The organism is Streptomyces sp., from assembly GCF_019510245.1.
Lineage (GTDB): Bacteria > Actinomycetota > Actinomycetes > Streptomycetales > Streptomycetaceae > Streptomyces.
In genome coordinates this window covers 57672-115342 of sequence record NZ_JAEKKT010000127.1, presented here as the reverse complement: position 1 = coordinate 115342, position 57671 = coordinate 57672, and the positions used below count along the sequence as shown (strand labels likewise).

The window sequence follows — 57671 nt, the reverse complement described above, 5'->3', positions numbered from 1 at the left end:
TCGACCGAGGAGGCCAGCAGTTCCAGTACGATCCTGCGGCTGTGCCGGACGCGTTCGCTGCCCGTCCGTACGACCATCCCCGGCTCGGCCTTGCGGGAGCAGGCGGGCACGAGGGTCCGGGCCCCTTCCACCTCCACCACGCACACCCGGCAGGCGTTCTTCGGGCGCAGCGTGTCGCCCTCGCACAGGGTCGGTACGTCCTTCCCGGCCGCGCGGCAGGCGTCCAGGATCGTCGAGCCCTCCGGGACCCGTGCCTGATCGCCGTCGATCGTGAACTCCAGCAGCCGGCGCGGGATCCCCAGCGGTGTCACGGTCATTCGTACGCCCCCAGACGGTCGATGGCGGATTCCACGGCGTTCCAGGCGGTCTGGCCGAGACCGCAGATCGAGGCGTCCCGCATCGCCCGGCCCACCTCGCGCAGCAGCACGACGTCCCCGGCCGCGTCGGCGCCGGTGCGCGCGACGATCCGGTGCAGCGCCTCCTCCTGCCGGACCGTCCCGACCCGGCAGGGCACGCACTGCCCGCAGGACTCGTCCCGGAAGAACCTGGCTATCCGGAGCAGGAGTTGCGGGAGCGGGACGGTGTCGTCGAAGGCCATGACCACACCCGAGCCGAGCGTGGTGCCGGCCTCCCTGGTGCCCTCGAAGGTGAGCGGGATGCCGAGTTCGTCCGGCCGTACGAAGCCGCCCGCGGCACCGCCGAGCAGGACCGCCCGCACGTTCTCGCGCACGCCCGCCAGTCGGAGGAGTTCGCCGAGCGTGGCGCCGAAGGGGAGTTCGTAGATTCCGGGGCGGGCCACGCTCCCCGACACGCAGAAGAGCTTCGGGCCGGTGGACCTCCCCGTGCCGATCGCCGCGTACGCCGGGGCGCCCATGGTCAGGATCGGCAGGACGTTGACCAGCGTCTCCACGTTGTTCTCGACCGTCGGCTTCCCGAACAGCCCCTTCTCCACCGGGAACGGCGGCTTCGAGCGCGGCTCGCCCCGGAACCCCTCGATGGAGTTGAACAGGGCCGTCTCCTCACCGCAGATGTACGCCCCGGCACCGCGCCGGATCTCGATGTCGAAGGCGAAGCCCTGCCCGAGGACGTCGTCGCCGAGGAAGCCCCGGGCGCGGGCCTGGTCGATCGCGTGCCGGAGACGGCGGGTCGCCCGCGGGTACTCGCCGCGGAGGTAGACGAAGCCCCGGTGCGCGCCGATCGCGTACGCCGCGATCGTCATCGCCTCCACCAGGGAGTACGGATCGCCCTCCATGATCACGCGGTCCTTGAAGGTGCCCGGCTCCGATTCGTCCGCGTTGCAGACCAGGTAGTGCGGGCGGTCCGGCTGGGACGCCGTGGCCTGCCACTTGCGGCCGGTGGGGAAGGCGGCACCGCCGCGCCCGACCAGGCCCGAGTCGGTGACCTCGCGGATGACCCCGGCGGGGCCGAGCGCGAAGGCGTGCCGCAGGGCGGTGTAGCCGCCGTTCGCCCGGTAGTCGTCGAGCGAGGCCGGGTCGACCACGCCCACCCGTCGCAGCAGGGTCAGACCTTCCCGTCCCGCCTGGGGTACGGCGCTCGCCGCCGGCGGCTCCTCCGGGGCCGAGTCGGGCGCGGTGGCCGCGAGGACGGCCGTGGCGACCGCCGCCGGGGCCGCCACCGCCGTACGCACCGGGTCCCCGGCCCTGATCGCGAGGGCCGCCGGGGCGCGCTCGCACAGGCCCAGACAGGGGCTGCGCTCGACGTGCACCCCGGGGCCGAGACCCTCCTCCACCCCGGCGCACAGGTCGGACGCCCCGGCCGCCATGCACGCCAGGTCCGTGCAGACGTGCAGGACGGTCGCCGGACGGGGCCCGACGGAGAACATCGCGTAGAAGGTGGCGACCCCGTAGGCCTCCGCCGGGGGGACCGTCAGGCGGCGGCACAGGTAGCCGAGGGCGCCCTCGCTGATCCAGCCGATCCGGTCGTTGATCGCGTGCAGCCCCGGCAGCAGCAGGTCGCGGCGGTCCCGGGCCTCCCGGCCGCCACGCGCCCACCGCAGATCGGCGTCGGAACGGTCGGCGCCCTCCCAGGAGGACTCCGGAGGGCCCAACAGGGCGTCGACGGCGGCCCGTTCGTCGTCCGTCGGTTTGCTGTCGCCGAAGTGCAGGTCCACTTGGTCACCTCACGATGGTCGCGACCGGGAGCTTCTCGATACGGATCGCCGACGCCTTGAACTCCGCCGTCCCCGCGATCGGGCAGTTCGCCTCGATCGTCAGCTGGTTGGTGTCCACCTCGTCGGGAAAGTGCATGGTCATGAAGGCCAGACCGGGCCGCAGCGCCGTGTCGATCCAGACCGGGGCCACCACCGCGCCCCGCCGCGAGGACACCCGGACCTCCTCGCCGACGGCCACCCCGTACCGCTCGGCGTCCTCCGGGCACAGCTCGATGTACTCGCCGCGCCGCAGCGGGGAGGCGTAACCGCCGCTCTGCACTCCGGTGTTGTAGGAGTCGAGCCGTCGCCCCGTGGTGAGCCGGATCGGGAAGTCCTCGTCGGTGAGGTCCACCGGCGGATCGTGCCGGACCAGCCCGAAGGGCGCCGGCATCCCGCGCCGGTCCGGGTCCGTCTCCCACAACCGGCCGTGCAGGTACGTCGGTTCGAGGCGCTCGGTGCTCGGGCACGGCCACTGGATGCCCTGGTACTCGGTGAGCCGGTCGTACGTCATCCCGTAGTGGTCCGGGGAGAGGGAGCGGAGCTCGTTCCAGACGGCCTCCGCGTCCCGGTACTTCCAGTCGTGGCCGAGCCGGGCCGCCAGCTCGCAGATGATGTCGATGTCCTCGCGGACCTCGCCGGGCGGGGTGACCGCACGGCGCACCCGCTGGACCCGGCGCTCACTGTTGGTCGTCGTGCCCTCGGTCTCCGCCCAGCCGGCGGTCGCGGGCAGCACCACGTCCGCCAGCTCCGCCGTCCTCGTGAGGAAGATGTCCTGGACCACGAGGAAGTCGAGGGCCTGGAGCCGCCGTACCGCCTGCTCGCTGTCGGCCTCGGACTGGGCGGGGTTCTCGCCGATGCAGTAGACGGCCCTGAGTGTGCCCTCCTCCATCGCCTCGAACATCTCGGTGAGGTTCAGCCCGTAGTGCGGCTGGATGACCGTGTCCCAGGCCGACTCGAACTTCAGCCGCGTCTCGGGGTCGAGGATGTCCTGGAAGCCGGGCAGCCGGTTGGGGATCGCGCCCATGTCGCCGCCGCCCTGCACGTTGTTCTGGCCGCGCAGCGGCTGCAACCCGGCACCCCACCGGCCGACCTGACCGGTGAGGAGGGAGAGGTTGATCAGGGCGCGGACGTTGTCGGTGCCGTTGTGGTGCTCGGTGATGCCGAGGGTCCAGCACAGCTGGGCGCGCTCTGCGCGGGCGTAGGCGTGCGCCAGCTCCCGTATCGCCCGCGCCGGTACGCCCGTCACCTTCTCGGCGAGGGACAGCGTCCACGGCTCGACCAGCGCCCTGTACTTCTCGAATCCGGTGGTGGCCCGCTCGACGAACGCCTCGTTGACCAGCCCCGCACGGATGATCTCCCGGCCGATCGCGTGCGCCATCGGGATGTCGGTGCCGACGTTCAGCCCGAGCCAGCTCTCCGCCCACTCGGCGGTGGAGGTGCGGCGCGGGTCGACGGCGTACATCCGGGCGCCGTTCCTGATCCCCTTCAGCACGTGCTGGAAGAAGATCGGGTGCGCGAAGCGGGCATTGGAGCCCCACATCACGATGACGTCGGTGTGCTCGATCTCCTCGTACGAGGAGGTGCCGCCGCCGGAGCCGAAGGCGGCGCTCAGGCCCGCCACGCTCGGGGCGTGACACGTCCGGTTGCAGGAGTCGACGTTGTGGGTGCCCATCACCACCCGGGCGAACTTCTGGGCCACGTAGTTCATCTCGTTGGTGGCACGGGCACAGGAGAACATCCCGAACGCGTCGCGGTTGCGCTCCAGGCCGCGGGCCGCGCGGTCCAGGGCCTCCTCCCAGCTCGCCCGCCGGAACGGCTCGTCGCGGGAGTCCCGGATCAGGGGGTGGGTGAGCCGGGTGTAGGTCTTCGGCTGCCGTTTCCCCGGGCGGTTCGTGCGGCTCGTGCGGTTCGTGCGGCTCGTGCGGCTCATGCGGCGCTCCTCAGTGCGAGCAGGTCCGAGATGGCGTGCACGGTGCGCAGGGTGGGCACCGCCACGCCGGTGATCTCCGCCAGCTCGACGACGGCCGCGAGCAGCACGTCGAGCTCCAGCGGCCTGCCGCGCTCCAGGTCCTGGAGCGTGGAGGTGCGGTGGTCGCCGACCTTCTCGGCGCCCGCCAGCCTGCGTTCGATGGAGACCCCGACCTCGCAGCCGAGCGCCTCGGCGACGTCCAGCGTCTCGCGCATCATGATCTCGATGACCCGCCGGGTGCCGCCGTGCAGGCACATCTGCCGCATGGTGGCACGGGCCAGCGCGCTGATCGGGTTGAAGGAGATGTTGCCCAGCAGCTTGAGCCAGATGTCGTTGCGCAGGTCCGGCTCCACGGGGCACTTCAGCCCGCCGGACTGCATGGCCTCGCTGAACCGCAGGCAGCGCGTGGAGACGCTGCGGTCGGGCTCGCCGACCGAGAACCTGGTGCCTTCCAAGTGCCGTACCAGGCCCGGGGCTTCGAGCTCGGTGGCCGCGTACACCACGCAGCCGAGGGCGCGTTCGGGGGCGAGGACGGCGCTGACCGTGCCGTCCGGGTCGACGCTCTCGACGCGGTGGCCGTCGTAGGGGCCGCCGTGCCGGTGGAAGTACCACCAGGGGATGCCGTTCTGGGCGGCGACCACCGCCGTCCGCTCGTGCAGCAGCGGCTCGATCAGCGGCCCGCACGCCGCGTACGAGTTGGCCTTCAGGCCCAGGAAGACGTAGTCGACCGGGCCGACCTCGGCCGGGTCGTCGGTGGCGTGGGCGTGCGCGGTGAAGTCGCCGCGCGGGCTGAGCACCCGGACTCCGTACTGCCTCATGGCCGCCAGATGGGGTCCACGGGCGATGAGGTGCACGTCGGCGCCCGCGCGGTGGAGCGCGGCACCGACGTAGGCGCCGATCGCACCGGCGCCGAGGACTGCGACTTTCACGGAACGCTCCGTTCGGTTTGAGGGATACCGCGGAGGCGGCCGACGGGCGGCCGAATCGTGTCGACGAAATATTGTCTACAGTATGGACTTGAGCGCGGCAAGAGTCCCGGCCATGACCGTTCAGCGCATTCTGGATACCGCTCATCGCATACGATCGACCCGTCGGGTTCTCAACCACCGTGCGGGGCCCTACCGTTCGGGATTCATGAGCAGCCCCCCCTGTAGCACCGCCGGGCTGGAGCCGCTGGCTCGTCCCGCCCGCCGCCCTCGCCGTCCATCTCTCCATCGGCCAGGCCTACGCCTGGAGCGTGTTCAAGCCGCCGCTCGAATCCGCGCTGAACCTGAGCGGCACCGAGAGTGCGCTGCCCTTCCAGCTCGCGATCGTGATGCTCGGCCTGTCGGCCGCGTTCGGCGGCACCCTCGTCGAGCGCAACGGACCGCGCTGGGCCATGACGGTGGCCCTGATCTGTTTCTCCTCCGGCTTCCTGATCTCCGCACTCGGCGCCGAGACCAAGCAGTACTGGCTGATCGTCCTCGGCTACGGCTTCGTCGGCGGCATCGGCCTCGGCATCGGCTACATCTCCCCGGTCTCCACGCTGATCAAGTGGTTCCCGGACCGGCCCGGCATGGCCACCGGCATCGCCATCATGGGTTTCGGCGGCGGCGCGCTGATCGCCTCGCCCTGGTCCGCACAGATGCTCTCGTCCTTCGGCAGTGACAACGATGGCATCGCCCTCGCCTTCCTGGTGCACGGGCTGTCGTACGCCGTCTTCATGACCCTCGGCGTGCTCCTGATCCGCGTCCCGCGCACCGAGAAGCCGGTCGTGGACGCGCCGAGCGCCTTCGGGGGCGTGCAGGTCTCCGCGAACAGCGCGATCCGCACCCCGCAGTTCTGGTGCCTGTGGGTCGTGCTGTGCATGAACGTGACCGCCGGCATCGGCATCCTGGAGAAGGCCGCGCCGATGATCACGGACTTCTTCGCCGACAGCTCCACGCCGGTGTCGGCGTCCGCGGCGGCCGGGTTCGTCGCCCTGCTGTCCGCCGCCAACATGGCGGGCCGGATCGGCTGGTCGTCCACCTCGGACCTGATCGGGCGCAAGAACATCTACCGCGTCTACCTGGGCGTGGGTGCCGTGATGTACCTGCTCATCGCCCTGTTCGGCAACTCCTCGAAGCCGCTGTTCGTCCTCTGCGCCCTGGTGATCCTCTCCTTCTACGGCGGCGGCTTCGCGACCGTGCCCGCCTACCTGAAGGACCTCTTCGGCACCTACCAGGTCGGCGCGATCCACGGCCGGCTGCTCACCGCCTGGTCCCTCGCCGGTGTGCTCGGCCCGCTCATCGTCAACTGGATCGCCGACCACCAGAAGGAGGCCGGCAAGCACGGCTCCGACCTCTACACCCTGTCCTTCGGCATCATGATCGGACTGCTCGTCGTCGGGTTCCTCGCCAACGAGCTGGTCCGCCCCGTCCACGCCCGCCACCACATCCCCGCCCCGAGGGAGGCCGTCGATGTCGAACGAGAGCAGCCGGCCTGAGCCGGACCGCCGCTGGCTGATCGCCGTCGCCTGGATTTGGGTGGGCGCGCCGTTCGCCTACGGCGTGTACGAACTCGTACAGAAAGCGACACAGCTGTTCAACGGCTGAGCCGGGAGATCGGCCGGGCGTCCGAGGGTCTGCAAGAAGCCGACAACTCGTGCGCCCGTTTCCTGTGGCCTCACATGCCGTCGTACCCGTGAGTCACTGAACAGACTGGTGGACCCAGACCGAGGCAACGAGGGGGCTCCACCACCCATGAACGGCTCGCGCATCGCCGCCGTCGGCCACTACCAGCCCGCCAGGGTACTCACCAACGAGGACCTGGCGGGCATGGTCGACACCAGTGACGAGTGGATCCGCAGCCGGGTGGGCATCAACACCCGGCACATCGCGGGCCCCGACGAACCCGTCGACGAGCTGGCCGCGCACGCCGCGGCCAAGGCCCTCGCCGCGGCCGGCCTCACCCCCGCGGACGTCGACCTGGTCCTGGTCGCCACCTCCACCGCGATCGACCGCTCCCCGAACATGGCCGCGCGCGTCGCCGCGCGGCTCGGCATCCCGCAGCCCGCCGCGATGGACGTCAACGTCGTGTGCGCCGGTTTCACTCACGCGCTCGCCACCGCCGACCACGCCGTCCGGGCCGGCGCGGCCACCCGGGCGCTCGTCATCGGCGCCGACAAGATGTCCGAGGTGACGGACTGGACCGACCGTACGACGTGCGTCCTGGTCGGCGACGGGGCGGGTGCGGCCGTGGTCGAGGCGTGCGGACCGGGCCAGGAGGCCGGGATCGGACCGGTCCTGTGGGGTTCCGTCCCCGAGATGAGCCATGCCGTACGGATCGAGGGCACCCCGCCCCGGTTCGCGCAGGAGGGGCAGAGCGTCTACCGCTGGGCCACCACCCAGCTGCCGCCCATCGCCCGGCGCGCCTGCGAGAAGGCCGGGATCGCCCCCGCCGACCTGGCGGCCGTCGTCCTGCACCAGGCCAACCTGCGGATCATCGAGCCGCTCGCGGCGAAGATCGGTGCGGTCAACGCGGTCGTCGCCCGTGATGTCACCGAATCGGGGAACACGTCGGCCGCGAGCATCCCGCTCGCCCTCTCCAAGCTGGTCGAACAAGGCCGGGTGTCGGGCGGCGACCCGGTCCTGCTCTTCGGCTTCGGCGGCAACCTGTCCTACGCGGGTCAGGTCGTGCGGTGTCCGTGAGAGCGCGTTCCGCGGTGTGGACGTGGTCGACTCCCCCTCCCACGGGCACCTGTGCGCCGTAGACTGTAGACGAAAGACAATCGATACTGAGTCTCCGCTCGTAACGGGTGTCTGCCGAAGGGGGACCCGATGTTGTCAGCCGGACTGCCGCAGGGCGCGGTGCCCAAGCTCGAACGCCCCGGACCGCTCCGCGACCGCGTGTACGAGGCGCTGCTGGAACTCATCACCACCCGTGCCCTCCAGCCCGGTCAGCACCTCGTCGAGAGCGAACTCGCCGGCCACCTCGGCGTCTCCCGGCAGCCGGTGCGCGAGGCGCTCCAGCGACTGAACACCGAGGGCTGGGTGGACCTGCGTCCCGCACAGGGCGCGTTCGTCCACGAGCCGACGGAGGCGGAGGCCGACCAACTCCTCACGGTGCGCACCCTGTTGGAGGCGGAAGCGGCGCGGCTGGCGGCGGCCGGCGCGGGCAGTGCGGGCGTGGCCGCCCTCGAATCCCTCTGCGCCGAGGGCGAGAAGGCCGTCGCCGCGGACGACGTGGACGCAGCCGTCGCCCTGAACGCCGCGTTCCACGCCAAGATCATGGACCTGGCCGGCAACACGGTCCTCGCCGAACTCGCCGCCCAGGTCGACCGCCGGGTCCGCTGGTACTACACGCCGGTGGCCCGGCAGCGCGGCCACCAGTCCTGGATCGAACACCGTGAACTGATCGCGGCGATCAGTTCACGGGACGAGCAGCTGGCGACGACTCTGATGCGCGAACACACGGAGCACACCCGGCGGTCGTACCACGAGCGGGCACAGGCCTGAGCCGGGTGACGGTGCGGAGCGCGTCTGCCCCGGCCGGGCGGTTCACGGCAGCGTGATGAGAGCGATGCTCTCCGCCGTCGCGACGGCCAGCCGGGTGCCGTCGGGGTGGAGGGCGGCGACGGGGGTGGGAACGCGCCGGTAGCCGAAGCAGGTCGGCTTGACGGGCACGGCGACCTCGGGCCACTCCGCGACGATCCGCCCGGTGGCCGGGTCGAGCAGCCGCGGGTGGCCCAGGAACGAGATCACCTGGTCGCCACGGGGCAGCAGCAGGACACCCGGGTCGACATCGGCGACGGGGCTGCGGTGGAGCCAGCGGCCCTCTGACACCGACCACACCCCGAGGTGGCGCGGGGGCAGCCCGGCGGCCTCCTCCTCGTCCCACTCCTCGGCCCCCGTCGCCAGGACCAGCCGGTCGGTGTCGAGCCAGCAGCCTGCCGTCACCTCGGCGCTCATGACCGCCGATATCGGCAACAGACCCTCGCCGTCCAGGGTGCCGGGGTCGCTGAGCGCGAGCGCGGTGTCGTAGACCAGGGCCATCCCGAAGGGCTGCCAGACCCAGCCGACCGAGAGCAGGTAGCGGCCGTCCGGGCTCAGGCTCAGCCTGGAGTGGAAGACGTCCTCCGGCTCACGCCCGCCGGCGGTCAGCCGCTCGCCGCTCGCCGCATCCTCGATCTGGAGGACGTTGTATTCGTCGGGGCAGTGCACGACGACCTCACGTCCGTCGCCCAACGCGCCCAGGGCGAGCGGGTAGTCGTAGTTCGGCGCGTGGTAGTAGCTGCGGTTCAGCTCCCGCACGGTCCGTTCGCCTCCGAGCAGCACCGCCTTGGTACCACGCTCCTGGTACACCGCGGAGTAACGCCCCGAGGCCGAGGCGGTCCCGGCGTCGAACGGAAAGCTCCACGCGAAGGGCGCCGTCCGCTCCACCCCGTCGGGGCCCCAGCGCCGCCCACCCCCGGTTGCGGAGACCAGTTCGTCACCGTCCCACGCCAGCGACCTTGGCGCCGACTTCACCGGTATCGACTCGACGGTCATGGATGCCCCCAAATGCGGAGCACCTCGGGCGGGCCTCCGACGGGAATCTACGGGACCCTGCTCGGTCCACGCGTACGAATTTCGCGCATCCCGCGCCTGCCCGTCGTCCCGGCACAGGCAGAAGGGATGACCGGTGGGATCGAACAGCACGCGCACGTTGTCCTGCGGCTGATCCGGCGCGAGTACCGCCCCCAGGCCGACGACCTCGGCCACCGTGGCGTCCAGGCCGGCCACCTGGAAGTCGAGGTGCATCATCGTGCGCTGCTCACCGTCGACCGGCGGCCAGGTGGGCGGCCGATATCCGGCGGCCTCCTGGAAGACGAGGTACACGGCCCCCTGGGGCGGGGCGACGACAGCAGTCCCCAGCTCCTCGTGCGCGATCGGCCACTCCAGCAGCCCCGCGTAGAAGCGGGCCAGGAGCGCGGGGTCCGGTGCCTCGATGGCGGTTCCCCACCACATGGCGGTTGTTCGGGATCGCATGGTCGACGCTGCCGCGGCGCTGCGCATCCCGCGTTGAACAGACCGACGAGCCGCTGGTCATTGGCCTGCCCGGTCCTATTGCGGGGGGTACCGCTTCTTCCTCGATCCCCTTCACGATCAGCCTGGCCGCCTGGCCGCCTGACCCCCTGTGAGCCCCGGAGGACCCTCCCCGGGGTTCACGCGTGCCTAGCCGCCCCGAGGGGCCCAGGCGCTCTCAGGCTCTCCTGGGGTCCGTCGGAGCCCGGAGCAGCCCGAAAAGCCGGGGCCGACTGTCAGTCGCCGTCAGTACGATGTTCGTCACCTTCGTGGCACTTGTGATCGGATGACCGTTGACCAATTTGCTTGCCCCACTCAACCCCCACCAGTCCAGACTGCTCGCCACGATGGTGGAACCCTTTACTCGGACGAGGGAGTGGCCAGTGTGGCACTACGTCCGGGAGAAGCTCAGTCGCGATGGTCTGGACGCCGACGAGCTGATCCGGTCCCTACCTCGGGTGGGACCCCCGCCAGGTATGGGGGTGTCCTATGGTCTGGCCTGGTACCCCAGCGTCGGCCATATCCAGGACGAAGAGAAGCCGACGCTGACTGTCGCAGCTGCGCTTCATCTTCCAGTTCTCCTACCCGCGATGGCGGACCCGTTTCTCGCTGTCCTTCGGAAACTGGTCGAGTTCCACCGCGGGGTGCGTCTGGAGCCAGACAAGGTCGTACGGGCCACCTACACGGCCAAGAGGATCAGGCAGGAGCTGCCTGGGGTCAGTGGCAATTTCATGGTTCGTTTGCCCGAGATCCTGAACCATGAGCCCCCCACGTGGGGCGGCTCGAAGTGGAACGAGGATGGCGAGTGGATTCGAGAACTGAGCCGTGACATCTACCGTTACGCCGGTTGCACGATGTGAAGTCGTATGTAGGCCTGCTGAATACGCTAATGTTGCAACCGGCGAGGACTGATGTCGAGCCGCTGCAGGTTCCCAGCCGTATCTTTTCTCAACCACGTATTGTTCGCCCGCTGCCCACCTCGGTCACGGGTAACTCTGCCCCAGAGGCTCAGCCCGTCTCTGATCCGCAACCCCCAACGCCGGTCTACGTCAAGGATGCGTTGATCAAGGAGTTGGAGGACAAGAACGCCAGCTCCCAGTGGGACGTGACCAAGCTGGTCCAGCTCGCGCGTGAGCTAAACAGCAACTTCGCGCTCGACAACCCGTACGCCTGCCACGCGCTGATCCGGGCGATCCTCGACCACACGGCGCCCGCGTTCGGTCAGAAGACCTTCGAGCAGGTCGCCAGTAATCCGCCGCAGGAGTGGACGAAGACCGACAAGGACTACCTGCGATTGTTGAAGGATTTCAAGGCGCAGGGTCACGACGCCCTGCACCGTCACATCCGGAAGTCGGCAGACCTGATCGACATGCACGACGTCCCGTCAAAGACGTGGCTGAACGCGTTCCTGCGCCTTGTGATCGACGCCCTGTGACGAGGTCTCCCGCCCGTTGAGGCGGGAGGCCCCGCACGGGCTATGCGGCAGCGGGCGGCTCCTGATCATCCGCCGGGGGGACGGTCACCGGGGGCGGCTGCTCCTCGGTCTCGTCCGGCTGTGGGACCTGGTCGTTCTTCTTGGTCAGCTGTTCCCATGCCTCCCGCGCCCGACGTGCGGACTCGAAGAGGTCGGGGAGCTGATCGAGCACGCCCTTCAGGACGTAGATCAGCACGGTGACCACGCCAGCGATGGCGAGAATGATGATGGTGATGGCGGTGCCGTCCACCGATCCTTACCTTCCCTGTCATGGGTCGGATCGGGTGCGCAGGCAGCCTCGATCCGAACCCTTCGGTTCGGACCGAGACACCTGTGCTGACGCACGAAAGCGCAAATGTTCTCGGGTGACTGACGAAGCCGTCAGCCCTTGTGGCAGTTAACGGGTGTGCCTACGTCTTCTCGCTGAGACTTGGCGTGCATCGGGTCTCCCCTAAAGAGACCCCGCAAGTCTACGAGTGCGTGGGCAGAGGAACCGGCGTTGCGCCGGGTTTCCTCGATGGGGATCAGTAGGCCATTGCGACCCCTGAACACTTCGAGCATAGCGCATACCGGCGTGATCTTGGTCAAGACGCAACTAAGCCCCACCCCGGTCGAGTTGGGGTGAGGCTCAGCGGCTGGTCAGGGCGTTGGTGAGGGGGCGTCACCTGCCGGGCGTGTAGCGGTGGTGTGAGCAGGTGCAGCGGGGTATCAGGAGGATGCCCCGGCCGTGGGGGAGAGGGACGTCCCTGGTCTGGCGGCAGTCCTGGTGCAGCTTCGCGTAACCGGGCTGATGGGCGAGGGCGCATTCCGCGGACATGGTCGAGGTGTCGTCGGTCGGTGCAGTCACCGGAAGTACCCGCCACTGCTGAACGAGTTCATGGCGCGGGTCCGTTCGGCCACGGCGCGCAGCCGCTCTTCGTCCGTGGCGCGCCGGACGTGAGCGGGGTCGGCGTCCCACTCACGCCCTCCGGCCACCGGCCGCAGCTGGACGTACGGACCCTCGTGGCCCATGACATAGCCGAGCTGGTCTCTGGCCGTGTCGATGACCAGGGTGCCGGCTGGCGGTTCGACCTCCTCGGCGGTCACTCGCGAATCCCCGAACGGAGTGCCCTGGCCAGGCGGACGGCAACGTCCGCGCGCACCCGCCCCAGCTCAACCAGCTGCAACCCGGGTGAGGCCGGGTCGAGCCTCAGTGAGGGGAACACGATCCCCACGCGGTCCAGGGCGGCTCTCACTTCCTCGACCGCCGCTTGAGTGTAGGTGACGTCCTGCACTTTCTTCTGTGCCATGAACCCGAAGCTAGGAACCGGCCACCGCTGATCGCTACGCAAGTTGCGCGAAGTTGCTTGACGACTCCCTCGGGTTGCGGAAGGTTGCTGATAACGGCCGACGGAACCCGGTCGGGAAGCCGCCGGACTCAGGGAGGCTTGGTAACTCAGTCCCCTGACGAAAGGAACTGATCATGGCGCGTCGACTGCGCTTCAATGGCACGGGCAGCGGCGTCAACGGGTGCCCCGCCGTGCATGAAGATCTCGACTCGGGTGAGGTCATCGTGCACGGCCCGGCTCTCACCGACCCCGACGACATCGACCAGCTCCGGCACCTGAACGAGGGCGAGGTGCCCATCGTCGTACCGCGTGAACTGCTCGTTGACTTCGGCCCGAAGGAGGTCACCCGGGTGCCGGACATCATCGGCCTGGACGAGTTCGACCGGCTCTTCACCCAGTTCAAGCACACGGCCTGGCGGCTGGAGACGCGGCGCCGGTACGCCTCCGACGAGACCACCGGCACCTATGCGCAGTTCACCCGTGGTGAACCTGTGAACTGGGACGGAGTCGACGCCGCATGGTGCGCCGAACGCCGGGAACAGACGGCGCTGGGCAAGCGGTTCGAACGCGTCCGCGTCATCGACAGCCCGCCAACGGCCGGTCAGCTCTACCTGCTCGACAACGCCCGCCGTAACAGCGCCGTCGGTGAGCGGATCTTCAACCTGTGGCGACAGGACGCCGACCGGCTCGCCCTGCCCGCCGAGGACTTCTGGCTGTTCGACTCGCGGCTGGTTGCCCGCCTGAACTTTGACGCCGCCGACAACCTGCTGAACGTCGAGCTGATCACCGAGCCCGCAGCGGTCCTGCGGTATGTCCAGGCACGGGACGCGGCCATGCACCTCGCCGTCCCGTACGACCAGTTCGCGGCGCAGCTGACCGCGAAGGAGTAAGGCAGGTTGTTGACCGGTGAGCACGGACTACCAGCAGGCTCGTGAGGCCCTGGGCATGCGGTTGCGCGAACTCAGGTTCTCCAGCCCCGGGTGCCGGCTCACCGGTGAGCAGCTCGCTGGGAGGTACGGCTGGAACAAGTCGAAGGTCAGCAGGCTGGAGAACGGCAGACAGACTCCCACGGCCGACGACCTCAGGAAGTGGGCCGAGGCGTGCGGCCAGCCCGGTGCGTATGGCGAGCTGCTGGCCAGGCTCCGAGGGTTCGAGTCACACATCCGTTCGTGGCGGCGGCAGCTGGCTTCCGGGCACAAGCCGGTCCAGGACACCCACCTGGGCGCGCACGCCGACGCGTCGGTGTTCCGGGGTTGGGAGTCCTCCATGATCTTCGGCATTCTGCAGACACCGGACTACGCCCGGTCAATCTTCACCCGGTACGCGGAGCTACAGCGGTCGCCGCGCGACACCGAGGAGGCCGTGCGCTCCCGCATGAAGCGGCAGGAAGCCCTGTACGACTCGTCGAAGCGGTTTCACCTCATCCTGTGGGAGTCCGCCCTCCATGCTCTGATCTGTCCGCCGTCGGTCTTGGCCGCCCAACTGGATCGCCTCTCAGGGGCTGTCGGCCTGGACACCGTCGAGCTGGGCATCGTCCCTCTGTCCGCGTCGCTGAAGATCCCTCCGGCCACCGCCTTCTGGATGTACGACGACCGCCAGGTAATCGTGGAGAACTGGCACGCCGAACTCTGGATCGATGACGAAGTCAGCGTCGACACCTACCTGCGCACTTGGCGCACCCTGCGCGAGTCCGCCGTCTACGGCTCTGATGCCCACAACCTCATCAGTTCGGCCAGACGCGCCCTCAACCCTCGGAGCTGACACGGACCACCAGCCGTTGTCGCCAGGCAGAAGGTCAGAATCCCGGGCCTCGCTGGTGGGTCAGGTTCCGCTGATCCAGTCTGTGCGTTGGTCCGCCGCCCTCCGGACCGGCCACGGTGTTGTCCGGGAAGGCGGAGGGGACCGTCCCTGGTACGGGAGCGGCTGAGTCCCGGCCCCTGGTCCGGGACCCAGCATGCCGACGGTCAGGTCGCCGTCTGTGGTTGTACCACGCCCACCTTCGCCCTCGTCCCCCGCCCCGGCTGCCGCAACAGCAGCGCCACCCCCGCCGCCACCATCGAGACCCCGCCCGCCAGGGCGTACGCGCCGTTGTAGCCCCAGGCGCCGACGACCATGGAGCCGAGGCCGCCGCCGAAGAGGCCGCTGATGAGTTTGCCGCTGTAGACGAGGCCGTAGTTGGTGGCGTTGTAGTTCTCGCCGAAGTAGTCCGGGGTGAGGGCGGCGAAGAGCGGGTAGAAGGCGCCGCCGCCGAAGCCGGAGAGGAAGGCGAAGAACAGGAACAGCCACTCGCTCTTGATGTCACCGGCCCAGATCACCCCGAACTGGGCGAGGCCGAGGACGACGATGACGAAGACGAGGGTCGGCTTGCGGCCGAGGCGGTCGGAGAGCCAGCCGACCACCCCGCGGCCTATGCCGTTGATGACCGCCATCACGCCCATGGACGAGGCCGCGACCAGGGGGCCGAAGCCGACGTCCTTCGCGAAGTCCACCTGGAAGGAGATACCGAAGATCGAGACGCCGGCCGTCATGACGATGGAGATCCACATCAGGGGGAGCATGCCGGTGCGGATCGCCTCCTTGGGGGTGAACTGGCGTACCGCGGGCGGGTTCTTGACGAGAGCCGTGGCGGTCCGGGTGCCGGCCGAGTGGGTGAGCGGGTCGACGTCGGCCGGCCACCAGTTCTTCGGCGGGTCCTTGAAGAAGAACGCGGTGACGAGGACCACGACCATCACGTAGGCGCCGATGAGGTCCAGGACTCGGTGGTAGTTCGCCGTGTCGAAGGCGTAGTTGAAGATGAAGATGAAGGGGAGCGAGCCGTAGGCGAAGCCGCCGTTCACGAAACCCGTGCGGGCGCCCCGGCGTTCGGGAACCACTTGCCGACCATGTTGATGCAGGTCGCGTAGACGAGGCCGGAGCCGAGGCCGCCGATCACGCCGAAGCCGATGATCGCCAGCCAGATCTCGCTGATGTGGGAGAGGGCCAGGAAGCCGATCAGGCACATCACGGAGCCGGTGTACATCGCCCGGCGGGCCGTGAGGATGCCCTTCTCGCGCAGCCAGCCCGCCGGGAAGGCGATGCCGGCCTGGAAGAACACCCAGACGCTCAGGATCCAGAAGGTGTTGGACTGCGTCCAGCCGTGCGCGTGGGACAGGGTGTCCTCCGCGGAGCCGTACGCGTACTCGAAGACGCTGATGGCCATCATGGCGATCCAGGGGAGGTACACCATGATGTTGCGGGAGTGGCCGAGGATGTCCCGGTCGGTCTCGCCGATCCGGTAGACGCGGCCGCGGGCGTCCGTGACCTCGCGGTACGGGCGGTGTCCGGCACCGGTGCTGTTCGTGGCTACAGGGTCTGCCGACATGTCACGCCATCTCCTCGCCGAGCGGATGCGGGTTGGGGACGATGCGCCGGGCGTTGGGCCTGCCCGGTGCCTTGAGGAAGAGGGCCAGCACTGCGGAGGCCAGGCCGACGGAGCCCGCGAGCACGAACGCGCCGTGGTAGTCCCACTCACCGACGACGACCGCGCCCAGACCGGAGCCCACCAGGCCGGAGATCAGCTTGGAGCTGTAGACCATTCCGTAGTTGGTGGCGTTGTTGTTCTCACCGAAGTAGTCCGCCGTCATGGCCGCGAAGAGCGGGAAGATCGCCCCGCCGCCGAACCCGGAGACCATGGAGCAGAACAGGAAGAACGGCATGCTGTGCATCTGGCCGGAGACCAGCACGCCGAACTGCGCGGTGCCGAGCACGATGCACACGATGATGAGCGTGTTGCGGCGGCCGTACCGGTCGGAGATCCAGCCGATGACGCCGCGCCCGGTACCGTTGACGATCGCCTTCAGGGACATGGCCGTGGCGACGATCCCGCCCGCGAACCCCATGTCCTTGCCGAACGGCACCTGGAAGGCGATTCCGAAGATATTGATCCCGGCCGTGCAGAGCAGACAGAACCACATCATCCACAGGACGGGCGTACGGGCGGCCTCCTTGGGGGTGTACTGCTTGATCGCCGGCGGGTTCTTCTCCAACGCCCGCCGTATCTTGGGGTCCTGGGTCGCCTTCAGCGGATCGACGTGCGGCGGCCACCAGTTCTTCGGCGGGTCCTTGAAGAACCAGCCGGCCGACGCCACCACCAGGCACAGCCCGATACCGACCGCGGAGAGGACGACCCTGTAGTTGCTCAGGTCGAGCACCGAGGTGAAGAGGAAGACGAAGGGCACGGATCCGTAGGCGAAACCGCCGTTCACGAAGCCCGTCTTGCCGCCCTTGCGCTCCGGATACCACTTGCCGACCATGTTCACGCAGGTCGCGTAGACGAGGCCGGCGCCGATACCGCTGCACATGCCGAAGCCGAGGTAGGCGACGACCACGTTCGGTGCGAACGCCAGCGACAGGTAGCCGAGCAGCGTGCCCACCGCGCCGAGCAGCATGGCGGTACGCGCGGGGAGCCGTCCGCTCTCCCGCAGTTGCCCGGCCGGGAAGGCCACGGCCGCCTGGAAGAACACCCAGACGCCCATCAGCCAGAAGATGTGCCCGCTGCTCCACAGGTGCGCCTCGTGCAGCGTGTCCTCCGCCGACGTGAACGCGTACTCGGCGGAGCTGATGCCCATCATGCCCACCCAGGGCAGGACGACCATCCATTTCCGTGTCCGGCCCATGAGATCGACGTCGGTCTCGCCGATCCGGTACCTGCGGCCGTTGCGGTCCGTCACCTCCCTGAAGGGGACGGATGTCGGTAGATCGATGGATGACATGTTCGCTCAGCACCCCTTGCGTCGAAAGTTCTGGCCAGCGCCCCCTGTCCAATGCCTTTCGTGCGCGCACGGGTCCCGGGGCCGGCCGGGGACGCGCTCCGCCGACCGGCCCCTTCCTCGGTCACGTCATGACCCGCCCCCCGACAGTCGGTCCCCCAGCAGCCCCGCCGCCCGCGCCCAGCGGTACTTGGCGCCGAGCACGGCCACCGGCCGTTCGGTCGTGTACGGGTAGGCCACGACCCCCCGCTCGTACAGGTACTGGCAGGCCTCCTCGACCTCGACGTCCCCCGCGAGCGAGGCGACGACCGGCTTCTCGATGCCCCGCTCCCGGAACTCCGCGACCACTCGCGCGGTCAGCTCCGCGAACACCATCGGCGGGGTGACGATGGTGTGCCAGTAACCGAGGACGAGCGCGTGGATGCGCGGGTCCTCGAGCCCCAGCCGGATCGTCGCCTCGTACGTCGACGGCGGCTCGCCGCCCGTGATGTCCACCGGGTTGCCGGCGGCGCCGAAGGGCGGGATGAAGCGGCGGAACGCCTCGTCCAGGTCCGGCGGGATCTCCATCAGGGTCAGTCCGTTGTCCGTGATCGCGTCGGACAGCAGGACACCGCTGCCGCCCGCGCCGGTGATGATCACGACGTTGTCGCCCTGCGGGGGCGGCAGCACCGGCAGTCCGCGCGCGTACTCCAGCATGTCGTTGAGGCCCGGCGCCCGGATGACGCCCGCCTGACGCAGGATGTCGTCGTACACCGCGTCGTCGCCCGCGAGCGCGCCGGTGTGCGAACCTGCCGCCCTGGCGCCGGCCGCGGTACGGCCCGCCTTGAGGACCACGACCGGCTTCCTCGGTACGGTCGCCCGCGCGGCCTCCACGAAGGCGCGGCCGTCCTTCAGGTCCTCCAGGTGCATCGCGATGCACTCGGTGTGCGGGTCCTCACCGAACCAGGTCAGCAGGTCGTCCTCGTCCAGGTCCGACTTGTTGCCGAGGCCGACGATCGCCGACACCCCCGTCTTGGTGGTGCGCGCGAAGCCGAGGATCGCCATGCCGATCCCGCCCGACTGGGACGTCAGGGCCACGCCGCCCTTCACGTCGTACGGCGTGCAGAACGTGGCGCACAGGTCCTGCCAGGTGGAGTAGTAGCCGTAGATGTTCGGGCCGAGGAGGCGGATGCCGTGGCGCTCGCCGATGGCGACGATCTCCGCCTGGAGCTCGTCCTCGCCGGTCTCCGCGAAACCGGACGGGATCAGGACGGCGTTGGGGATCTTCTTCCGTCCCACCTCCTCCAGCGCGGCTGCCACGAACTTCGCTGGAATGGCGAAGACGGCCACATCCACCTCACCGGGAACGTCCGTGACACTCTTGTACGCCTTGCGGCCCAGAATGTCATCGGCCTTGGGGTTCACCGGATGGATCTCCCCGGCGAAGCCGCCGTCCACGAGGTTGCGCATCACCGAGTTGCCGATCTTGCCCTGCTCGTTGGAGGCACCGATCACGGCGACGGAGCGGGGCTGCATCAGTCGGCGCATGGAGGTGAGGATCTCCTCGCGCGAGTACTTCCTGCGCGCCACAGGCTGCTTCTCGGCCAGGATGATCCTGATGTCCGCGGCGACCGCGCCCTCCGCGGTCGCGATCACCGGGTTGAGGTCCACCTCGGCGATCTCCGGGAAGTCCGCGACCAGTTGGGAGACCCGGCGGATCTGCTCGGCGACCGCCCACCGGTCCACCCCGGCCTGCCCGCGCACCCCGCGCAGCACCTCGGCCGCCTCGATGGAGTCGAGCATCGACAGCGCCTCGTCGGCGGTGACCGGCGCGAGCCGGAAGGTCACGTCCTTCAGCACCTCGACCAGCACCCCGCCGAGGCCGAAGGCGACGACCTTGCCGAAGGTCGGGTCGGTGACCGCGCCGACGATCACCTCCGTGCCCTTCGGCAGCAACTCCTGGACCTGGACGCCCTCGATGCGCGCACCGGCGTCGTAGGCCTTCGCGTTCCCGACGATCCGGTGGAAGGCCGCCCGCACGTCCGCCGCGCCCGCCACCCCGACGACGACCCCGCCCGCGTCGGTCTTGTGCAGGATGTCCGGCGACACGATCTTCATGACGACCGGTCCGCCGAAGCGTGCCGCGTACGCCACCGCCTCGTCGACGTCGGTGGCCAGCTCCTCGCCCGGTACGGCGATCCCGTACGCGTCGGCGACCACCTTGCCTTCCGGCGCGGTGAGCGCCGTACGGCCCGCCGCGTGCACGGAGTCGAGGAGCTCGCGGACCCGCAGCTCCCGGTCCTCTGCCATCATCTCAGATCACCCCGTCCGACTTGAGCAGGCGCAACTCCTCGTCGCCGAGACCGAGTTCGCCGATGTAGACCGCTTCGTTGTGCTCGCCGAGCAGCGGCGAGCTGGTGACGTCGACAGGGGAGTCGGAGAGCTTGAGCGGGCTGCCGACGGTGACGAACTCGCCGCGCTCGGGGTGCGGGACGGTGACCACCATCTCGTTGGCGACCAGCGACTCGTCCTCGATGATCTCCTTGGTGGAGAGGATCGGCCCGCACGGGATGTTGTGCGCGTTGAGCTTCTCCAGTACCTCCCACTTGGGGAGCGTCGAGGACCATTCCTCGATCAGCTGGAACATCTTGTTGAGCTTGGGCAGGCGGGACTCCGGGGTCGCCCACTCGGGGTCGTCCGCGAGCTCGGGCCGGCCGATCAGCCGGGTGATCGGCTGCCAGCCGACGGGCTGCACGATGACGTACACGTAGTCGTTCGGGCCGCCCGGCGCGCACTTGACCGCCCAGCCGGGCTGGCCGCCGCCGGAGGCGTTGCCGGAGCGGGGCACCTCGTCGCCGAAGTCCTCGTTGGGGTACTCGGCGAGCCGGCCGTGGGTGAGCCGCTGCTGGTCGCGGAGCTTGACCCGGCAGAGGTTGAGCACGGCGTGCTGCATGGCGACGTTGACGCGCTGGCCGCGGCCGGTGCGCTCCCGCTGGAAGAGTGCCGCCAGTATTCCGGCTACTGTATGCACTCCGGTGCCGGAGTCACCGATCTGCGCGCCCGTGGCCAGCGGCGGCCCGTCCTCGAAGCCGGTGGTGGCCATCGACCCGCCCATCGCCTGGGCGACCACCTCGTACGCCTTGAAGCCGGTGTACGGGCCGTCCCCGAACCCCTTGATGGAGGCGTAGACGATCCTGGGGTTGATCTCCTTGATGCGGTCCCAGGTGAACCCCATCCGGTCGACCGCGCCGGGACCGAAGTTCTCCACCATCACGTCCGAGCGCCGGATCAGCTCGGTCAGGAGTTCCTTGCCGCGCTCGGTCTTGGTGTTGAGGGTGATGCTCCGCTTGTTGCAGTTGAGCATCGTGAAGTAGAGGGAGTCGACGTCCGGGAGGTCGCGCAGCTGCTTGCGCGTGATGTCACCGGTCGGCGCCTCCAGCTTGACCACGTCCGCGCCGAGCCAGGCGAGAAGCTGGGTGGCGGAGGGTCCCGACTGGACGTGGGTCATGTCGAGGACGCGAATGCCCTCAAGTGCCTTGGCGGTCATGGGCGTTCCACCTCACTTGTACATGGTCTGGTTCATGGTTCCGGGGGCGTACGCGTCCGGGTCGACCCAGACGTTGATCAGCGACGGCCTGCCCGACTCGCGGGCCCGGCGCAGCGCGGGGCCGATGTCCGCGGGGTCGCGGACCTCCTCGCCGTAACCGCCCAGCATCTGGGCGAACTTGTCGTAGTGGACGTCGCCGAGGGTGTTGCCGACCCGCTCGCGCTCCTTGCCGTACTTGGCGGCCTGGCCGTAACGGATCTGGTTCATCGAGGAGTTGTTGCCGACGATCCCGACGAAGGGGAGGTCGTAGCGGACCAGGGTCTCGAAGTCCCAGCCGGTGAGCGAGAAGGCGCCGGCGCCGAAGAGGGCGACCACCTCCTTGTCGGGGCGGGCCTGCTTGGCGGCGAGCACGAAGGGGACGCCGACACCGAGGGTGCCGAGCGGGCCCGGGTCCATCCAGTGGCCCGGTGACTTGGGCTGCACGACCTGCCCGGAGAAGGTGACGATGTCGCCGCCGTCGCCGATGTAGATCGAGTCCTCGGTGAGGAAGTCGTTGATCTCGCTGACCAGGCGGTACGGGTGGATGGGCGAGGCGTTCGACGTGAGGCTCGGCAGCCGCTTCTCCAGCGCGGTCTGCTCGGCGGCGCGCAGCTCGTCGAGCCACTCCTTGCGCTTGGAGGCTCCGCCGTCGACGCGTCCGGAAGCGGCCTCGGTCACGGACTTCAGGACGAGCCCCGCGTCCCCGACGATCCCGAGGTCGATGTCCCGGTTCTTGCCGACCGTGCGGTAGTCGAGGTCGATCTGGACGACGGTCGCGGTGGGGGAGAGGCGCTTGCCGTAGCCCATGCGGAAGTCGAAGGGCGTGCCGACGATCACGATGACGTCGGCGTTGGAGAACGCGTACCGGCGGGAGAGCTGGAAGTGGTGCGGGTCGCCGGGCGGCAGGGTGCCGCGTCCCGCGCCGTTCATGTACGCCGGGATGTTGAGGGTCCGTACCAGCTCGATGGCGTCCGCTGTGCCGCGGGTCGTCCAGACCTGGCTGCCGAGCAGGATGGCCGGCTTCTCCGCGTGCACGAGCAGGTCGGCGAGCTTCTCGATCGCCTCGGGGTCGCCGGCCGACCGGGTCGAGGCCCGGTAGGCGCCGGCCTTGGGGATGCGGGCCTGTGCGGCCGGGACCTTGGCGTCGAGGACGTCGCGGGGTATCTCCAGGAACGAGGGGCCGGGCGCGCCGTGGTAGCACTCGCGGAACGCCATGGAGACCATGTCGGCGGCGCGGGCGGTGTCCGGGACGGCCGCCGCGAACTTGGTGATCGGCGTCATCATGTCGACGTGCGGCAGGTCCTGCAGGGACCCCATCTTGTGCTGGGTGAGCGCCCCCTGGCCGCCGATCAGCAGCATCGGGGACTCCGCGCGGAAGGCGTTGGCGACCCCTGTGACGGCGTCGGTCGTACCCGGCCCGGCGGTGACTACCGCGCAGCCCGGCCTGCCGGTGATGCGCGCGTAGCCGTCGGCGGCGTGCGCTGCCACCTGCTCGTGGCGAACGTCGACGACTTCTATGCCCTCGTCGACGCAGCCGTCGTAGATGTCGATGATGTGGCCGCCGCACAGCGTGTAGATGCGGTCGACCCCCTCGGCCTTCAGCGCCTTGGCAACGAGATGACCACCGGAAATCACGTCCTGGGTGTCGTCGGGCATGGCGAAGTCCTGTCCCTTCGTAGGGGGTTGGAAGGCTCTCGCGGTACATTGCATACAGTCGACGAATACTGTATGAACCTTGTTATCCCGCATCCGGTGGGTGGTGTCCAGGGGGCGTGCGGCACTTTCAAGACGGGAGCCGAAATGGACCTGTACGAACACCAGGCAAGGGAACTCTTCGAAGATCACGGCATCGTGGTGCCGAGGGCCGAGGTCACCGACTCGCCCAAGGAGGCCCGGGAGATCGCCCGCCGGCTCGGCGGCAGGGTCGTCGTGAAAGCACAGGTGAAGACCGGCGGCCGGGGCAAGGCGGGCGGCGTGAAGCTCGCCGCCGACCCGGCCGCGGCGGAACTCACGGCACGTCAGATCCTCGGCATGGACATCAAGGGGCACCCGGTCGGCAAGGTGATGCTCGCCCAACCCGTGGACGTCGACAGCGAGTTCTACGTCTCCTACGTCCTCGACCGGGCGGCCGGCGGCTTCCTCGCGATCGCCTCCGCCGAGGGCGGCACGGAGATCGAGGAGGTGGCCGCCACCCGGCCGGAGGCGGTGGCACGGGTGCCCGTCGACCCCGCGGCCGGCGTCACCTCCGCCAAGGCCCAGGAGATCGCCGCGGCCGCCGGACTGCCGCCGCAGACCGTCGACGTCCTGGTACGGCTCTGGCAGGTACTGGTCCGCGAGGACGCGCTGCTCGTCGAGGTGAACCCGCTCGTGCGCACCACGGAGGGACGGATCCTGGCGCTCGACGGCAAGGTCACCCTCGACGGCAACGCCCGCTTCAGGCAGGCCCGTTGGGGCGCGGAGGCGGGTGAGTACCACGACCCGCTGGAGGCGACGGCCGCCGCGAAGGGACTCAACTACGTCAAGCTCGACGGCGAGGTCGGCATCATCGGCAACGGCGCGGGCCTGGTGATGTCCACCCTGGACGTGGTGGCCGGCTGCGGCGCACGGCCCGCCAACTTCCTGGACATCGGCGGCGGGGCATCCGCCCGGATCATGGCCGACGGACTGTCGGTGATCCTCTCCGACCCGTCGGTGAAGTCGGTCTTCGTCAACGTCTTCGGCGGGATCACCGCGTGCGACGCGGTCGCCGACGGCATCGTCCAGGCCCTGGAGACCGTCCGGCTGACCAGACCGCTGGTGGTCCGCCTCGACGGCAACAACGCGGCCCGCGGCCGGGCGATCCTCGACGGCCGCGCGCACCCCCTGGTCGAACAGGCCACCACCATGGACGGCGCCGCCCGCCGCGCCGCCGAACTCGCCGCCACCGCCTGAGGAGTCCTGTCATGGCGATCTACCTCACCAAGGAGAGCAAGGTCCTCGTCCAGGGCATGACCGGCGGCGAGGGCATGAAGCACACCCGGCGGATGCTCGCCGCCGGGACCGACGTCGTCGGCGGGGTCAACCCGCGCAAGGCCGGCCGTACCGTCGACTTCGACGTCCCCCAGTGCCTGAACGGCCTGGGAGGTACCCCCATTGCCGTCCCGGTCTTCGGCACGGTCGCCGAGGGCATGGCGGCGACCGGCGCCGACGTCACCGTCGTCTTCGTGCCGCCCGCCTTCGCCAGGGCCGCGGTGCTGGAGGCGGCCGACGCCGGCATCGGCCTCGCGGTGGTGATCACCGAGGGCATCCCGGTCCACGACTCGGTGGCCTTCACGTCGTACGCCAGGCGGACCGGCACCCGGATCATCGGGCCCAACTGCCCCGGCCTGATCACGCCCGGCCAGTCCAACGCCGGCATCATCCCCGCCGACATCACCAAGCCCGGCCGTATCGGCCTCGTCTCCAAGTCGGGCACGCTGACCTACCAACTCATGTACGAGCTGCGGGACATCGGGTTCTCCACCTGCGTGGGCATCGGCGGCGACCCCGTCGTCGGGACCAGCCACATCGACTGCCTGGCCGCCTTCGAGGAGGACCCCGACACCGAACTCGTCGTCCTCATCGGGGAGATCGGCGGCGACGCGGAGGAGCGGGCCGCCGCCTACGTCCGGGACCACGTCACCAAGCCCGTCGTCGGCTACATCGCCGGGTTCACCGCGCCCGAGGGCCGCACCATGGGCCACGCGGGCGCCATCGTCTCCGGTTCGGCCGGCACCGCGCGGGCCAAGCGGGAGGCGCTGGAGGCGGCCGGGGTGCGGGTGGGGAGCACGCCGACCGAGACCGCGGGGCTGGTCCTGGAGCTGCTCGACACCCGTCAGCCGGAAGGGAGCTGAGCGATGGCCCTCGACTCTCCGGCTCCTTCGGCCCCTCTGGTCCAGAAGCCCGGCACCGGCTGGCACGACGCCTGGGCGCGCTGTGTCGACCTCGCCCCCGAAGCCTTCCGCGACGACCGTGTCCTCAACCTCTGGGCCGCCGGCTGGCAGCCCGACGGCCGCCCGCTGCCGGCCACCAGTCCCGTCGACGGCAGCCCGATCGCCGGCGCGCCCCGCCTCGACCGCGCCACCGCGCGCAGGGCCGTCCGCGCCTGCCTCGACCAGCACCGCGCCTGGCGCCACATACCGCTGGAGGAACGCCGGGCCAGGGTGGCGGCCACCCTGGACGCCCTGACGGAACACCGCGAACTCCTCGCCCTGCTGCTCGTCTGGGAGATCGGCAAACCCTGGCGGCTGGCCCAGGCGGACGTGGACCGCGCGATCGACGGGGTGCGCTGGTACGTCGACGGGATCGGGCCGATGCTCGCCGGGCGCGGTCCGCTGGACGGGCCGGTGTCCAACATCGCCAGCTGGAACTACCCGATGAGCGTGCTCGTTCACGCGGTACTGGTCCAGGCCCTGGCGGGCAACGCGGTGGTGGCGAAGACGCCGACCGACGGCGGGGTCGCCTGTCTCACCCTGGCCTGCGCGCTGGCCGCCCGCGAGGGCCTGCCGGTGACACTGCTCAGCGGCAGCGGGGGCGAGCTGTCGGAGGCGCTTGTGCGGGCGCCCGAGATCGGCTGCGTCTCCTTCGTCGGCGGCCGGGACACGGGGGCGGCGGTGGCCACGGCCGTCACCGACCTCGGCAAGCGGCACGTACTCGAACAGGAGGGACTCAACACCTGGGGCATCTGGGACTTCACCGACTGGGCCGCGTTCACCGCCGTCGTCCCCAAGCTCTTCGACTACGGCAAACAGCGCTGCACCGCCTATCCGCGCTTCGTCGTCCAGCGCGAGCTGTTCGACGAGTTCCTCACGGTCTACCTCCCGGCGGTGCGCCGGCTCCGGATCGGCCACCCCCTCGCCGTCGCCGACCCCGCCGACCCGCCGCCCGAGCTGGACTTCGGCCCGTTGATCAACGCGGCGAAGGCCAAGGACCTGACCGACCAGGTGGCCGAGGCCGTCGACCGGGGCGCCGTCCCGCTGCACCGCGGCAGCCCGGCCGACGCGCGCTTCCTGCCCGGCCAGGACACGTCGTCGTACGTCCACCCCGTCACCCTCCTCAACCCTCCCCCCTCCTCACCGCTCCACCACGCGGAACCCTTCGGCCCGGTCGACACGATCGTCCTGGTCGACACCGAGGCCGAACTGCTGGCCGCCATGAACGCCTCCAACGGTGCACTGGTCGCCACCCTCTCCACCGACGACGAGGCCACCTTCGCGCGCCTGGCCCCGCAGATCCGCGCCTTCAAGATCGGCCACGGCAGGCCACGGTCTCGCGGCGACCGCGACGAGCTCTTCGGCGGCTTCGGCGCGTCCTGGCGGGGCGCCTTCGTCGGCGGGGAGCTGCTGGTGCGGGCGGTGACCCAGGGGCCGGCGGGGGAGCGGCTGCCGGGGAACTTCCCGGAGTACCAGCTCATGCCGTGACGGCTAGCACGGGGGCGATCACCTCCTCGGCGAGCCGTCGGGCAACGCCCTGCGGATAGGGGCGTGGCAGGCTCAGCACGATGTGGTTCATCCCGGCGCGTACCAGGGCGGTGACCGTGGCACGGGTCGCCGCCGGGTCGTCGTACGACACCAGGACCTGGACCGAACGGATGATCTCCGCCGGATCCCGGCCCAGTTCGGCGCAGTGCGCGTCCAGCACCCTGGCCCGCTCGGCGACGAACTCCACGGTGTTGTGCGGCGGCCCCGGCACGTTCCAGGCGTCGGCGTGCTCGGCGACCAGCCGCAGCAGGCGGGTGCCCCAGCCGCCGATCAGCAGCGGGGGCCCCGGGCGCTGCACCGGCTTGGGTTCGTTGCGCGTCCCCGTGAGCCGGTAGTACTCGCCCTCGAAGTCGAAGACGTCCCGGGTCCACATCAGTCTCAGGATCCGCACCGTCTCCTCCAGCCGGGCGATTCCCTCGGCCGGCGGCACGAGGGTGAGGCCGTACGCGTCGTACTCCGCGACCGCCGGGTTCTCCCCGGGGATCCCGCCGGCCCCGGGCGGCTGGTGTGTCCCGCCCACGCCCAGACCCAGGACCAGCCGCCCGTCCGAGACCACGTCCACCGTGGACGCCATCTTGCCGAGGAGCGCGGGCGGCCGGATCCGGTTGCTGGTCACCAGCAGCCCGAGGCGCAGCCGCCCGGTCTGCGCGGCCAGTGCGGCGAGCAGCGTCCAGCCCTCGTGCACGGCTCCGCCCTTCGGCCCCGCCACGGGCAGCAGGTGGTCCCAGAGCCAGGCGTCGGAGATCTCGGGTACGGCGTCGGCCTCCTGCCAGACGCGGCGGATGTCGCTGTAGGGGACATGCATGGGCGTGGTCTTGATTCCGAAACGCACGGTCGTCGTCATGACCGTCAGCGTATTAGATCGTCAGTCTTGCTGACGATCAATTCGCGATATCGTCTCTCGCATGGTCAGTGACCCCCTCGAATCCCGGCTGGGCTATCTGCTCAAGCACGTCCAGGCCGAGCTGGCGCGGACATCGGCCGAGGCTCTCGCGCCCTATGGCATGGACGGGCATGACCTGGCGGTGCTGGTGGCGCTCGCCGGGCCCGAGCCGCTGTCGCAGATCGAGGTGGCGGGGCGGATGGGGGTGGACCGGACGACGATGGTCGCGCTCGTGGACGGGCTGGAGCGGCGCGGGCTGGTCGAGCGCCGGCGCAGCCCGCAGGACCGGCGGCGCAACATCGTGGAGCTGACCGAGGCCGGGCGTGAGCGGATGGGGCGCGCGGAGGAGGCGCGGCGGGCCGCCGAGCGCCGCTTCCTCGCACCGCTGGACGACGCGACGGCCGCGACCCTCGTCCGGGCTCTGCGTGCGCTGCTGCCCGATCGGTAGCGGCCCCGGTACGCACGGTGAGACGGCGCCCACCTGCGGGTATGTCGACGGAAACGCAGGTGAAAGGCACTCCGAAAGCTTGGTATTGTTGTCCATGTCGCCGCGGGGAACACCCCCGGTCAGGCGGCAGACACCTGGTCCGGGTGGCGGAATGGCAGACGCGCTAGCTTGAGGTGCTAGTGCCCTTTATCGGGCGTGGGGGTTCAAGTCCCCCCTCGGACACCAATGAAACCCCAACTTGTGCGAGCCAGGGCAGCCTCAATGCCCTGGCTCGCACAAGCTGTTTCCGGGGTGGTAGGTGAGCTGGTCCAAGGTCCTGGTAGACGTCCGCCCTGTCCTGGGGGCCGGCGCCGGCGAGCACGTCGCGGACGCTGCCGAGTGATGTGATCACCCTTGTGGCCGGTGGGTCGGGTGAGCGACTGGCGATCAAGAGGTTCCGAAGGCAATGGCCAGTTTGTCCGGCTTGACGGTGATGGCCGTCTGAGGGCGGGGAGGGCGGGAGCCGAGGCGGAGACGGGGCCAGGTCTGCAGGATGGTCGCCAGGATGATCTGCATTTCGGTCCAGGCGAAGTTCTCTCCGATGCACTTGCGGCGGCCGTCTCCGAAGGCGAAGAGGGAATCGCGGGTTGTGGGTACGCGATCGGGGGGCCAGCGGTCGGGGTCGAAGGTGGCCGGTTCGGGGAAGTGGGCGGGGTCGTTCTGGTGGAGGTAGGGGCTCCACACGATGTCGGCGCCCTGCGGGATGTGGTGTCCGCCGAGGTCGAGGTCCCGGGTGGCGGTTCGGGTCACCATCCAGGCCGGCCCGTACTTGCGGACGGCTTCCTGTAGGACCTGCCGAACATACGGGAGCCGGTCGAGGTCTTCCTGGCGCAAGGGCCGGCCGTTGCAGACGGCGGCGAGTTCGGCGCGCAGACGCTGTTCGATCTCGGGGTGTCGGGTGAGCTCGTACAAGGTCCAGGCGAGGGTGGTGGCCGTGGTCTCGATCGCCGCGTTCATCAGGGTGATGGCTTCATCCTGGAGCTGCCTGCGGGTGAACTGATCCCCGGCTGCCGACAGCGTTTCGAACAACCCGGTCTCTTCGTTGCCGGCGGCGGCCTTGTGGGGGCATCCTGCAGCTTCGGCCGGATCGTGGGCGATGGCGGGGGGGTGGGCCCGCCGACCGGGTGGAGTGATGGTCGATGGCCTGGTCGATGAGGGCGCGCAACCGGGCGACCCGACGGAGGTAGGTGCGGTTCGCGGGCAGCGGGAGCCGGGTCACCCAGGGGGGCAGGAGGATCTGCCGGATCGCCCCCTTCGTGATGACGGGCATGAGGACGGTGAACTCCCTCTGCAGGTTCGCGGGTAGATCCATGCCGAAGAGAGCGACGAGGAAGGCGGCGAGCGTGACGTCGTTCATGTCCGCGAACACGTCGCGGAGTTGATCCTCTTGCCATGCACCGACCATGGGCCTGACTTGGTCGATCATGGCGTTGCCGCGGGTGGTGATATGGGCCTTGTTGAACATGGGCTGCATCAGGCGGCGGTTGCGCAGGTGGGTGTCGCCGTCGGCGATGGTGGCCAGGCCGTCGCCGAAGACACCCCTCAGGACGTCGAAGACCTTTCCGCCCTTCGCGAAGTGCGCCGCCTCGGTGACCAGTACGGTGCGGGTGAGCACAGGGTCGGTGACCACGTATGCCGGGGTCGGGCCCAGACGTATGCGGACGACGCTGCCCTGGCCGCGAAGCGAGGTGATGAACGGCAGCGGGGCCCGTGCCAGATGATGGGCGTGCCCGATCAGCGGGAGCCCGCCGGGGGCGGTCGGGACAGGGGCAGGTGTCACGGGTGAGGTGGTCACGGCCTTGACGCTCCTGATGTCAGGGTTGATGCGACCGAGTTATCTGCCCAATATCACCCGGCAGGATGCGCCTTGTGACCATCACGTCACTTCACGCATCGCGCGTCGGTCCAGCCGCCGGGCTCCGTCGGACGACCGGCGAATTCGGCGACTGAACCGCTACGTGAAGCCGGACAGGTACCCGATGACGCGGCGGTACCTGTCCGGGCGCAGCCACGCTGCGGTAAAGGCGCGGTTGCCACCGCTGACGCCCGGCCGTCCGGGAGGGATGGTTCACCCTGCGGGATCGAGCACGACCGGAAGCTCCGCGAGGCCGCGGAAGGCCGGGAAGGGAACCTCCAGCCACCGGGCTTCGGCCCGAGGGTCGGCCAAGGTCATCCTCGGGAACCGGTCCAACAGGGCGGTGAGCGCCAGCTGCGTCACCAGCCGGGCCAGCGGGGCTCCCAGGCAGTAGTGGCTGCCGTGCCCGAACCCCAGATGCGCGTCCTGCGCACCGCCCGGACGCAGCACGTTCAACTCGTCCGGGGCGTCGAACTTCCGCGGATCGCGGTTGGCCGAACTGAGCGCGACCTGGACCAGGGCGCCCTTGGGAATCCGGGTCCCGCTGTACTCCACGTCCTCGGTCGCGTAACGGAACGTCCCGCTCTCCACGGAGCCGTCGTAGCGCACCAGTTCCTCGACCGCGGCACGCATCAGCTCCCCGTTCTCCCGCACCGCGCGCAGCTGCTCGGGATGGGACAGGAGGTGCTGCACGGCGTTGCCGATCAGGTACGCGGTCGTCTTGTGACCCGCGAACATCAGCAGGAACGCCGTGGACACCAGCTCGTTCTCGGTCAGGCCGCCGTCATCGTCCCGGACCGCGGTGAGCGCGCTCAGGAGATCGTCACCCGGACGCCTCCGCTTTGCGGCGATGAGATCGCAGAAGTACGCGTGCAGATCCTCCTCCGCCTTCTGCTGGGCCCGCTTGGCCTCCTCGTCGAAGCCGCTCTGAGCCACCGTGGAGGACAGGTTCTGCATCCGCGACCGCTCCTGGGGCGGTACCCCGAGCAGATCGCAGATCACGATGATCGGCAGCGGGAACGCGAAGGCGGGCAACAGGTCGAAGGGCTCCCGGGCCGGGCACTGGTCGAGCAGGCTCCGGACGACGTCCTGGATCTTCGGCCGCAGAGCCTCCACCCGCCGCGGGGTGAACGCGGAGCTGACCAGCCTGCGCAGCCGCGTGTGCTTGGGCGCGTCGGAGTTGAGCATGTTGTCGTCCAGCGCGACGGACGAGTCACCGAAGATCCTCCGGTAGGCGTCCATGGCCCCGTACATGTCCTTGCTCAACCGCGGATCCGCCAGGGCGGCCCGCGCGTCCTCGTACCGGGTGATCAGGTACGTCTCGTTGCCGTGCGGCGGTCTCATGGGGCAGACCGGGGCCGCGTCGCGGAGATGGCCGTAGACCGTGTGGGGGTCCCGCCGGAACTCCGGGGTGCAGCGTTCGGCCGCGGCGACGGCCTCTTGCGTGGTGGTCACGGACGACTCCTGAGGTCGAAGAGGGCCTCGGCGTTGCCACCGAGGATGAGCTGCTGCGACGCCCTGTCGACCGGCAGCTTCTCGATCATGCGGATCTGCTCCTCCAGCGGCACGGCCAGCGGTGGTGAGTCAGTACCGAACAGCATCCGCTCGGGCCCCAGCACCTCCGCGTTCAGGCTCAGATGCGCCGGACTGACCGGGCTCGTGTCGACGTACATGCGCTGCAGCGCCGCTGCCGGGTCGACCGCCGGTCCCCGGTCCGCCGACTGGTTCGGGGCCGCCCCGGGCCGGCCGGAGGGCGGCGCGCCCCCGGCCCAGTGCCGGGGGCGCGCCGCCGTCTGCAGACGCTCCGGCAGCAGCGCCATCGCGCCGCCGCCGGTCGCGCCGATCAGCCGCAGATCCGGGTACTTGTCCAGCCACCCCGCGAAGGCGATCATGGCCATGCCCATGGTGACGTCGCCGAACCGGCCGATCTGCTCGACGAAGCCCATCTCGTCGACCCGTTCCGTGCCTACCGGTTCGGCCGGGGCATGCACCAGGACGGGTACGCCCGCCTCCGCGGCCAGCGCGAAGAACGAGTCGGCGCGCGGGGAGCCGAGCAGCTCCCCGTGGACGCTGGACGTGGTGATCAGACCGACGAAGGCCGGGTCCGCCAGGGTCTCCCGCACCCCTTCGAGGTGATCGTCGTCGCCGAACGGGTTGGCGTACACATAGCCGCGCAACCGGTCGGGGTACCTGGCGATCAGCCCCGACATCCAGGCGTGGAATCCGCGCAGCCGGTCTCGTGGTTGCGCGTAGTTGTCCACGCCCGGTACCCGCGCCATCGCTCCGGCGCCGACGGGGCTGCCGATGATGGTGAGGTCGATGCCGGCCTCGGCGCGAGCGGCGAGCATGCCGTCGACGTCGGTCAGGCTCGGAGGCATGGGGAAGCGTTCGGCCGCCTCCGGCGGGGAGAGATGCCCGTGGATGTCGATGATCACGTGTCGCTGCCCGGTTTCGGTGTGAGTGCGCGGGTGACCGCTGCACAGTCCTGGTCGCCCAGTCCCTGCTCGGTGGCACGGACGTGGGTCTCTGCCGCGGCGGTCGCCAGCGGCAGACTCAGGCCCACTGCGGCCGCCTGTTTGGTAGCGAGCATGAGGTCTTTCGCCATCAGCCGCAGCCGGAAGTCCGGCTCCTCGAAGCGGCCGGAACCCAGGCGTCTCGACTTGAACGCCATGACCGGAGAGGCGAAACCGCTGCCCGCGATGGTCTTGAGGACCGCCTGACGGTCGAGGCCGCAGGCGGTCGCCAGTTCGCTGACCTCGGCCAGGGCCTGCACCTCGATGCCCATCAGGACGTTGAGGCACAGTTTCATCCGCATGCCGGAACCGAGTGCGCCCAGATGGACGACCTCCTTGCCCAGCGCCTCCAGCAGCGGGCGGCAGGCGCTGAACGCCCGCTCCTCGCCGCCGACGAAGAGCCGGAGCTCGCCGTCACGGGCATGGTCGCGGTTGCCGAGCATGCCCACGTCCACGACCGACGGGATGTCCCCGGCGATCTGGATGACCTCTTCGGGAGAGACGGTGCTGGCGCAGACGAGGACACCCGGGTAGGAGCCCTTGGACAGGATGCCGTCGGGTCCGTGCAGCACGGAGCCGAGGGCATCGCCGTCGGCGACGACGCAGACGGCGGCACTCGTGCCCGCGACGGCGTCGGCGGGGTGTGGGGCGACGACGGCGCCTGCCTCGGCAAGCGGTTCGGCCCGCTCCCGGGTGCGGTTCCAGACCCGGACCCGCATTCCCCGGTCGAGGAGGCGGGCGGCCAGGCCGGAGCCCATCGTGCCGAGCCCGAGTACGGCGACGGGGCCGTTCGTGGCGCGCGTCATGACGTCACCCCCGTGGTCTCCTTCACGACTCGGAACCGCAGCGACTGCGTCGAGTCGACCCACTGGCGCAGCGGGGCCACCAGCGCGCGGTGCTCCGCGCTCTGCTGCCAGGCGAAGAAGTGCTCGGCCGTCTGCCACTCGCTGGTGATGACCCACTGCCGGGAGTCGTCCACGGGCGCTCCCAGCCTCTCGACGATGTGGCCGGGGGTCCGGGCGACGGACGTGCGGAGCTGGTCGTACACATCCAGGAATCCCTGCTCACCGCCCTCGATCACTCGGACGGTGAAGACGACGTTCAGCTTGTCGGCCGGCTGGCCGTTGTTCCTCGTGCCCATGTCTCCTCCTGAGGGTGAGATCCGGCAGGACACGACTCCCACGGCCTCATGTCCCCCGTGCGGACGCAACTCCGAACGGGGGACGGGCCAACGGGGACAAGGGGTTGACGGACCGTGATTACTCTTTCCAGGTGAGTGACGAGGCGCTGTGCGTCGCCGGCGTTCGGGCGCGGACGGCCGCGCCCGAACGGGGGTCTGCACCCCTGATGCGTGTCGGGGGATCCGTCAGCCGGTCGCGCTGCCCGAGACCCACTCGGTCCACGGCATGTTCCAGTCGCTGAACCCGTTGTCGGGGGCGAGTGCGGTCTTGTCCGCGGAGTTCTTGACGATCACGACGTCACCGATCATCGAGTTCTCGAAGAACCATGCGGCGGGCTGCCTGCCGTCGCCGCCGCCCTTGACGTCGTTGAGCCCCACGCAGCCGTGGCTGGTGTTGACCTTGCCGAAGATCGAGTCGGCACCCCAGTAGTTGCCGTGGATGAACGTGCCCGAGGCGGTCAGGCGCATGGCGTGCGGTACGTCGTCGATGTCGTACGCGGGCTTGCCGTCCTTCGTCAGGCCGACGGTCGCACCGTTCATGTGGGTCTGCGTGAACTTCTCCGAGATGACCATCGTGCCGTTGTGCGTCGGGTGCTCCGAGCTGCCGGACGAGATCGGGATGGTCTCGATCGTCTTGCCGTCCCGTACGACGGTCATCTGCTTGGTCCTGGCGTCCACGGTGCTGATCTGGCTCCGGCCGATGCGGAACGTGACCGTCTTCTGGATGCCGTTTCGGGTGAGCTTGACCGTGACGGTGGAGCCGGGCTTCCAGTAGCTCTCGGGGCGGAAGTCCAGGCGGGTGTCGTTGAGCCAGTGGCCGACGACCCGCTGCCCGCTGCTGGAGCTGACCTGGATCTCCGACTGCACGGCGGCCTTGTCGCCGATCGCCTTGTCGAAGCCGACCGTCACGGGCATGCCCACCCCGACGGTCGAGCCGTCCTCGGGGGAGAGGTGCCCGAGGAAGTCGTTGGCCGGGGAGACCGTGGTGATCGTGGCGTTCCCGGTGACGGAGCGGCTCTTGGCGTCCTCGGCCTCTGCGGCGATCTGGTATCGGGTGGCCCGCTCCAGCGGGCCGTTCGGCTTCCAGGACGTGCCGTCCGCGGACAGGATGCCGGGAATCTCGGTACCGGTCGCGACGACTGTCATGGTCACCTTGGTGAGCTTCCCGTTGCTGACGGTGACTCCGACAGGGCCGTTGATTGCGACGCTGTAGGCGCCCTGCCTGGGCGTGATCTTTATTCGGGCGTCGGAAGCGTCCTGGGTGCCCGCCCGACCTGCCTGCGCCTGCGCCTGCGGTTTCGGCTGACTCCCGGTGCCGTTCCCGCTGGTGGTGGCAGCGTTGCTGGTGCCGCCGAGGACCGTGAGCGCGAGCACACCGCCCAGTACGCCGGCCGTAGCCATCAGCCCGGTGGTTCGCTTACGTACCGTGATCAAACGCTTCTCCCGTGACGCGGGTCGTGAATCCCTGGAGCTGGTTCCCCGCCGAGTGCAACCAGCTGTAAAGAACTACTTTTATGGATTCATCCGCGCTGAAGATAGGAATTGTGGCGAATTCCACGCGTTGCGAGAGCGCCGCCGAGGTTCTGGCCGAGGTTCTGCCGGACGGCCGGACGGGCAGGCCCCTGAGCGCAGGACCGCAGCTCAAGGGAATCTCCTGGCTGCTCACCTGTCGGTGATCTCGGAGAGCCATGCGGTGTCCTCCGGACCCGGTGCTTCGAGGCCGGGTGCGGGCAGCCAGCGGACCTCTCCCGTGCGCAGGGCGACCGTGGCCCGCGGGTGCATCGGCTCGTGGCCCCTGCGAGACAGAAGGACGAGTTCCCACACCGTCGCCGTCATGGCGTCGAGCCGGGTGGCGCAGTCGGTGCTGACCCGCCGCAGGTCCTGGGTCCGCCCCAAGGACAGGTGCGGGGTGAAGTTCCCGGCGGGCCCACGGCAGCGCGGGAACCGCTGCTCCAGTACGTGGTGCAGGTCCGCCCAGGGCGTCTCGCCGGCTGCCGTCGGGTCGAGCCACACGGTGGAGTACGCCCTGTGCCGGAAGGCGCGCACCCCGTCCAGCCGTGCGGTGAAGACCGGAATCCCGGCCGTCGCCGCGGCGAGCAGCGGGGCGGCCTGCTCGAAGTCGGACTCCGGCACGAAACCGAAGAGCACGTTGACGTGCGGCGGCCAGCGGTGGATCTGCGGATCGTAGTCCCGGCGGACGTCCTGGATCGGCGGCCACAGCTCCGCAGGCGGGATCCAGGCCACCGCCGTGCGGGCCGTCGGTGGCACGTCGAGGCCACCGGTGGGCACGCCCCCGCCGGAGTTCGTGTCGAAGCTCGGGTCCGCTTGCGTGGCCCGCAACCGACCGACGCTTGACGCGTCGACGCGGTCCACGCCCGTGGCCCGGTCCCGGACCACCTCGCCGTCCACCTCGATCTCGGCCGCCGTGACACCCCCTCCTCCAGGGTGTTGGCCCTGTTGTGCCTGGTCAAGGGAGCTTGTGAACGTATCCATGCCAGGTGCCTCGTACTGCCGCGTCGCTACGGGTCAGCGGCAGAGCGGGTACGGGCCAGGAGGAGGGCGATGTCGTCGTCCGCCGGCCCGTCAGGGGCGAGAGTGTCGAGGACCGACGTGCACAGGTCGTCCAGACTGGAAACAGGGCCGGTGAGCGCGGTGCGCAGCCGCTGCAGTCCGCGGTCGATGTCGTGGTCCCCCTCGATCAGGCCATCGCTGTACAGCCCGATCACGCTACTGTCCGGTAGCTCCACTTCGGTCGATTCGTAGGAGCCCAGTCCCACCCCGATGGGGGCACCTGGCGGTACTTCGACGAACTCGACCGATCCGTCCGGGAAGATGATCGCGGGTGGGGGATGGCCGGCACTGGCCATGGTGCACCGCTGGGACTGTGGGTCGTACACACCGTAGAGACAGGTGGCGTTGAACGCCGGCACCGTGGAGGTGCCCTCGTCGGAACGCTCCCGGGCGACGTCGACGGCGAGCTCATCCATGAGACGCAGCAATTCGTCGGGCGGCAATGCCACCTTGCTGAACGCACGGATCGTGGCACGCAGGCGTCCCATGGTCACCGCTGCCTTGACGCCGTGACCGACAACGTCTCCCACGACCAGGGCCACGCGGGCATCGGACAGTTGTATGACGTCGAACCAGTCGCCGCCGACGCCGCCCTGTGTGTCCGCGGGCAGGTAGCGGGTGGCCACCTCCACCGTGTTTCCTCCTGACAGACGGTGCGGCATCAGGTCGCGTTGGATGGCGAGCGCTGCCGTGCGCCCTCGTGTGTATCGCAAGGCGTTGTCGATGATCAGTGCGGCCCGGGCCGCGAGTTCCTCCGCCAGGGCCAGGTCCGCTCTGCTGAACGGGACCGGATTCTGGCTGCGCACCAGGACGGCGATGCCGAGCATCGCACCGCGGGCCTGCAGCGGGACGATCATGAGGGAGTGCATTCCGGTCAGGTGAATGACCCGGGCCCGGTCCGAGTCGTCGTCCAGCCAGGTGCCGGGGGAGGTGTCGAGAACGGGCTCGAAGTGAGACCTGCGCTCTTTGAGTACGGTGGTGAACGGCGAGGCCGGTGGTACGTAGACCGGCGTTCCGCGCGCCCAGAGAGACTCGCGAAGGTCGTCGTGGATGGATGCGGTGCCTGCGCGATAGAAGCCGGGGATGCTCGTATCGGTGGACCTGAGGCGTCTCAGCGGCTCCTTGTCCATCGGCACGGCCTGCACGAGGTCGATGGTGACGTAGTCGGCGAGGTCCGGTACCGCTGTCTCCGCCAGTCTCTGACTGGTGACCAAAGGGTCCAGATCCGTCCCGATGCGGCTTTTCGCTTCGTTGAGCAGGCGAAGTCGTCCGCTTTCCCGCCCCGCGTCGGCCTCCACGGCCGCAGAGCACACGCCCAGCGGCCGTCCGTCCGCTCCGTCGAGACGAATCAGGGCGACACGGTAGTACCGGTCGGGAGCCTGATCCTTGACGGGCCACAGTTCGTGTCCGAGGAGCGGCAGGCCGTTGCGGAAGACGCGTTCCATGGCTCGTTCCAGGAACTCCGGGTGACGAGCCCGGACCATGTCGGTGACATGGCCGCCCAACTCCGGCTCGGAGTGGTAGATGTCCCGGTTGTGAACGCTGTCGTTGAACCAGACGCAGCGCAATCCCCGGTCCCAGATGGCCAGACTGATCGGCGAGTGGTGGAAGAGCGCATCCACCGCAGCCGGATCGAGGGATGGCCGGCCGAACGTGTTCGGCCCCCATACGAGCCAACCCACTCCCCCGTCAGTGCTCAGCGGGGTGACCCGCAGGTCCACCGTGGCCTCATGGCCGTCGCGGCGGCGGATTCGCACCCGCCCCGACCACGGGCTGCCGGCTAGGACACCGGCGATTTCAGGGGTGCCCGGAACCAGCAGCCCCCCGGCGGGACTGTGAAGCACCTGGTCAGCCGTGTAGCCCCACAGTCGCTCGGCCGCGCCGGTCCACACGGAGACCGTCATGTCGGCACTGAGCACTGCCAGGACGTCGCTCGGTTCCGCAGCCCACTCTTCGGCCGAGGGCTTGGCGCCATCGGTGGACATAAAGTAAATATGCCGCACATGTGCCGGTCCCTCCAGTGCAGGGGACAGCTGACAGCCCGGCGCGCTGAAGTGAGGGCTCCCGAGTAGGGTGGGCCGAACCGTCGGGCAGCGGAGTCCTACCCCCGCGCCCCGCCTGTCCGGATTCGGGTGACTCATGGCCAGGACCGAGGCGGAGATCGCCATCACGAACTTCGGGGTGCTGACGGACGTGCCGGGTCTGGGCCTGGACGAGCTGGACCGCAGCCAGGTGGACGAGATCACCGCCGTCCACCCGCTGGGCGACTTCAAGAACGAGTTCTTGCAGGCATTCGTCGACGGACTCAAGTACCGCCCGGAGACCACCGACGGAACCGTGAACGCGGACGTACTGAAGCACTTCGTGCCCGGCTTCCGACGCACGACCACGGTCGAGCGCCTCGTCGGCTCTCCCCGGCCGAGCTGATCAAGACGTCGAAGGGCGGTATCGGCACGGTCCCGGCCCGCCCTCCTGCTAGCGTCCTGCGGTGATCTCTCTGGGGGAACCCGCGTTCTTCACCCGCCTGCGCGACGCACGACGGGTGCTCGTCGCCGGTGCGGGCGGCGGCTTCGACGTGTACGCCGGGCTGCCGCTCGCACTCGCGCTGCGGTCGGCCGGCAAGGAGGTGCACCTCGCCAACCTTTCCTTCGCCGACCTGTACGGCCTGGACCTCGACGTGTGGGTGGACCAGGACGTCGCCGCTGTCGGGCCCGACACGCCCCTGCGCGGGGACTACTTCCCCGAACGGACGCTCGCCCGGTGGCTCGCGGCGCAGGAACTGCCGGCGACCGTGTACGCGTTCCCGAGTGTCGGGGTCGCCCCGCTGCGGGCGGCCTACCGGACGCTGATCGCGCATCTCGGCGGTGTCGACGCGGTCGTGCTGGTGGACGGCGGGACCGACATCCTGATGCGCGGCGACGAACACGGCCTCGGCACCCCGGAGGAGGACATGGCGAGCCTGGCCGCCGTGAGCGGGCTCGACGAGGTCCCGCACCGGTTGGTGGCCTGCCTCGGCTTCGGGGTGGACGCGTACCACGGCGTGAACCACTCGCTCGTACTGGAGAACCTGGCCGCCCTGGACCGGGACGGCGCCTATCTCGGGGCGTTCTCGCTGCTCGGGGCGGCACGGGAGGGCGCGCTCTACCTCGACGCGGTGGCGCACGCCCAGCGCCACACCGCGAGCCACCCGAGCATCGTGAACGGGTCCGTCGCCGCCGCCGTGCGGGGTGACTTCGGCGACGTCCGTTTCACGGAGAGGACCAAGGGCGGCGAGTTGTTCGTCAACCCGCTGATGGCCCTCTACTTCTGCGTGGACCTGCCCGGACTGGCCCGCCACAATCTCTACCTCGGTCTGCTGGAGGGGACTTCTCTGATGCGGCAGGTGAGTTCCGTGATCGAGGAGTTCCGCAGCACGCTGCCCCGCCAGCGTCCGCCGCGGGCGTTCCCGCACTGAGCCTTACGCTGCTCAGTCGACACAGAACTCGTTGCCCTCGATGTCCAGCATGGGAATGCACGACTCGTTCTCCTCATCGGCATACAGCGTCTGCACATGGGTCGCACCGAGCGCGACCAGTCGCGCGCACTCGGCCTCGAGAGTGGCGAGGCGCTCGTCGCCCACGAGCCCGGTGCCGACCCGGACGTCGAGATGCACCCGGTTCTTGACGGCCTTGCCTTCGGGCACGCGCTGGAAGAACAGACGCGGCCCCACCCCCGAGGGATCACTGCACGCGAACCATGCACCCCGCTTCTCAGGGGGCAGGGTGCCGTTGTAATCCTCCCAGGTGGCGAACCCCTCCGGCGGCGGCGGTGTGACGTACCCCAGCACCTCGCACCAGAAGCGGGCGAGGCGCTCGGGGTCCGCGCAGTCGAAGGTGACCTGGAACTTCTTGATCGCTGACATCGGCGCACCGTACCGCGCACCAGGGGGACCCTGCCGCCCGTTTCCCGGGACGAAGCGCATCGTGGTACGTCGCCGGCCCGATCCGTTCGGCGACAGCACGCCGGGCCGGACCGTACTGGCCCATACGAATGATTCCCCGGCGCCGCAGGGTGAACGGAGGGCCTCTGTGCCCCGAGTCGACGGCCGGCAGCCGCTCGCGGCCATACGTTGGCTCGTGTGTCGCTGAGTTACGCCTTCGTGAACCTGAAGCCCGGGGTGGGAAAGACGACCAGCGCGGTCTGGTTGGCCCATGCACTCCACGAGTCGGGCATCCCACCGCTGCTGGTCGACAGTGACCCCGCTTCCTCCGCGCTGCGCTGGAGCGAGCTCGCAGGCGGTTTCCCGTTTCCGGTGGTCGCCCTCCCGGTGGGCGATGTGCACCGGCGCGTGAACGACTTCCTGGGCGACCGGCGGGCCGTCGTGTTCGACGCTCCGCAACTGGAGGACCACGCACACATCGCCCGCAGCATCATGAGATACGCCGGCGAATGGATCGTGCCGGTCACCCCGGCCCCCATCGAGCTGGACCGCATGGCACCCATCGGCGGCGAGATGGGCGACGTACAGTCCCTGCGCGCCCAGCCCGCCCACGCCGCCGTGCTGCTGAACCAGACGAACCGGGCCGAGGCCACGCGCACAGGTCCCGACGCCGACGCCCGCGAAGCTCTCACCGAGCGGGGTTTCGACGTGTTGTCCACCCACATTCCGCGGCTCGACCTGTACGCCCAGTCGTTCGGAAGCCAGGTGCAGGTCAAGGGCACGGCGTACATGGACCTCGCGGACGAACTCATCAAGCGACAGGACACGGCATGAACCAGCGCAAGGACACCTACCGAGCCGCATTGAAGCGCGGGCCGGACGCGGTCGTACCGCGTCCCGTGAAAGTCACCCATCTGCACACCCGTTACGTGCGGTTGACCATCGAGCTCGACACCGGCCTGCCGCGCGACCTCGTGCAATGGGCGAGGTCACCGGTGTCCGCGATGGTACGGGCAGGCGCCGCCGCTCTGCGACCTCCGACAAGCGCCTCGTAACAAGGCCCCGGGTGAAACCGTTGCCGACGGCGTCCGGCCTCGGCGTCAGGACGCCTTGCCCCGGCGCCTGAGGGGCTCTCCCACCCGGTGCAGGTGGGTGAGGGCTTCGCGGTAGGACTGCAGCAGCCCGGTCTCGTGGTACGGCACACCGATCTCCGCGCAGTACCCGCGCACGATCACCTGGGCGCGCCGCAGATGAGGCGTGGGCATGCTCGGGAACAGGTGGTGTTCGATCTGGTAGTTGAGCCCGCCGAGCAGCACGTCCGTGAACCGGCCGCCCCTCACGTTGCGGGAGGTGAGCACCTGACGCCGCAGGAAGTCGGGCCGCTCGTCGCCGGTGAAGGTGGGCATGCCCTTGTGGTTCGGGGCGAACGTACAGCCGAGATAGACACCGAACAGACACTGGTGCACGGCGAGGAACGCCACGGCCTTGCCGGGGGAGAGCACCAGGAACAGCGCGGACAGGTACGCCGCGAAGTGCAGGAGGAGCAGCGCGCCCTCCGTCGCCCGGCTCTTCATGGACGGCGAGCGCAGCGCCCGCACGCTCGACACATGCAGGTTGAAACCCTCCAGCGTCAGCAGCGGGAAGAACAGGAACGCCTGGTGGCCGCCGATGAGCCGGGCCAGGCCGCTGCTGTCGCGTGCCTGGTCGGTGGACCACACGAGGATGTCCGGAGCGACGTCGGGATCGAGCTCCTCGTGGTTGGGGTTGGCGTGGTGCCGGGTGTGCTTGTTCATCCACCACCCGTAGCTCATGCCGATGGCGAGGTTGCCGAAGAGGCGGCCCCACGTCTCGCTCGGGCGGCGCCGGCGGAACACCTGACGGTGAGCCAGGTCATGGGCCACGAGCGCCACTTGGCCGAAGACGAGGGCCATGGCGGCGGCGAGAGCCAGCTGCCACCAGCTGTCGCCGAGCGCGAAGAAGGCCGCCGCGCCACCGAGCAGGGCCACGATCACCATGCCGAGCCGCACGGTGTAGTAGCCCGGGCGCCGGTCCAGCAGACCTGCCTCGCCGATGCGTCGGGAAAGCCTGGCGAAATCGCTGCCGGGACCGGAGGGCCGCCCGGGGACGGCGGGCGCGACGGGAGCGTCGATGGAGAGCGTCATGCCGCCGAGTCTTGTCGTGGCCGCACCGCGTCGACAGCGGGCCAGCCACCGGATCCGCAGGGGGACCGCCTCCGGGCCTCCCGGGGGTTACCACCCCTTCCCAGGACTCTGACCTGGGCTTCCGGGTGTCGTCCCGACGCCGGTGCGGCCCCCCGGGCGGGCGGGTCAGCGCAGTCCGGCGAAGAGGTCGTTCTCGGGTACGGCCGCGCCGGTGGTGTCCTGGACCCGGACGAAGGTCTCCACGCCCATCAGCTCGGTGAACCTCTCCCGGCCCATCTTGAGGAAGAAGATGTTCTCGCCCTGGCTGGCATGCGCGGCCAGCGCGTCGAACTTCTGGCCGCCGAACGCGGTGGTGTCCACCCAGGTGGTGATCTCGTCGTCGGGGAGCCCGATCTCCGCGAGCGCGGCGGCCTCCTCGGGATCCGGCTCCGGTACGTCCGCACCGAACTCGCGCATGGCCTCCCCGAACCGCTGCATCATCGAGCGCGGAGCCGTCGTCCAGTACACCTTCGGCGTCGGCTCGGTCATCGCCAGCGCCGCCATCGTGATGCGGTGGGCCTGGATGTGGTCGGGGTGGCCGTAGAAGCCGTTCTCGTCGTAGGTGACGACCACGTCGGGGCGGTAGCGGCGCAGCAGCTCCGCGAGCCGGGCAGCGCCCTCCGCCACGGGTGTCCGCCAGAAGGACCCGGGGGCGTCGTTGGCCGGCCAGCCCATCATTCCGGAGTCGGCGTAGCCGAGCGTCTCCAGATGGCTGATCTTCAGGACGTCACAGCTCGCCTCGAGCTCCTGACGGCGCATCGCGGCGACGGCCGCCGGATCGTGCCCGGGATCGCCCGGTTTGACACCCCCCGGTCCGTCGCCGCAGGCGCCGTCGGTACACGTCACGAGGACCGTGCGCACGCCCTCCGCCGCGTACCGCGCGAGGACGCCTCCGGTTCCGGTGGCCTCGTCGTCGGGGTGGGCGTGTACCGCCATGAGCGTCAAGGGCCGGTCGTTCATGAAGCAGTCCTCCTGTGTGACAAGGTCTGGGTCCGGGTCCGCGGCGGGCACCTGAGCGGGCGTCTCTGAAGAGCAGCTCACCGTGTACGGTGCGGACCCGAGGGCGCGCGCGGTGCCGGCCCCCCGGCCGGTGCAACAGCGACGGCCGACCAGACTGTTCCCACAGCGCGGGGCAACATCCTTCCCCTTGCGGTGCCCGGTGGGTCATCACCACCCTCCGTCTCCCTTCCCGCGCCCCTGGGGGTGTCGGCGGAGCAGTTCGGGCATCCCGTGACGAAAGGAAGTAGTCGGGCGCGGCGAAGCGGGTCTCGAGTGTGCAGGGTCCCCCGGGCGGCGAGGGCGCATGCGGGAACGGCGCGGCGGGTCGGACTCGCACGCCGGACTTCGGGGACCGGTGGTCCCGGTCGCACGGTCCCGGTCTCCCGATGCGATGCCTTCGCGGATGCCTGGGCGCCTCATGGACCGGCACACCGTCGCCCTATAGTTCGTCCCATGAGTCGCTGGCAGGAGCTGACCGGTGGGACGTCCGGACGTGAGTACGCCGCACGGTTCGCCGCCGTCGCCCGCAGCGGCAAGGACGTGCACGGTGAGGCACGGCTCTGCGCGGCGCTCGTGCCCGCCGGAGCGCGGGTGCTGGACGCCGGGTGCGGTACCGGGCGGGTCATGATCCGGCTCGCGGAGCTCGGGTACGACTGCGTCGGTGTGGACCTCGACGCGTCGATGCTGGCGGTGGCGCGGGAGCAGGCGCCGCAACTGCCGTGGATCCAGGCCGACCTGGCCGAGTTCGAGCCCCGCCGGCTCGGTGTCGCGACGGACTTCGATCTCGTGGTCGCCGCGGGGAACATCTTCCCGCTGCTCGCCGCCGGCACCGAGGCCGCCGTGGTCGGGCGGCTGGCCGCGGCCCTGCGCCCGGGCGGTCTGCTGGTCGCCGGCTTCGGCCTGGACGAGGCCCATCTGCCCGTGCCGCCCGGCCTCACCCTGCCGGAGTACGACGACTGCTGCGCCGCGGCCGGCCTCGCCCTCGTCGACCGGTTCGCCACCTGGGACGCGGACCCGTACGACGGCGGCGGGTACGCCGTCAGCGTCCATCGTCGCTGAAAGGCGTCCATCGCCGCCGAACCCGCCGTCGCCGCTGAAACCCCTGTCGTCGCGCCCGGTACGCGGCAGTTGGGGACCGGTACTCGGCCGGCGGGACCGGTCTCCGTGCGCCCCCGGTGAAAACTCTGTGGAAACGATGTCAGTGGGCCCCCTTATGCTGCACCGGAATGATCACGCGGAACCTGGGGAGGGCGCGGCATGTTCGGCAGGCTGTTCGGCAGGGGCGGGGAGAGACCGGCGGCGGACCCGCACGCGCTTCCCGCGCCGCGCCGGCAGAACGGGGTGTACAAGCTGCAGTTCCTCGGGGACACCCGGGTCATGGCGCTGCTGGTGGCCGCGGAGTCGGGGGACTGGGACGCGGTCAAGATGGCGTCGGCCCACTTCGATCTCGGACGCGACCACCAGGTGCTGGGTGAGCTGTCCGACGTCGACGGCCTGCAGGAGTGGATCGGCCGGGCCGCCGAGGAGGACAAGGAGCACCGGGCGACGGCCCTGCTGATATCCGGGGCGCGGCACATCAGCTGGGGCTGGGAGGCGCGCACCTCCGCGCGTGCCACGGACGTCTCGCGGGATCAGTGGCGCGTCTTCTACGAGCGGCTCCGGATCGCGGAGGAGCACCTGCTCGAAGCCGCCGAGCTGCGGCCGGAGTGGATCACGCCGTGGCGGCGCCTGCTCACCTCGGGCCGCGGCATGTCGGTGGGCACCGCCGTCAACGAGGCCCGGCTCGGCGCCGCCCTGCGCCGCGACCCGCTGGACCTGGCGACCCACATCGAGTGGGTGTCGCACCTCCAGCCCAGGTGGCACGGCGAGCCGGGCCAGGCCCTGGAGTTCGCGCGCGAGGCGTTCGCCGGCGCTCCCGACGGCCATCGCCTCGGCTGCGTGGTCGCCATGGCCCACATCGAGGACTGGGTGGAGTCGGACGACAAGAACTGCCTCGACACCCCGGAGATCCAGGGCGAGTTGAGGGACGCGGCCAAGCGCAGCATCCTCCACCCCGGCTACCGGCGGCGCCCGGGCTGGCAGGAGGACTTCAACATCTTCGCCATGGCCCTGTCCCTGTCCGCCGAGAGCGTCGTGGCCCCGCGGGTCTACCACGAGCTGGACGGCGCCTACACCCGGTGGCCCTGGACCTACATGGCGCAGCCGGAGAAGACGTACGCCCGCTTCCGGAGCCGCGCCTGAGCCGGCCGCCGTCCCCGGTGCCTCTCGCGCCGCCCGGCACACCTTCCGCCCGCCACCCCTCGATCACCCCACCCCGGACTCTGTGATGACTCTGCCCCACACCCCCGCGAGCCCGGCCGGCGCCGACCGCACCTTCCAGGTGGACCTGCGCGGCCTCGTCGACCTCCTCTCCCACCACCTCTACTCCAGCCCCCGCGTCTACCTGCGCGAACTCCTGCAGAACGCGGTGGACGCGCTGACTGCCCGGCACGGCCTCGAACCGGGCGCCGCCGCCGACGCGTTCGGCATCCGCCTGTACGCCGACGGTGCGGTGGTCCGGGTGGAGGACGACGGGGTCGGTCTCACCGAGGCCGACGTGCACACCTTCCTCGCCACCATCGGCCGCAGCAGCAAGCGGGCAGAACAGGTCGCCGAGCAACGGGCCGACTTCATCGGCCAGTTCGGCATCGGCCTGCTCTCCTGCTTCCTGGTCGCCGACGAGATCCACGTCGTCAGCCGTTCCGCCCGCACCCCCGACGCGCCCGCCGTGGAGTGGCGGGGCCGCGGCGACGGCAGCTACACCGTCCGCGCCCTGCCCGCCTCCGCCCGCCCCCGGCCCGGCACCACCGTCACGCTCACGCCCCGCGCCGACGCGGGCGAGTGGACCCGGCCGGTCCAAGTACAGGAACTCGCACGGCACTTCGGCTCCCTGCTGCGCCACCCGGTGACCTTCGACGACGGCTCCGGCGGCCCGGCCGCCCCCGTCAACCCCGAGCCCGCACCCTGGGCGCGCAGCTATCCCACACCGGGGGCACGCTCCCGTGCGCTCGCCGCGTACGGCGAGGAGATCTTCGGCTTCACGCCGCTGGACACCATCGACCTGGACCTGCCGGCCGTGGGCCTGAAGGGCATCGCGTGCGTGCTCCCCGAGGCGGTGCCGGCCGGGCGCCGCCACGGCCACCGCGTGCACGTCAAGGGCATGCTGCTGTCCGAGCAGGCCGAGGAGATCCTGCCCGAGTGGGCGTTCTTCGTCCGCTGCGTCCTCGACGCCGAGAGCCTGCGCCCCACCGCCTCCCGGGAGTCCCTCTACGAGGACGACACCCTCGCCGCGGTCCGTGACGCGCTCGCCGAACGGCTGCGCGCCTGGATCGCCCGGACCGCCGCCAGCGATCCCGACCTCCTCGGCCGCTTCCTGCAGACCCACCACCTGGCCGTGAAGTCGCTGGCCGTGCACGACGACGAGATCCTGCGGATGCTGCTGCCGTGGCTGCCGTTCGAGACCACCGACGGACACGCCACCCTCGACGAGTTCGCGCGCACCCACCGCACCGTGCTGGTGACCTCCAGCGTCGAGGAGTTCCGGCAGGTGGCGGCGATCGCCGGGGCCGCCGGGCTCGGCGTCGTCAACGGCGGCTACACCTACGACCGCGAACTGGTCCACCGGCTGCCGGAGATCAGGCCCGAGGTCGCCGTCGCCGACCTCGACCCGGGCACCCTCACCGCCCACCTCGACCCCGTCGACCGGGAGACGGAACTCGCCGCCGCGGCCTACCTCGCGCAGGCCCGCGACGCCCTCGCCGTCTTCGACTGCGACGTCGCCCTGCGCACCTTCCAGCCCGCCTCCGCCCCCGCCCTCCTCCTCGACAGCCGTGAGGCCCGGCACGAGCGCACCCGCTCCCAGCTCGCCCGCGAGCAGCAGGGCGGCGTGTGGGGCGACATCCTCGGCCACCTGCGCCAGGAGGCCCCGCGGGCCCAGCTGATCCTCAACCAGCTCAACCCGCTGGTCCGCACCGCGGTCACCATCGACGAGCCCGAACTGGCCCGCACCAGCGCCGAAGCCCTCTACGGGCAGGCCGCGATGCTGTCCCGGCGCCCGCTCAGGCCCGCCGAGTCGAGCCTCATCAACCGCTCCTTCCTCGATCTCCTCGCCCACGCCCTCCGCAAGGACAGCTGACGATGCCCTCCGCACCCCACCCCCAGAACACGGACGAGCTGTACCAGGCGCTTCAGGAGAACGACCGGCGCCCGTACGGCCGTACCCGCACCGTCACGGCCGAGGAACTCGCCGAGGCCGCCGAGCAGTTCGCGGAACCCCGCGCGCTCGTCCACGCGCTCCTCGAACTCCAGGAGGCCTACACCTACGGCTCCGAACCCCGTAAGTCGCCCGTCGTCTTCGCCCGCCTGCTCACCCTCTTCGACGAGCAGCCCGACGTCTTCGACGAGCGGCTGCGGCACATGCTGTTCTGGCGGTTCAAGTGGGTGGCCAACGCCCTGGTCGCGCTGCCCGAGATACCCCTCGCGAGTCTGCGCCAGTGGCTGACCGAGATGCGCGACCGGTACGAGAAGGCCGGCCTCGAGCTCCAGCCCTACTACGCACAGGCCTACCGGCTCGCCGCCCACGTCGGCGAGGACACCGGCCTCGCCTACGAACTGTGGGCGGGGCGCACCCGCACCCGGCTCAGCGACTGCGAGGCCTGCGAGATCTGCGACCGCGCCCTCTACCACCTCGCCGCGGACGACGACGAGCGGGCGCTGCGCACCTGGGAGCCCGTCCTGGACGGGACGGAGTCCTGCCAGGAGGAGCCCGCCCGCTCCGTCTCGTACGCGCTCCTCCCGCTGCTGCGCGCCGACCGCGCCGACCAGGCCCGCGCACTGCACCTCAGCGGCTACCGCGCCTGCCGCCGCAACCCCTCGATGTCCGGCGAGGTCGGCCGCCACCTGGAGTTCTGCGCGCTCACCGGCAACGAGGCCCGCGGTCTGGAACTCCTCGCCGAGAACCGCAACCTGTTCGACGAGGTCGACTCCCCGCTGGACCTGCTCGCCTTCCTCACCGGCGTCGAGGTCCTCCTCCAGCGCGTCGAACTCCTCGGCCACGGCGAGCTGCCCGCCGCCGGATTCGCGGGCCGCACCTGGACGGTGGCCGGCCTGCGCGCCGAGGTGCGCGGCCGCGCCGACGAGCTCGCCGCCCGCTTCGACGCCCGCAACGGCACCACGGCCCACACCGACCGGCGCCGGGCCCGCCTCGAGTGCGCCCCCCTCCTGGACGCACTCGAACTGACCCTGCGCACCCGCGCCCTCGACGACGTGGCTCCGCCGTCCGCCCCCACCGCCGCCGTCCGCCCGACCGCCGCCGTCCCCGAGTCGCTGCCCGAACTCATCGTCCGGGCGCGGGAGCTGGACGAAGCGGGGCACCCGGACGCGGTGGCCTGCTGGGCCCGGCTGCGCACGCTCGTCGCCGACCCCGGCTACGCCCACCCCGACGACCCGGCCGTGGGACCGCTCGTACGGCTGCGCGCGGACCTGCTGGAGGACGAGGCGGGCCGGGCGGGCGAGAAGGAGAAGTTCGACGAGGCGGCCGCCCTGTACGAGGCGGCGGCGGCCCTGTACGACGAGGCCGGCGCACCGGGCCACGCGGCGCTCGCCCGTGCCTGCGCGCTGCTGCCCGCGGGCGGCCTTCCCGGCGCGCACGGCGACGGGGCCGAGGCGCAGGCCGCCGCGCTGACCGCCGCCCACGAGGCCCTGGTCCGGCTGCACGAGGAGTCGACCGGCCTCGCCCCGTACCAGGAGGCGCGGCTGCTGCGGCTGCGGGCGACCGCGCTCGGCATGCGGTTGCAGGCGTCCAGGAGCGAGGAGCACAGCGCGCCGGTCGTCGCCGAGGTGGACCTGCTGCTCGCCTTCGCCACCCGCCACGACATCGCCGGACAGGTCTCCGGCGCCCACCTGCTGCGGGCCAGTACGTACGCGGTCACCGGCGACCTGCCCGCCGCGGTCACGGAGCTCGACGCCCTCCTCGACCTGCTGAAGGCACACGGCCCCGCCTGGCACGTGGCCCGCACGCTCGCACTGCGCGGCCGCGTCCGGCTCGGCCTCAAGGACGACCGGGCCGCGCACGCGGACCTCAGCGAGAGCCTGCGACTGGCCGCCGACTGGCCGGCCGACGCGGCCGGCACCGCGCGCCTGCACGCCGATCTGGCCCAGGCCTGCATGCGCCTGGGCCGCCCGGACGAGGCACTGCGGCACCTCACCCGCTCCGCGGAGCTGGAGCTGCGCAACGGCAGCCGGTTCGACGCGTTCTGCACCTACAACAACGCCGCCCAGCTCAGCCTCGACCTGGGCCGCGTCGAGGACTGCATCGCGCTGCTCGACTCCGTGCTGGCCGAACCGGACGTCGCCACCGGGGAGCTGGACGACCGGCTCACGGCCCAGCTGCGTCTGATCCGCGCCCGCGCGCTGCACGCGGGGGAGGACCTCAAGGCCGCCACCGCCGAGTACGCCGCCCTCGCGGCCGAGTCGGCGGGCTGGGACGACGACCCCGGCAGCCACGCCATGATCGCCGCGGAGACCGCCGTGGTCCTCGCCGAGTCCGGCGAGTTCGGCCGGGCCCGCGAGGCCGCCGACCAGGCCCTCGCCGCGCACGCCCGGGACCCGCGCTACGAGCAGCTCAGCAGCTGCCTGCGCGAACTCGCCCGCCTCCAGGCCCAGCACCAGGGGGCCGAGGGCCTGGCCGACGCGCTCGCCCTGCTCGCCGAGGCGGGCCGGATCGCCGACGCGGCCCGCGAGGCGGGGTACCAGGCCCGGGGCCGCGACCTGGACAGCGCCCTCGCCTACGAGCACGGGCGGGTCAACGCCTACGCCCACGAGTACGAGACCGCCCTGACCGCCCTGGACGAGGCGCTCACCCTGCTCGGCGAACCCGAACCCGGGTCCCACGACAGGGACCACGTCGGTGAGTGGGCCGAGTGCGTCCGGCTCTCGGCCGTCGTGGAGGGCCGCTACCTGGAACGCCCCGCTCCGGCCCTCGCCCGCCTGGACAAAGCGGTCTCCCGGCTCACCGCCCTCGGCCACACCGAGGAGACCGAGGCGCTGACCAGCCTGGCGGCCCGGCTGCGCGACGAGGGATGACCCGGCGGGCGTGGCGCGGCCCGGCCCCACGGCCGGTCCGCACCACGCCCCTGTCCGGGCGGTGCCTCACCAGGTCACGGGCAGCTCGCTGACCCCGCCGGTGAGGGTGGTGCGCATGGCGAGGTCGTCGACGTCCTTGGCGAGCCGCAGACCGGGCAGGCGCTCGGCCAGGGCGGCGAAGACGATGCGCAGCTCGGTGCGGGCCAGGCTCGCCCCGATGCAGAAGTGGGGGCCGTGGCCGAATCCGAGGTGGTTGCGTTCCGGACGGTCGGGGTCGAAGGTCTCGGCGTCGGTGTAGACGGACGCGTCGCGGTTGGCCGAGTTGACGGAGAGGATCACGGCGTCGCCGCTGCGGATGGTCACCCCGGCGACGTCGACGTCCGCGTGGGCGTAGCGCAGCAGGCCGAGGTCGCCGGGTGCGCCCAGGCGCATGATCTCCTCGACGGTGGCGTTGACGCGGCCGGCCGGGTCGGCGGTCAGCGCCCGCCACTGGCCGGGGCGGGTGAGCAGGAAGAGGGTGCCGAGCCCGATGCGGTTGACGGTGGTCTCGTGGCCGGCGAACAGCAGTCCGACGCAGAGCCTGATCATCTCGGAGTAGTCGAAGTCCGCGTCGGCGCTCTGGGCGCGTACCAGGTCGGAGATGACGTCCTCGCCGGGCCGGTCGCGTTTGGCCTCGGCGAGCGTCGTCATGTACTCGTTGAACTCCTCCCGGGCCTGTTCGGCCGCGTCCCCGATGGCGTAGTCGGCCATGCGCGCCGACAGTGAGGCGAAGTGCTCGCGGTCGGTCTCGGGCACGCCGAGGAGCCGGCAGATGACCGCGACGGGCACCGGGAAGGCCAGCCCGGCATGCAGGTCGACCACCCCGTCCGGCGCCGTGGCACGCTCGGCGAGCAGCCGGTCGATGCAGCCGTCCACCAGCTCCCGTACGTGATCGGAGAGCATCACCATGCGCCGGGCGGAGAAGGCCGGGGTCAGCAGCCGGCGCATCCGGGTGTGGTCGGCCTCCTCGGTGGCGTAATTGCCCGAGGGGCCCTCCTGCACCGCGGCGCTGGTGATCCGGGACGCCCGCTCCGGCTCGGGATGGGAGCGGCCGAGCCGCTTGTCGCCGAGGAGGTCGCGGACCTCCTCGAAACGGGTGACCAGCCAGGCCGGATCCCCGGCCGGTGTGGTGACCGGCGTGATCGGCGCCTCCCGGCGCAGCACCTCGTAGAGGGGGGCGAGATCGAGCACGTTCGGCCGTGCGAAGGGCAGTCGGGAACGCTCGGCGGCACCGTTCATGGTCCTCCTCCTGGACCTCGGAACGCGATCTTCCGGCATTTCGACCGTAACACTTTATTGTCAGTCACTGCCAATAATGTTTTCGGCCAGTCGCCCCACGGCTCCGGCGTGGTTGGATCACCCGATGGAGGACGTGACGGCGGACAGTGGCCCGATGGCGCCCCGCCGGGGACGGCCCCCGGTCAGCGACCGGCAACGGCAGCGGCAGCGCCTGGACATCTCCCGTCACGCGGTCCGGCTCTTCGCCGCACAGGGCGTGGCCGCCACCTCCGGCGAGCAGATCGCGCGGGCGGCCGGCGTCTCGGAGCGCACGCTGTGGCGCTGCTTCCCCAGCAAGGAGGGCTGTGTGGAGCCGCTGCTCACCCAGTCGATCGAGGCCTTCCGGGCGGTCCTGCGCGCCTGGCCGCCCGGCGTCGACCTCACCGACCACCTGCGCACCGCCTACCGGCCCGCCCTCGACCCGTCGTCCGGCAGGGACGCCGAGGCGGTTCTCACCGTGATCCGGCTGACCCACGACGAACCGGCGCTGCGGGCCGTCTACCTGGTGCTGCGGGAGCGTGCGGAGGACACGTTCGCCGAAGTGCTCGCCGAACGCGCGGGCGAGTCCGCCGACTCGGTCGACGTCCGGATGCGGGCCGCCACCATGAGCGCCGTGCTGAAGGTGGCGACCGACGGTGTCGCCCGGGCCGTGGCCGGGCAGGGCGTCACCCCCGAGGCGCTGCGCAGGCACCGCGAGCAACTCGCCGGCGCACTCGGCCTCGTCACCCGGGGGCTGTAGGGGCGTTGCCGGGGAGCCGTAACTCGCGCAAGCAACACGGGCATCGAGCCCGGCGTACGACTCTTCGTGAACTTCGCGACCAGAAAGTCTTGTTGACCTCGTTGACACGCCGCAAGCACAGGCGTTTCACTCAACTCTCGTGCATGGCAACGTTGTCAGGCCGTGGGAGCGACCGGATTCGTTGCCTGTCGCCGGCATTCCGGTGACTTTCGGCGCGCCGACACCTGATGTGCGAAGCACGAACCGCTGCGGAGGCAACCGATGGTGAGACCCCGACGTTCAGCCGCACCACCCTCCACCCGAGCCAGATTCCGCCGACGCCTTGCCGTGGTCTGCGTCCTGGGCATGGCAGCCCTGCCGCTCTCGGCGACGGGAAGCGCCCTGGCCGCGAGCGCCGGGACGCCGGCCCTCGTGACCGACCCCGCGTCCCTCGTCAACCCCCTCATCGGCACCTCCGGTGCGGTGGACACCTTCCCCGGCCCCGACATGCCGGCCGGCATGGTCCAGTGGGGTCCGGACACGACGCCGAACCGCCCCGACGGCGGCGGCTACGAGTACGCCGACAAGAAGATCTCCGGCTTCAGCCTCACCCACGTCTCGGGCCCGGGCTGCCCGGTCGCGGGCGACCTGCCCGTGCTGCCGGTGACCGGCGCGCTCTCGGGCGACCTCGGCAGTACGTCGGTCGGCTTCAGCCACGCCGACGAGCAGGCCGCCGTCGGGTCCTACAAGGTCACCGACGCCAACGGCGTGAAGACCGAGCTGACCGACACCACCCGCGCCGGGCTCGGCACCTTCGCCTTCCCGGCGGGACAGCAGGCGAACCTGCTGTTCAAGCTCAGCGGGGGCGCCACCCAGGTGGACGGGACCCGCGTCCAGGTGGTGAACAGCAAGGAGATCAGCGGCGCGATCGACAGCGGCCACTTCTGCGGCGCGAGCAACCGGTACACGCTGCACTTCGACGTCAAGTTCGACCGGCCGTTCGCGGCGAGCGGCACCTGGGTCGGCGGCACCATCAACCCCGACGCGAAGTCACTGAAGGCGGGCAAGGTCGTTCCGGCCCCGCAGGAGTCCACCTCGAAGCCGCTGAAGGAGAAGCACTTCACCGTCCCGGCGAAGCCGGCCCCGACGGTCCACGGGACGCCCGCCAAGGCCTCCGCCAAGGCCTCCGCGACCCCGGGCGCCAGTGCCGCCTCCCGGCTGTCCAAGGCCGCCGAGGCCGCCCAGCCGCCCACGACCGGCGCCAACGGCATGTACCTGACCTTCGACACCTCCGCGAACACCACGGTCACGGCGAAGGTCGGCATCTCGTACACGAGCGACGCCAACGCGGCGGACAACCTCGGCAAGGAGATCAAGAACTGGAACGTCGGCGCCGTCGCGAAGGCCAACCACGACGCCTGGAACGCGGTGCTGAAGAAGATCGAGGTGGGCGGCGGATCCGCCGACCAGCAGACGCAGTTCTACACCGCGCTCTACCACGCCCTGCTGCACCCGAACGTCTTCTCCGACGACAACGGCCAGTACATGGGCATGGACAACCAGATCCACAAGCTGGCCAAGGGGCAGCAGGCCCAGTACGCCAACTACTCGGGCTGGGACACCTACCGCTCCCAGACCCAGCTGATGGCGATGGTCGAACCCAAGGTCGCCAGTGACGTCGTCACCTCGATGCTCAACGGCTACGACCAGACGGGCCTGCTGCCCAAGTGGGCCTCCAACAACGGCGAGAGCTACGTGATGGTCGGCGACCCGGCCGCCGGCATCATCACCGACGCGTACGCCTTCGGCGCGACGGACTTCGACACCGCCAAGGCGCTCGCCGCCCTCCAGCACGAGGCCACCGTCCCGAACAACGACCGCCCCGGCGAGTCGGTGCGGGACGCCAAGGGCTACCTCCCGCTGGACGAGAACGACTACAACTGCTGCAACTTCTACGGCCCGGTCTCCACCCAACTGGAGTACGACAGCGCCGACTACGCTCTCGCCGCGTTCGCGAAGTCGCTCGGCAGGACGGCCGTCTACCAGAAGTTCGCCACCCGTGCCCAGGACTGGATGAACGTCTTCAACCCGCAGACCGGCTACATGCAGGCCAGGAACAAGGACGGCCAGTTCGCGGGCGGCTTCACCCCCGGCACGTCCAACGGTTTCGTGGAGGGCACCTCCGCCCAGTACACCCCCATGGTCCCCTTCAACCTGCAACAGCTCATCCAGGCCCGCGGCGGCACCAAGGCGTACTCGGACTACCTGGACAGCCTCCTCGACGACATCACCAGCCCCGGCGGCACCGACGCCGACCTGAGCAACGAGCCCAGCGTCGAGATCCCGTGGGAGTACGACTACACGGGCCAGCCCTGGAAGACCCAGGCAGCCGTCCGCGCGGCCCAGCAGGGCCTCTACTTCAACGCCCCGGTCGGCTCGTTCGGCAACGACGACCTCGGCGCCATGAGCTCCTGGTACGTCTGGTCCGAGCTCGGCATGTACCCGGAGACCCCGGGCACGGACACCCTGGTGCTCGGCAGCCCCGCTTTCCCGGTCGCCCAGGTGACCCTCGGCAACGGCAGGACGGTGCGGATCAACGCGCCGCAGGCCGCGCCCGACGCGCCGTACGTGCAGTCCCTGCACGTCAAGGGCAAGGCCTGGAACACCTCCTGGCTGACCTACCAGCAGTTCAAGGGCGCGGGCACGCTCGAATACACGCTCGGCACCCAGCCGAACACCTCCTGGGCGTCCGGACCGTCGGCGGTGCCGCCGTCGGACACCACGGGCGGCGGCCGGGTGCTGGCGGCCACCGGTCCCAGCAACGGCCTGGTCCTCCAGCCGGGCAAGGGCGATGACGCCACCCTCGACCTGACCAACCTCGGCAGCAAGGCCGTCACGGTCGACTGGACGGCGACGGCGCCCTCCGGCGTCACGCTGGACACGGCGTCCGGCTCGCTGACGGTGCCCGCCTCGGGCAGCGCCGAGGCCAAGGTCCATGTGACGGCCGGTGCGAGCGAGGGGACGTACCCGGTCACCTTCGCCCTCACCGACCACGGCACGGGTGCGGCACTGTCCGGGGCGAGCCTCCGCGTGGCCGTCGCCAAGCCCGGTGCGCTGTGGCCGTACGCCACCAACGAGGGCATCTACCCCGACGGCACCACCTACTCGGGCGGCTTCGACGGCGGCGGCTGGGCCTACTCGCAGAACGCGCTGTCGGCCGCCGGCGTCACGAGCGGCTCCACCCTCACCGTCGACGGCATCTCCTACACCTGGCCGACGGTGACGTCCGGTCAGCTCGACAACCTGGAGATGGCCGGGCAGACGATTCCCATGCCGGCGGGCACCTCGGGGTCGTCGCTGGGCCTGCTGGGCGCCGCCGTCAACGCCCCGACCGACGGCAGCGGGGTCTCGGGCACGCTGACCGTCACCTACACCGACGGCACCACCTCCCGGGCGACGGTCGGCTTCTCGGACTGGACGCTCAACGGCGGCCCGAGCAAGCCGCTGCCGGGTGACACGACGGCCGTCACCACCACCTACCGGAACACCGGGAGCGGGGGCCGGGACGGCGTGAAGACCTACGTCTTCGCGACGAAGGTCGCGCTGGATCCGGCGAAGCAGGTGGCGTCGGTGACGCTGCCGGTGACCGGCTCCACGGGTACCGACCACCTGTTCGCCTACGGCTTCGGGCAGTAACTCCGGCAAAGACAGGGCCGGTTCCCCGGGCGCGTGCCCGGGGAACCGGCCCTCCTCGATGCCTGCCGCTACTGGACGTAGCAGTTCTTGACCGTCCCGGCGGAGGGGTCGCCGAAGACAGCGTTGTCACAGGGGGTGCCGCCCGTGAAGCTGCCGTAGGCGTAGTGGCCGTCGGCCCCGTAGGCGACCTCGTGGGTGCCGGTGAACGAGCAACTGCCGTTCTCCGCAGCGCAGGTGGTCCACGTCGTGAACGTGGGCGGCGGTGCCGTCAGGTAGCAGGACTTGGCGGTGCCTGGCGTGGGGTCGGGGAAGGCCGTGTTGCTGCAGGCGGTGCTCGGCACGGTGGCATAGGTGTACGTGCCGTCGGCGCCGTAGGCGACGGTCATCACGCCGGCGTAGGAGCAGGTGCCGCCCTCGGCTGCGCACGGGGCCCAGACGTTCGTCGTGGGCGGCGGGGGCTGGACGTAACAGGCCTTGGCCAGGCCGCTGATCGGGTCGTCGCCGAACGCCGTGTTCGTGCACGCGGTGTTTCCGGTGGCGGTGAGGTAGTCGAACCGGCCCTGGGCGCCGAAGGCGAGGGTCTGCGTCCCGGAGACGGCGCAGATGCCGTTCTCCAGCGCGCACTGTGCCCAGGTGCCCGGCAGAGAGGTGTGCTCGGCGGGAGACACGGTGCCCGTGGTGGGGTAGGCGACGGTGTACGAACCGGGTTGCACGCCGCGGAAGTAGATGTAGTCGGCGTCCTGGTCCGCGCTCGCGACGCCGGTGGCGCCGGTGAGGGCGGTGCCGTTCCAGGCGGTGGTGCCGTTGATCGTGACCGTGTGGCTCCGGCCGAACCTGGGTACGGCGATCACCCCGGTGGAGCCGGTGTCGGGGCCCGTGTCGACCTGCAGGGTGAAGTTGCCGGCGGCGGGGTGGCCGTAGCTGACGTGGACGGTCTTTCCGGCGGCGACGGTCAGGGTGCCCTCGACGTGGGTGAGATCGCCGGGGTGCGGGACGACCTGGTAGGCGGTGCCGCCCGTGCTGGTCGGCTGGATGCCCAGGACGTCGGAGGTGAGCGCGCCGGGGGGACCGGTGGACCAGCCGTGCGCCATGCTGGTGAAGGAGCCGCCGTAGGGGCCGACGTCCCCCTGGTTCGAATACCCCTCCCAGAACGTGCTGTCGGTGCCGATCGGGGAGTCGAGCATGAAGCCCCACTCGGTCCTGATGAGGTTCAGGGCGTTGGTGTCGTCACCGGCGGCGAGGTGGGCGTAGACCTCCATGGAGCCGGTGAACGGCGAGATGTTGTTGTTCCACTCCGGGGTCTGCGAGCCGCGGCTGCCCCAGCGGGTGCGCAGGTAGGCGGTCACGTTGTCGGCCTGTGCGGCGGAGGAGGTCACGCCGTACCAGACGGCGAGGGAGTTCCCGTCCTGCGGGTGGACGGTGCTGGTGGGGTTGT

48 protein-coding genes, 1 tRNA gene and 3 pseudogenes (2 of these 52 cut by a window edge) are annotated in these 57671 nt (G+C 70.4%); 23 read left to right on the top strand and 29 right to left on the bottom strand.

Features of this window, described 5'->3' with window-relative positions; all coding sequences use genetic code 11:
* The 4 genes in view from JF597_RS15170 to JF597_RS15155 are tightly spaced (at most 4 nt apart) and all read right to left on the bottom strand, a layout consistent with a single transcriptional unit that may run on beyond the window.
* On the bottom strand, positions 1-317 hold the start of the coding sequence (locus tag JF597_RS15170) for a 2Fe-2S iron-sulfur cluster-binding protein (RefSeq protein ID WP_293994379.1). 544 nt of this gene lie to the left of the window's left edge; 317 of the gene's 861 nt are visible here — the first part of the coding sequence; its start codon is at positions 315-317; the stop codon falls past the left edge of the window.
* Positions 314-2131 (bottom strand): NADH-ubiquinone oxidoreductase-F iron-sulfur binding region domain-containing protein, encoded by a 1818-nt coding sequence (locus JF597_RS15165; RefSeq protein WP_293994376.1) that lies wholly within the window; start codon positions 2129-2131, stop codon positions 314-316. Before JF597_RS15165 ends, JF597_RS15170 begins: the two co-directional genes overlap by 4 nt.
* A 4-nt stretch (positions 2132-2135) precedes the next feature.
* Complete coding sequence (locus JF597_RS15160) at positions 2136-4100, bottom strand: molybdopterin-dependent oxidoreductase (protein WP_293994374.1); 1965 nt, start codon at positions 4098-4100, stop codon at positions 2136-2138.
* Positions 4097-5068, bottom strand: a complete 972-nt coding sequence (locus JF597_RS15155) for a 2-dehydropantoate 2-reductase (RefSeq protein ID WP_293994372.1) — start codon at positions 5066-5068, stop codon at positions 4097-4099. Before JF597_RS15155 ends, JF597_RS15160 begins: the two co-directional genes overlap by 4 nt.
* A gap of 212 nt (positions 5069-5280) precedes the next feature.
* Between JF597_RS15155 and JF597_RS15150 the strand changes: the two are divergent.
* From JF597_RS15150 to JF597_RS15135, 4 genes and pseudogenes are all read left to right on the top strand, one after another.
* Positions 5281-6603 (top strand): annotated as a pseudogene (locus JF597_RS15150) (OFA family MFS transporter); the annotation flags it as partial.
* Positions 6578-6712, top strand: coding sequence for a hypothetical protein (locus JF597_RS15145; protein ID WP_293994368.1), 135 nt, complete (start codon positions 6578-6580; stop codon positions 6710-6712). The pseudogene JF597_RS15150 and the gene JF597_RS15145, both read left to right, overlap by 26 nt.
* 147 nt (positions 6713-6859) lie before the next feature.
* Positions 6860-7807 carry a beta-ketoacyl-ACP synthase III gene (locus tag JF597_RS15140; protein ID WP_293994366.1) on the top strand — a complete coding sequence of 316 codons (948 nt, stop codon included), beginning with the start codon at positions 6860-6862 and terminating at the stop codon, positions 7805-7807.
* Between the two features lie 129 nt (positions 7808-7936).
* Positions 7937-8614 (top strand): GntR family transcriptional regulator, encoded by a 678-nt coding sequence (locus JF597_RS15135; protein WP_293994364.1) that lies wholly within the window; start codon positions 7937-7939, stop codon positions 8612-8614.
* 42 nt (positions 8615-8656) lie between these two features.
* Here the strand turns inward: JF597_RS15135 and JF597_RS15130 are convergent, their stop codons facing one another.
* Positions 8657-10126 carry a VOC family protein gene (locus JF597_RS15130; protein WP_293994361.1) on the bottom strand — a complete coding sequence of 490 codons (1470 nt, stop codon included), beginning with the start codon at positions 10124-10126 and terminating at the stop codon, positions 8657-8659.
* 518 nt (positions 10127-10644) lie between these two features.
* Between JF597_RS15130 and JF597_RS15125 the strand changes: the two genes are divergently transcribed.
* Together JF597_RS15125 and JF597_RS15120 are read left to right on the top strand one after the other, a co-directional pair.
* A complete protein-coding gene (locus JF597_RS15125) occupies positions 10645-11022 on the top strand; it encodes a hypothetical protein (protein WP_293994359.1) in 378 nt (125 codons plus the stop codon).
* Entirely contained in the window at positions 11010-11597 is a 588-nt protein-coding gene (locus tag JF597_RS15120) for a hypothetical protein (protein WP_293994357.1), read from the top strand. Before JF597_RS15125 ends, JF597_RS15120 begins: the two co-directional genes overlap by 13 nt.
* Positions 11598-11637: 40 nt before the next feature.
* Here the strand turns inward: JF597_RS15120 and JF597_RS15115 are convergent, their stop codons facing one another.
* The 4 genes from JF597_RS15115 to JF597_RS15100 form a co-directional block, all read right to left on the bottom strand.
* On the bottom strand, positions 11638-11886 hold the full coding sequence (locus JF597_RS15115; protein ID WP_293994355.1) for a hypothetical protein: 249 nt from the start codon (positions 11884-11886) through the stop codon (positions 11638-11640).
* A 411-nt stretch (positions 11887-12297) separates the two neighbouring features.
* Positions 12298-12483, bottom strand: coding sequence for a hypothetical protein (locus JF597_RS15110; protein ID WP_293994353.1), 186 nt, complete (start codon positions 12481-12483; stop codon positions 12298-12300).
* Positions 12480-12722 carry a hypothetical protein gene (locus JF597_RS15105; RefSeq protein ID WP_293994596.1) on the bottom strand — a complete coding sequence of 81 codons (243 nt, stop codon included), beginning with the start codon at positions 12720-12722 and terminating at the stop codon, positions 12480-12482. Before JF597_RS15105 ends, JF597_RS15110 begins: the two co-directional genes overlap by 4 nt.
* The gene (locus JF597_RS15100; protein ID WP_293994351.1) at positions 12719-12925 is read right to left on the bottom strand and encodes a hypothetical protein; all 207 of its coding nucleotides are present in this window, start codon (positions 12923-12925) and stop codon (positions 12719-12721) included. The genes JF597_RS15105 and JF597_RS15100 overlap by 4 nt, the downstream gene beginning before the upstream one ends.
* 173 nt (positions 12926-13098) lie before the next feature.
* Here JF597_RS15100 and JF597_RS15095 point away from each other — a divergent pair, with 173 nt between their 5' ends.
* Positions 13099-13854: a DUF6879 family protein gene (locus tag JF597_RS15095; protein ID WP_293994349.1), complete on the top strand. Its 756-nt coding sequence runs from the start codon at positions 13099-13101 to the stop codon at positions 13852-13854.
* A 16-nt stretch (positions 13855-13870) separates the two neighbouring features.
* Positions 13871-14725, top strand: coding sequence for a helix-turn-helix transcriptional regulator (locus JF597_RS15090; RefSeq protein ID WP_293994347.1), 855 nt, complete (start codon positions 13871-13873; stop codon positions 14723-14725).
* 203 nt (positions 14726-14928) lie between these two features.
* Here JF597_RS15090 and JF597_RS15085 read toward each other — a convergent pair.
* The 5 genes and pseudogenes from JF597_RS15085 to JF597_RS15065 all read right to left on the bottom strand — a co-directional run bounded on the left by JF597_RS15085 (position 14929) and on the right by JF597_RS15065 (position 22933).
* Positions 14929-16325, bottom strand: a pseudogene (locus tag JF597_RS15085) (OFA family MFS transporter).
* Position 16326: 1 nt separating this feature from the next.
* Complete coding sequence (locus JF597_RS15080) at positions 16327-17715, bottom strand: OFA family MFS transporter (RefSeq protein WP_293994344.1); 1389 nt, start codon at positions 17713-17715, stop codon at positions 16327-16329.
* Positions 17716-17841: 126 nt separating this feature from the next.
* Positions 17842-20001, bottom strand: a complete 2160-nt coding sequence (locus JF597_RS15075) for an acetate--CoA ligase family protein (RefSeq protein WP_293994584.1) — start codon at positions 19999-20001, stop codon at positions 17842-17844.
* A gap of 4 nt (positions 20002-20005) precedes the next feature.
* Positions 20006-21238, bottom strand: coding sequence for a formyl-CoA transferase (frc, locus tag JF597_RS15070; protein ID WP_293994342.1), 1233 nt, complete (start codon positions 21236-21238; stop codon positions 20006-20008).
* 12 nt (positions 21239-21250) lie between these two features.
* The gene (locus JF597_RS15065) at positions 21251-22933 is read right to left on the bottom strand and encodes a thiamine pyrophosphate-binding protein (RefSeq protein WP_293994340.1); all 1683 of its coding nucleotides are present in this window, start codon (positions 22931-22933) and stop codon (positions 21251-21253) included.
* Between the two features lie 144 nt (positions 22934-23077).
* Between JF597_RS15065 and sucC the strand changes: the two genes are divergently transcribed.
* From sucC to JF597_RS15050, 3 genes are read left to right on the top strand one after another with little or no spacing between them, the layout of a single operon-like run.
* Positions 23078-24208, top strand: a complete 1131-nt coding sequence (gene sucC / locus JF597_RS15060) for an ADP-forming succinate--CoA ligase subunit beta (protein WP_293994338.1) — start codon at positions 23078-23080, stop codon at positions 24206-24208.
* An 11-nt stretch (positions 24209-24219) separates the two neighbouring features.
* Positions 24220-25149 (top strand): succinate--CoA ligase subunit alpha, encoded by a 930-nt coding sequence (gene sucD, locus JF597_RS15055; RefSeq protein WP_293994336.1) that lies wholly within the window; start codon positions 24220-24222, stop codon positions 25147-25149.
* A 3-nt stretch (positions 25150-25152) separates the two neighbouring features.
* The gene (locus JF597_RS15050; protein ID WP_293994334.1) at positions 25153-26715 is read left to right on the top strand and encodes an aldehyde dehydrogenase family protein; all 1563 of its coding nucleotides are present in this window, start codon (positions 25153-25155) and stop codon (positions 26713-26715) included.
* Here the strand turns inward: JF597_RS15050 and JF597_RS15045 are convergent.
* Positions 26705-27619, bottom strand: a complete 915-nt coding sequence (locus tag JF597_RS15045) for an LLM class flavin-dependent oxidoreductase (RefSeq protein WP_293994331.1) — start codon at positions 27617-27619, stop codon at positions 26705-26707. The genes JF597_RS15050 and JF597_RS15045 overlap by 11 nt on opposite strands.
* 61 nt (positions 27620-27680) lie before the next feature.
* Here JF597_RS15045 and JF597_RS15040 point away from each other — a divergent pair, with 61 nt between their 5' ends.
* Together JF597_RS15040 and JF597_RS15035 are read left to right on the top strand one after the other, a co-directional pair.
* Positions 27681-28106 (top strand): MarR family winged helix-turn-helix transcriptional regulator, encoded by a 426-nt coding sequence (locus tag JF597_RS15040; RefSeq protein WP_293994329.1) that lies wholly within the window; start codon positions 27681-27683, stop codon positions 28104-28106.
* Positions 28107-28243: 137 nt separating this feature from the next.
* Positions 28244-28331, top strand: a tRNA-Leu gene (locus tag JF597_RS15035).
* A gap of 201 nt (positions 28332-28532) precedes the next feature.
* On the opposite strand, the gene JF597_RS15030 is transcribed toward JF597_RS15035, so the two are convergent.
* From JF597_RS15030 to JF597_RS14990, 9 genes are all read right to left on the bottom strand, one after another.
* Positions 28533-29102, bottom strand: coding sequence for a cytochrome P450 (locus tag JF597_RS15030; RefSeq protein ID WP_293994327.1), 570 nt, complete (start codon positions 29100-29102; stop codon positions 28533-28535).
* Between the two features lie 13 nt (positions 29103-29115).
* Positions 29116-29940: a cytochrome P450 gene (locus JF597_RS15025; RefSeq protein ID WP_293994325.1), complete on the bottom strand. Its 825-nt coding sequence runs from the start codon at positions 29938-29940 to the stop codon at positions 29116-29118.
* A gap of 273 nt (positions 29941-30213) precedes the next feature.
* Positions 30214-31455: a cytochrome P450 gene (locus JF597_RS15020; protein WP_293994323.1), complete on the bottom strand. Its 1242-nt coding sequence runs from the start codon at positions 31453-31455 to the stop codon at positions 30214-30216.
* Positions 31452-32435 (bottom strand): amidohydrolase family protein, encoded by a 984-nt coding sequence (locus JF597_RS15015; protein ID WP_293994320.1) that lies wholly within the window; start codon positions 32433-32435, stop codon positions 31452-31454. The genes JF597_RS15020 and JF597_RS15015 overlap by 4 nt, the downstream gene beginning before the upstream one ends.
* Positions 32432-33319 (bottom strand): NAD(P)-dependent oxidoreductase, encoded by an 888-nt coding sequence (locus JF597_RS15010; RefSeq protein WP_293994318.1) that lies wholly within the window; start codon positions 33317-33319, stop codon positions 32432-32434. The genes JF597_RS15015 and JF597_RS15010 overlap by 4 nt, the downstream gene beginning before the upstream one ends.
* Positions 33316-33654, bottom strand: a complete 339-nt coding sequence (locus JF597_RS15005; protein WP_293994316.1) for an antibiotic biosynthesis monooxygenase family protein — start codon at positions 33652-33654, stop codon at positions 33316-33318. The genes JF597_RS15010 and JF597_RS15005 overlap by 4 nt, the downstream gene beginning before the upstream one ends.
* A gap of 225 nt (positions 33655-33879) precedes the next feature.
* The gene (locus JF597_RS15000; RefSeq protein ID WP_293994582.1) at positions 33880-35094 is read right to left on the bottom strand and encodes an Ig-like domain-containing protein; all 1215 of its coding nucleotides are present in this window, start codon (positions 35092-35094) and stop codon (positions 33880-33882) included.
* Between the two features lie 261 nt (positions 35095-35355).
* Positions 35356-36186: a 2'-5' RNA ligase family protein gene (locus JF597_RS14995; RefSeq protein WP_293994314.1), complete on the bottom strand. Its 831-nt coding sequence runs from the start codon at positions 36184-36186 to the stop codon at positions 35356-35358.
* Between the two features lie 26 nt (positions 36187-36212).
* Positions 36213-38249, bottom strand: coding sequence for a SpoIIE family protein phosphatase (locus JF597_RS14990; RefSeq protein WP_293994312.1), 2037 nt, complete (start codon positions 38247-38249; stop codon positions 36213-36215).
* 172 nt (positions 38250-38421) lie between these two features.
* Here JF597_RS14990 and JF597_RS14985 point away from each other — a divergent pair.
* Together JF597_RS14985 and JF597_RS14980 are read left to right on the top strand one after the other, a co-directional pair.
* Positions 38422-38691: pseudogene (locus JF597_RS14985) on the top strand (diguanylate cyclase); the annotation flags it as partial.
* A gap of 61 nt (positions 38692-38752) precedes the next feature.
* On the top strand, positions 38753-39718 hold the full coding sequence (locus tag JF597_RS14980; RefSeq protein WP_293994310.1) for a DUF1152 domain-containing protein: 966 nt from the start codon (positions 38753-38755) through the stop codon (positions 39716-39718).
* Positions 39719-39730: 12 nt separating this feature from the next.
* Here JF597_RS14980 and JF597_RS14975 read toward each other — a convergent pair whose 3' ends face one another.
* Positions 39731-40165, bottom strand: a complete 435-nt coding sequence (locus tag JF597_RS14975) for a VOC family protein (RefSeq protein ID WP_293994308.1) — start codon at positions 40163-40165, stop codon at positions 39731-39733.
* 216 nt (positions 40166-40381) lie between these two features.
* Between JF597_RS14975 and JF597_RS14970 the strand changes: the two genes are divergently transcribed.
* Positions 40382-41017, top strand: coding sequence for a ParA family protein (locus JF597_RS14970; RefSeq protein ID WP_293994306.1), 636 nt, complete (start codon positions 40382-40384; stop codon positions 41015-41017).
* The gene (locus tag JF597_RS14965; protein ID WP_293994304.1) at positions 41014-41238 is read left to right on the top strand and encodes a hypothetical protein; all 225 of its coding nucleotides are present in this window, start codon (positions 41014-41016) and stop codon (positions 41236-41238) included. The genes JF597_RS14970 and JF597_RS14965 overlap by 4 nt, the downstream gene beginning before the upstream one ends.
* 45 nt (positions 41239-41283) lie before the next feature.
* Here the strand turns inward: JF597_RS14965 and JF597_RS14960 are convergent, their stop codons facing one another.
* On the bottom strand, positions 41284-42345 hold the full coding sequence (locus tag JF597_RS14960) for an acyl-CoA desaturase (RefSeq protein ID WP_293994301.1): 1062 nt from the start codon (positions 42343-42345) through the stop codon (positions 41284-41286).
* A 165-nt stretch (positions 42346-42510) separates the two neighbouring features.
* Entirely contained in the window at positions 42511-43344 is an 834-nt protein-coding gene (locus tag JF597_RS14955; protein WP_293994299.1) for a PIG-L family deacetylase, read from the bottom strand.
* 492 nt (positions 43345-43836) lie between these two features.
* On the opposite strand from JF597_RS14955, the gene JF597_RS14950 reads away from it, so the two are divergent.
* The 4 genes from JF597_RS14950 (at position 43837) to JF597_RS14935 (ending at position 50505) form a co-directional block, all read left to right on the top strand.
* Complete coding sequence (locus tag JF597_RS14950; RefSeq protein ID WP_293994298.1) at positions 43837-44442, top strand: class I SAM-dependent methyltransferase; 606 nt, start codon at positions 43837-43839, stop codon at positions 44440-44442.
* A gap of 198 nt (positions 44443-44640) precedes the next feature.
* Positions 44641-45624, top strand: coding sequence for a hypothetical protein (locus JF597_RS14945; RefSeq protein ID WP_293994296.1), 984 nt, complete (start codon positions 44641-44643; stop codon positions 45622-45624).
* A gap of 85 nt (positions 45625-45709) precedes the next feature.
* Positions 45710-47557 carry an HSP90 family protein gene (locus JF597_RS14940; protein WP_293994294.1) on the top strand — a complete coding sequence of 616 codons (1848 nt, stop codon included), beginning with the start codon at positions 45710-45712 and terminating at the stop codon, positions 47555-47557.
* Positions 47558-47559: 2 nt separating this feature from the next.
* Entirely contained in the window at positions 47560-50505 is a 2946-nt protein-coding gene (locus JF597_RS14935; RefSeq protein ID WP_293994292.1) for a hypothetical protein, read from the top strand.
* 66 nt (positions 50506-50571) lie between these two features.
* Here JF597_RS14935 and JF597_RS14930 read toward each other — a convergent pair whose 3' ends face one another.
* Positions 50572-51783, bottom strand: a complete 1212-nt coding sequence (locus JF597_RS14930) for a cytochrome P450 (protein WP_293994290.1) — start codon at positions 51781-51783, stop codon at positions 50572-50574.
* Positions 51784-51907: 124 nt separating this feature from the next.
* Here JF597_RS14930 and JF597_RS14925 point away from each other — a divergent pair, with 124 nt between their 5' ends.
* Both JF597_RS14925 and JF597_RS14920 read left to right on the top strand, forming a co-directional pair.
* On the top strand, positions 51908-52561 hold the full coding sequence (locus JF597_RS14925; protein ID WP_293994288.1) for a TetR/AcrR family transcriptional regulator: 654 nt from the start codon (positions 51908-51910) through the stop codon (positions 52559-52561).
* Positions 52562-52906: 345 nt separating this feature from the next.
* On the top strand, positions 52907-56236 hold the full coding sequence (locus tag JF597_RS14920; RefSeq protein WP_293994285.1) for a lectin: 3330 nt from the start codon (positions 52907-52909) through the stop codon (positions 56234-56236).
* A 68-nt stretch (positions 56237-56304) separates the two neighbouring features.
* On the opposite strand, the gene JF597_RS14915 is transcribed toward JF597_RS14920, so the two are convergent.
* Positions 56305-57671, bottom strand: partial view of a hypothetical protein gene (locus JF597_RS14915; protein WP_293994283.1) — the 3' portion only. The gene runs 148 nt beyond the window's last position; 1367 of the gene's 1515 nt are visible here — the last part of the coding sequence; the start codon falls outside the window, past its right edge; its stop codon occupies positions 56305-56307.

What these genes read in the sequence shown, in the direction of transcription:
- JF597_RS14960 (WP_293994301.1), bottom strand. Translation starts at nt 42,345, where the DNA reads ATGACGCTCTCCATCGACGCTCCCGTCGCGCCCGCCGTCCCCGGGCGG.
- sucD (WP_293994336.1), top strand. Translation starts at nt 24,220, where the DNA reads ATGGCGATCTACCTCACCAAGGAGAGCAAGGTCCTCGTCCAGGGCATG.
- JF597_RS15130 (WP_293994361.1), bottom strand. Translation starts at nt 10,126, where the DNA reads ATGCGATCCCGAACAACCGCCATGTGGTGGGGAACCGCCATCGAGGCA.
- JF597_RS15050 (WP_293994334.1), top strand. Translation starts at nt 25,153, where the DNA reads ATGGCCCTCGACTCTCCGGCTCCTTCGGCCCCTCTGGTCCAGAAGCCC.
- JF597_RS14990 (WP_293994312.1), bottom strand. Translation starts at nt 38,249, where the DNA reads ATGTCCACCGATGGCGCCAAGCCCTCGGCCGAAGAGTGGGCTGCGGAA.
- JF597_RS15045 (WP_293994331.1), bottom strand. Translation starts at nt 27,619, where the DNA reads ATGACGACGACCGTGCGTTTCGGAATCAAGACCACGCCCATGCATGTC.
- JF597_RS15100 (WP_293994351.1), bottom strand. Translation starts at nt 12,925, where the DNA reads ATGGCACAGAAGAAAGTGCAGGACGTCACCTACACTCAAGCGGCGGTC.
- JF597_RS15095 (WP_293994349.1), top strand. Translation starts at nt 13,099, where the DNA reads ATGGCGCGTCGACTGCGCTTCAATGGCACGGGCAGCGGCGTCAACGGG.
- JF597_RS15010 (WP_293994318.1), bottom strand. Translation starts at nt 33,319, where the DNA reads ATGACGCGCGCCACGAACGGCCCCGTCGCCGTACTCGGGCTCGGCACG.
- JF597_RS14975 (WP_293994308.1), bottom strand. Translation starts at nt 40,165, where the DNA reads ATGTCAGCGATCAAGAAGTTCCAGGTCACCTTCGACTGCGCGGACCCC.
- JF597_RS15145 (WP_293994368.1), top strand. Translation starts at nt 6,578, where the DNA reads ATGTCGAACGAGAGCAGCCGGCCTGAGCCGGACCGCCGCTGGCTGATC.
- JF597_RS15040 (WP_293994329.1), top strand. Translation starts at nt 27,681, where the DNA reads ATGGTCAGTGACCCCCTCGAATCCCGGCTGGGCTATCTGCTCAAGCAC.
- JF597_RS14965 (WP_293994304.1), top strand. Translation starts at nt 41,014, where the DNA reads ATGAACCAGCGCAAGGACACCTACCGAGCCGCATTGAAGCGCGGGCCG.
- JF597_RS14930 (WP_293994290.1), bottom strand. Translation starts at nt 51,783, where the DNA reads ATGAACGGTGCCGCCGAGCGTTCCCGACTGCCCTTCGCACGGCCGAAC.
- frc (WP_293994342.1), bottom strand. Translation starts at nt 21,238, where the DNA reads ATGACCGCCAAGGCACTTGAGGGCATTCGCGTCCTCGACATGACCCAC.
- JF597_RS15080 (WP_293994344.1), bottom strand. Translation starts at nt 17,715, where the DNA reads ATGTCATCCATCGATCTACCGACATCCGTCCCCTTCAGGGAGGTGACG.
- JF597_RS14925 (WP_293994288.1), top strand. Translation starts at nt 51,908, where the DNA reads ATGGAGGACGTGACGGCGGACAGTGGCCCGATGGCGCCCCGCCGGGGA.
- JF597_RS14995 (WP_293994314.1), bottom strand. Translation starts at nt 36,186, where the DNA reads ATGGATACGTTCACAAGCTCCCTTGACCAGGCACAACAGGGCCAACAC.
- JF597_RS15140 (WP_293994366.1), top strand. Translation starts at nt 6,860, where the DNA reads ATGAACGGCTCGCGCATCGCCGCCGTCGGCCACTACCAGCCCGCCAGG.
- JF597_RS14955 (WP_293994299.1), bottom strand. Translation starts at nt 43,344, where the DNA reads ATGAACGACCGGCCCTTGACGCTCATGGCGGTACACGCCCACCCCGAC.
- JF597_RS15005 (WP_293994316.1), bottom strand. Translation starts at nt 33,654, where the DNA reads ATGGGCACGAGGAACAACGGCCAGCCGGCCGACAAGCTGAACGTCGTC.
- JF597_RS15065 (WP_293994340.1), bottom strand. Translation starts at nt 22,933, where the DNA reads ATGCCCGACGACACCCAGGACGTGATTTCCGGTGGTCATCTCGTTGCC.
- JF597_RS15135 (WP_293994364.1), top strand. Translation starts at nt 7,937, where the DNA reads ATGTTGTCAGCCGGACTGCCGCAGGGCGCGGTGCCCAAGCTCGAACGC.
- JF597_RS14950 (WP_293994298.1), top strand. Translation starts at nt 43,837, where the DNA reads ATGAGTCGCTGGCAGGAGCTGACCGGTGGGACGTCCGGACGTGAGTAC.
- sucC (WP_293994338.1), top strand. Translation starts at nt 23,078, where the DNA reads ATGGACCTGTACGAACACCAGGCAAGGGAACTCTTCGAAGATCACGGC.
- JF597_RS14935 (WP_293994292.1), top strand. Translation starts at nt 47,560, where the DNA reads ATGCCCTCCGCACCCCACCCCCAGAACACGGACGAGCTGTACCAGGCG.
- JF597_RS14945 (WP_293994296.1), top strand. Translation starts at nt 44,641, where the DNA reads ATGTTCGGCAGGCTGTTCGGCAGGGGCGGGGAGAGACCGGCGGCGGAC.
- JF597_RS15075 (WP_293994584.1), bottom strand. Translation starts at nt 20,001, where the DNA reads ATGGCAGAGGACCGGGAGCTGCGGGTCCGCGAGCTCCTCGACTCCGTG.
- JF597_RS14920 (WP_293994285.1), top strand. Translation starts at nt 52,907, where the DNA reads ATGGCAGCCCTGCCGCTCTCGGCGACGGGAAGCGCCCTGGCCGCGAGC.
- JF597_RS14940 (WP_293994294.1), top strand. Translation starts at nt 45,710, where the DNA reads ATGACTCTGCCCCACACCCCCGCGAGCCCGGCCGGCGCCGACCGCACC.
- JF597_RS15030 (WP_293994327.1), bottom strand. Translation starts at nt 29,102, where the DNA reads ATGAACGCGGCGATCGAGACCACGGCCACCACCCTCGCCTGGACCTTG.
- JF597_RS15160 (WP_293994374.1), bottom strand. Translation starts at nt 4,100, where the DNA reads ATGAGCCGCACGAGCCGCACGAACCGCACGAGCCGCACGAACCGCCCG.
- JF597_RS15000 (WP_293994582.1), bottom strand. Translation starts at nt 35,094, where the DNA reads ATGGCTACGGCCGGCGTACTGGGCGGTGTGCTCGCGCTCACGGTCCTC.